The 57,671-nt window shown below is 40.8% G+C and carries 53 protein-coding genes, 1 tRNA gene and 1 riboswitch (2 of these 55 only partly in view); of the genes, 13 read left to right on the top strand and 41 right to left on the bottom strand.

Annotated features, from left to right (window positions below; translation table 11 throughout):
- Positions 1 to 470, bottom strand: partial view of a zinc dependent phospholipase C family protein gene (locus DP73_RS09615; protein ID WP_034599127.1) — the 5' portion only. 259 nt of this gene lie to the left of the window's left edge; the window shows 470 of its 729 coding nt (coding positions 1–470); it begins with the start codon at positions 468 to 470; its stop codon lies beyond the left edge, outside the window.
- Between the two features lie 378 nt (positions 471 to 848).
- Here DP73_RS09615 and DP73_RS09610 point away from each other — a divergent pair, with 378 nt between their 5' ends.
- From DP73_RS09610 to DP73_RS09600, 3 genes are all read left to right on the top strand, one after another.
- The gene (locus DP73_RS09610; RefSeq protein ID WP_034599126.1) at positions 849 to 3,002 is read left to right on the top strand and encodes an EAL domain-containing protein; all 2,154 of its coding nucleotides are present in this window, start codon (positions 849 to 851) and stop codon (positions 3,000 to 3,002) included.
- Positions 3,003 to 3,016: 14 nt separating this feature from the next.
- Positions 3,017 to 4,855 (top strand): methyl-accepting chemotaxis protein, encoded by a 1,839-nt coding sequence (locus DP73_RS09605; RefSeq protein WP_034599125.1) that lies wholly within the window; start codon positions 3,017 to 3,019, stop codon positions 4,853 to 4,855.
- Between the two features lie 214 nt (positions 4,856 to 5,069).
- Complete coding sequence (locus DP73_RS09600; protein ID WP_034599124.1) at positions 5,070 to 5,585, top strand: CarD family transcriptional regulator; 516 nt, start codon at positions 5,070 to 5,072, stop codon at positions 5,583 to 5,585.
- A 102-nt stretch (positions 5,586 to 5,687) separates the two neighbouring features.
- On the opposite strand, the gene pepV is transcribed toward DP73_RS09600, so the two are convergent.
- The 11 genes from pepV to trxB all read right to left on the bottom strand — a co-directional run bounded on the left by pepV (position 5,688) and on the right by trxB (position 17,651).
- Positions 5,688 to 7,085 (bottom strand): dipeptidase PepV, encoded by a 1,398-nt coding sequence (pepV, locus tag DP73_RS09595; RefSeq protein ID WP_034599123.1) that lies wholly within the window; start codon positions 7,083 to 7,085, stop codon positions 5,688 to 5,690.
- A gap of 75 nt (positions 7,086 to 7,160) precedes the next feature.
- Entirely contained in the window at positions 7,161 to 9,173 is a 2,013-nt protein-coding gene (locus DP73_RS09590) for a penicillin-binding transpeptidase domain-containing protein (protein ID WP_034599122.1), read from the bottom strand.
- Positions 9,174 to 9,354: 181 nt separating this feature from the next.
- Positions 9,355 to 10,299: a rhomboid family intramembrane serine protease gene (locus DP73_RS09585; protein ID WP_081963001.1), complete on the bottom strand. Its 945-nt coding sequence runs from the start codon at positions 10,297 to 10,299 to the stop codon at positions 9,355 to 9,357.
- A 14-nt stretch (positions 10,300 to 10,313) separates the two neighbouring features.
- Positions 10,314 to 11,057, bottom strand: a complete 744-nt coding sequence (locus tag DP73_RS09580; RefSeq protein WP_034599120.1) for a LarC family nickel insertion protein — start codon at positions 11,055 to 11,057, stop codon at positions 10,314 to 10,316.
- Positions 11,054 to 11,833: a nickel pincer cofactor biosynthesis protein LarB gene (larB, locus tag DP73_RS09575; RefSeq protein WP_034599119.1), complete on the bottom strand. Its 780-nt coding sequence runs from the start codon at positions 11,831 to 11,833 to the stop codon at positions 11,054 to 11,056. Before larB ends, DP73_RS09580 begins: the two co-directional genes overlap by 4 nt.
- Before the next feature lie 14 nt (positions 11,834 to 11,847).
- Positions 11,848 to 12,654 carry an ATP-dependent sacrificial sulfur transferase LarE gene (gene larE, locus DP73_RS09570; protein WP_034599118.1) on the bottom strand — a complete coding sequence of 269 codons (807 nt, stop codon included), beginning with the start codon at positions 12,652 to 12,654 and terminating at the stop codon, positions 11,848 to 11,850.
- Between the two features lie 146 nt (positions 12,655 to 12,800).
- Positions 12,801 to 13,082: a 4Fe-4S dicluster domain-containing protein gene (locus DP73_RS09565; RefSeq protein ID WP_034599116.1), complete on the bottom strand. Its 282-nt coding sequence runs from the start codon at positions 13,080 to 13,082 to the stop codon at positions 12,801 to 12,803.
- A complete protein-coding gene (locus tag DP73_RS09560) occupies positions 13,079 to 14,371 on the bottom strand; it encodes an FAD-dependent oxidoreductase (protein ID WP_034599114.1) in 1,293 nt (430 codons plus the stop codon). Before DP73_RS09560 ends, DP73_RS09565 begins: the two co-directional genes overlap by 4 nt.
- Before the next feature lie 12 nt (positions 14,372 to 14,383).
- Complete coding sequence (locus DP73_RS09555) at positions 14,384 to 15,715, bottom strand: FAD-binding protein (RefSeq protein ID WP_034599112.1); 1,332 nt, start codon at positions 15,713 to 15,715, stop codon at positions 14,384 to 14,386.
- Entirely contained in the window at positions 15,715 to 16,548 is an 834-nt protein-coding gene (locus DP73_RS09550) for an electron transfer flavoprotein subunit beta/FixA family protein (protein ID WP_034599111.1), read from the bottom strand. The genes DP73_RS09555 and DP73_RS09550 overlap by 1 nt, the downstream gene beginning before the upstream one ends.
- Before the next feature lie 188 nt (positions 16,549 to 16,736).
- The gene (trxB, locus tag DP73_RS09545; RefSeq protein WP_034599109.1) at positions 16,737 to 17,651 is read right to left on the bottom strand and encodes a thioredoxin-disulfide reductase; all 915 of its coding nucleotides are present in this window, start codon (positions 17,649 to 17,651) and stop codon (positions 16,737 to 16,739) included.
- Positions 17,652 to 17,865: 214 nt separating this feature from the next.
- On the opposite strand from trxB, the gene DP73_RS09540 reads away from it, so the two are divergent.
- Complete coding sequence (locus tag DP73_RS09540; RefSeq protein ID WP_052090519.1) at positions 17,866 to 20,616, top strand: UPF0182 family protein; 2,751 nt, start codon at positions 17,866 to 17,868, stop codon at positions 20,614 to 20,616.
- 365 nt (positions 20,617 to 20,981) lie between these two features.
- Here DP73_RS09540 and DP73_RS23420 read toward each other — a convergent pair whose 3' ends face one another.
- The 11 genes from DP73_RS23420 to DP73_RS09485 form a co-directional block, all read right to left on the bottom strand.
- Entirely contained in the window at positions 20,982 to 21,329 is a 348-nt protein-coding gene (locus DP73_RS23420; RefSeq protein WP_034599107.1) for a hypothetical protein, read from the bottom strand.
- Positions 21,330 to 21,335: 6 nt separating this feature from the next.
- A complete protein-coding gene (locus DP73_RS09530; protein WP_052090517.1) occupies positions 21,336 to 22,637 on the bottom strand; it encodes a hypothetical protein in 1,302 nt (433 codons plus the stop codon).
- A 34-nt stretch (positions 22,638 to 22,671) separates the two neighbouring features.
- Positions 22,672 to 23,637, bottom strand: a complete 966-nt coding sequence (locus tag DP73_RS09525) for a phosphodiester glycosidase family protein (RefSeq protein WP_034599105.1) — start codon at positions 23,635 to 23,637, stop codon at positions 22,672 to 22,674.
- A 111-nt stretch (positions 23,638 to 23,748) separates the two neighbouring features.
- Positions 23,749 to 24,030: a hypothetical protein gene (locus tag DP73_RS09520; RefSeq protein WP_034599104.1), complete on the bottom strand. Its 282-nt coding sequence runs from the start codon at positions 24,028 to 24,030 to the stop codon at positions 23,749 to 23,751.
- Positions 24,031 to 24,289: 259 nt separating this feature from the next.
- Positions 24,290 to 24,703 carry an OsmC family protein gene (locus DP73_RS09515; RefSeq protein WP_034599102.1) on the bottom strand — a complete coding sequence of 138 codons (414 nt, stop codon included), beginning with the start codon at positions 24,701 to 24,703 and terminating at the stop codon, positions 24,290 to 24,292.
- A gap of 49 nt (positions 24,704 to 24,752) precedes the next feature.
- The gene (locus DP73_RS09510) at positions 24,753 to 25,409 is read right to left on the bottom strand and encodes a hypothetical protein (RefSeq protein WP_034599100.1); all 657 of its coding nucleotides are present in this window, start codon (positions 25,407 to 25,409) and stop codon (positions 24,753 to 24,755) included.
- Positions 25,410 to 25,616: 207 nt separating this feature from the next.
- On the bottom strand, positions 25,617 to 26,336 hold the full coding sequence (locus tag DP73_RS09505; protein WP_242865730.1) for a hypothetical protein: 720 nt from the start codon (positions 26,334 to 26,336) through the stop codon (positions 25,617 to 25,619).
- An 82-nt stretch (positions 26,337 to 26,418) separates the two neighbouring features.
- A complete protein-coding gene (locus DP73_RS09500) occupies positions 26,419 to 27,150 on the bottom strand; it encodes a phosphatase (protein ID WP_034599097.1) in 732 nt (243 codons plus the stop codon).
- A 151-nt stretch (positions 27,151 to 27,301) separates the two neighbouring features.
- Positions 27,302 to 27,880, bottom strand: coding sequence for a hypothetical protein (locus tag DP73_RS09495; protein ID WP_034599095.1), 579 nt, complete (start codon positions 27,878 to 27,880; stop codon positions 27,302 to 27,304).
- Positions 27,881 to 27,976: 96 nt separating this feature from the next.
- Entirely contained in the window at positions 27,977 to 28,780 is an 804-nt protein-coding gene (locus tag DP73_RS09490) for an ATP-binding protein (protein ID WP_034599093.1), read from the bottom strand.
- Positions 28,781 to 28,825: 45 nt separating this feature from the next.
- Entirely contained in the window at positions 28,826 to 29,593 is a 768-nt protein-coding gene (locus DP73_RS09485; RefSeq protein ID WP_034599091.1) for a DnaD domain protein, read from the bottom strand.
- A gap of 210 nt (positions 29,594 to 29,803) precedes the next feature.
- On the opposite strand from DP73_RS09485, the gene DP73_RS09480 reads away from it, so the two are divergent.
- Entirely contained in the window at positions 29,804 to 30,394 is a 591-nt protein-coding gene (locus tag DP73_RS09480; protein WP_034599089.1) for an HD domain-containing protein, read from the top strand.
- Between the two features lie 9 nt (positions 30,395 to 30,403).
- On the opposite strand, the gene DP73_RS09475 is transcribed toward DP73_RS09480, so the two are convergent.
- From DP73_RS09475 to DP73_RS09415, 13 genes are all read right to left on the bottom strand, one after another.
- A complete protein-coding gene (locus DP73_RS09475; protein WP_034599088.1) occupies positions 30,404 to 32,140 on the bottom strand; it encodes an MBL fold metallo-hydrolase in 1,737 nt (578 codons plus the stop codon).
- Between the two features lie 190 nt (positions 32,141 to 32,330).
- Complete coding sequence (locus DP73_RS09470; protein WP_034599086.1) at positions 32,331 to 32,969, bottom strand: response regulator transcription factor; 639 nt, start codon at positions 32,967 to 32,969, stop codon at positions 32,331 to 32,333.
- A complete protein-coding gene (locus tag DP73_RS09465) occupies positions 32,966 to 34,108 on the bottom strand; it encodes a sensor histidine kinase (RefSeq protein ID WP_034599084.1) in 1,143 nt (380 codons plus the stop codon). The genes DP73_RS09470 and DP73_RS09465 overlap by 4 nt, the downstream gene beginning before the upstream one ends.
- Before the next feature lie 111 nt (positions 34,109 to 34,219).
- Positions 34,220 to 34,984: a hypothetical protein gene (locus DP73_RS09460; protein ID WP_034599083.1), complete on the bottom strand. Its 765-nt coding sequence runs from the start codon at positions 34,982 to 34,984 to the stop codon at positions 34,220 to 34,222.
- A gap of 364 nt (positions 34,985 to 35,348) precedes the next feature.
- Positions 35,349 to 36,143, bottom strand: coding sequence for a methyltetrahydrofolate cobalamin methyltransferase (locus tag DP73_RS09455; protein WP_014903360.1), 795 nt, complete (start codon positions 36,141 to 36,143; stop codon positions 35,349 to 35,351).
- Positions 36,144 to 36,216: 73 nt separating this feature from the next.
- Complete coding sequence (locus tag DP73_RS09450) at positions 36,217 to 37,179, bottom strand: acetyl-CoA decarbonylase/synthase complex subunit delta (protein WP_034599081.1); 963 nt, start codon at positions 37,177 to 37,179, stop codon at positions 36,217 to 36,219.
- 15 nt (positions 37,180 to 37,194) lie between these two features.
- Positions 37,195 to 37,956: an AAA family ATPase gene (locus DP73_RS09445; RefSeq protein WP_034599080.1), complete on the bottom strand. Its 762-nt coding sequence runs from the start codon at positions 37,954 to 37,956 to the stop codon at positions 37,195 to 37,197.
- Positions 37,957 to 37,977: 21 nt separating this feature from the next.
- Entirely contained in the window at positions 37,978 to 39,888 is a 1,911-nt protein-coding gene (locus DP73_RS09440; RefSeq protein WP_034599079.1) for an ASKHA domain-containing protein, read from the bottom strand.
- A gap of 93 nt (positions 39,889 to 39,981) precedes the next feature.
- Positions 39,982 to 41,307, bottom strand: coding sequence for an acetyl-CoA decarbonylase/synthase complex subunit gamma (gene acsC / locus DP73_RS09435; protein WP_034599078.1), 1,326 nt, complete (start codon positions 41,305 to 41,307; stop codon positions 39,982 to 39,984).
- Between the two features lie 115 nt (positions 41,308 to 41,422).
- A complete protein-coding gene (acsB, locus tag DP73_RS09430; RefSeq protein WP_034599077.1) occupies positions 41,423 to 43,603 on the bottom strand; it encodes an acetyl-CoA decarbonylase/synthase complex subunit alpha/beta in 2,181 nt (726 codons plus the stop codon).
- Between the two features lie 16 nt (positions 43,604 to 43,619).
- Positions 43,620 to 45,638: an anaerobic carbon-monoxide dehydrogenase catalytic subunit gene (gene cooS / locus DP73_RS09425; protein ID WP_034599076.1), complete on the bottom strand. Its 2,019-nt coding sequence runs from the start codon at positions 45,636 to 45,638 to the stop codon at positions 43,620 to 43,622.
- A 68-nt stretch (positions 45,639 to 45,706) separates the two neighbouring features.
- The gene (locus DP73_RS09420; protein ID WP_034599075.1) at positions 45,707 to 46,471 is read right to left on the bottom strand and encodes a P-loop NTPase; all 765 of its coding nucleotides are present in this window, start codon (positions 46,469 to 46,471) and stop codon (positions 45,707 to 45,709) included.
- Positions 46,472 to 46,941: 470 nt separating this feature from the next.
- The gene (locus DP73_RS09415; protein ID WP_034599072.1) at positions 46,942 to 47,802 is read right to left on the bottom strand and encodes a DegV family protein; all 861 of its coding nucleotides are present in this window, start codon (positions 47,800 to 47,802) and stop codon (positions 46,942 to 46,944) included.
- A 335-nt stretch (positions 47,803 to 48,137) separates the two neighbouring features.
- Here DP73_RS09415 and DP73_RS09410 point away from each other — a divergent pair.
- The 7 genes from DP73_RS09410 to DP73_RS09380 all read left to right on the top strand — a co-directional run bounded on the left by DP73_RS09410 (position 48,138) and on the right by DP73_RS09380 (position 53,825).
- Positions 48,138 to 48,214 (top strand) — tRNA-Pro (locus DP73_RS09410).
- A gap of 441 nt (positions 48,215 to 48,655) precedes the next feature.
- The gene (locus DP73_RS09405; protein WP_034599070.1) at positions 48,656 to 49,195 is read left to right on the top strand and encodes a GNAT family protein; all 540 of its coding nucleotides are present in this window, start codon (positions 48,656 to 48,658) and stop codon (positions 49,193 to 49,195) included.
- 68 nt (positions 49,196 to 49,263) lie between these two features.
- Positions 49,264 to 49,377: riboswitch (FMN riboswitch) on the top strand.
- 136 nt (positions 49,378 to 49,513) lie between these two features.
- On the top strand, positions 49,514 to 50,632 hold the full coding sequence (gene ribD, locus DP73_RS09400; RefSeq protein WP_052090530.1) for a bifunctional diaminohydroxyphosphoribosylaminopyrimidine deaminase/5-amino-6-(5-phosphoribosylamino)uracil reductase RibD: 1,119 nt from the start codon (positions 49,514 to 49,516) through the stop codon (positions 50,630 to 50,632).
- A gap of 20 nt (positions 50,633 to 50,652) precedes the next feature.
- Entirely contained in the window at positions 50,653 to 51,306 is a 654-nt protein-coding gene (locus tag DP73_RS09395) for a riboflavin synthase (RefSeq protein ID WP_034599069.1), read from the top strand.
- A 35-nt stretch (positions 51,307 to 51,341) separates the two neighbouring features.
- Positions 51,342 to 52,544, top strand: coding sequence for a bifunctional 3,4-dihydroxy-2-butanone-4-phosphate synthase/GTP cyclohydrolase II (locus DP73_RS09390; protein ID WP_034599067.1), 1,203 nt, complete (start codon positions 51,342 to 51,344; stop codon positions 52,542 to 52,544).
- Positions 52,545 to 52,599: 55 nt separating this feature from the next.
- Entirely contained in the window at positions 52,600 to 53,061 is a 462-nt protein-coding gene (ribE, locus tag DP73_RS09385) for a 6,7-dimethyl-8-ribityllumazine synthase (RefSeq protein WP_034599066.1), read from the top strand.
- Between the two features lie 143 nt (positions 53,062 to 53,204).
- A complete protein-coding gene (locus DP73_RS09380) occupies positions 53,205 to 53,825 on the top strand; it encodes a sigma-70 family RNA polymerase sigma factor (RefSeq protein WP_052090516.1) in 621 nt (206 codons plus the stop codon).
- Positions 53,826 to 53,883: 58 nt separating this feature from the next.
- Here the strand turns inward: DP73_RS09380 and DP73_RS09375 are convergent, their stop codons facing one another.
- Together DP73_RS09375 and DP73_RS09370 are read right to left on the bottom strand one after the other, a co-directional pair.
- A complete protein-coding gene (locus tag DP73_RS09375) occupies positions 53,884 to 54,081 on the bottom strand; it encodes a spore coat protein (protein WP_034599064.1) in 198 nt (65 codons plus the stop codon).
- Positions 54,082 to 54,098: 17 nt separating this feature from the next.
- On the bottom strand, positions 54,099 to 54,308 hold the full coding sequence (locus tag DP73_RS09370) for a hypothetical protein (protein ID WP_034599063.1): 210 nt from the start codon (positions 54,306 to 54,308) through the stop codon (positions 54,099 to 54,101).
- Between the two features lie 223 nt (positions 54,309 to 54,531).
- Here DP73_RS09370 and DP73_RS09365 point away from each other — a divergent pair, with 223 nt between their 5' ends.
- A complete protein-coding gene (locus DP73_RS09365) occupies positions 54,532 to 55,029 on the top strand; it encodes a DivIVA domain-containing protein (protein ID WP_034599062.1) in 498 nt (165 codons plus the stop codon).
- 94 nt (positions 55,030 to 55,123) lie between these two features.
- Here DP73_RS09365 and DP73_RS09360 read toward each other — a convergent pair whose 3' ends face one another.
- The 3 genes from DP73_RS09360 to clpB form a co-directional block, all read right to left on the bottom strand.
- Positions 55,124 to 56,893 (bottom strand): UbiD family decarboxylase, encoded by a 1,770-nt coding sequence (locus DP73_RS09360; protein ID WP_034599061.1) that lies wholly within the window; start codon positions 56,891 to 56,893, stop codon positions 55,124 to 55,126.
- Between the two features lie 4 nt (positions 56,894 to 56,897).
- A complete protein-coding gene (locus tag DP73_RS09355) occupies positions 56,898 to 57,317 on the bottom strand; it encodes a hypothetical protein (RefSeq protein WP_052090515.1) in 420 nt (139 codons plus the stop codon).
- A 335-nt stretch (positions 57,318 to 57,652) separates the two neighbouring features.
- Positions 57,653 to 57,671: the final stretch of an ATP-dependent chaperone ClpB gene (gene clpB, locus DP73_RS09350; protein ID WP_034599057.1), read on the bottom strand. It continues 2,576 nt past the right edge of the window; the window shows 19 of its 2,595 coding nt (coding positions 2,577–2,595); the start codon falls outside the window, past its right edge; its stop codon occupies positions 57,653 to 57,655.

The following is a 57,671-nucleotide window of genomic DNA, read 5'->3' as shown; positions in this document are numbered from 1 at the left end:
TTTTCAGAGGCCCATGTTTCAAATTCTTTATGTCCGTCAAAAAGTATCCCAAGCGAATGATGAGGAACGCACATGTCCTGCACTAGGTGTAGGGCTGCGCCAAAAAAGAACATTCCCTTGGCAATGTCTCTAGGCAAAAAGCTAATGGCTTTATTGAAATAGTATTGGCACTCCGCAGTCGCATCAGGCCAACCAGAGATTCCTTGCTTGTTTGGATGACTGTAAAAATGATTAATATTTTTCCACCCGCGATCCGCCCAATACAACCCCCCGGTAAGCTCAGTGTGATAGAGTTCAAATAAACTTGCCGTCAATTCTTTACCATCAGACTTCAATACACTGTAGGCTGCTTCCAAACAATGTACATGGGTTACACCAGGGGAGTCCAGAAAATATTGCAAGGGAATTGTTGGAGCAAGTAGTATTTTAGTCATTTTGCTAAGTGTTTGACCAATAATCCGTTCATACATATCAAATGACCTCTCCTTCTTGTTCATAGTAGAAATGCAGATTAAAGAAGCAATTATTCATTTTCTAACCTGAGATCAATTTTACGTCATGAGTGTAAAGAATATATTATTCCTTGGTTAAAATTCCATAGGATTTGTTAAATTTGAGTTATTTCCTCAAGATACTACTGAGGATCTTGCCAGAATAAGATAAAAACCAGAAATAGTTACTCTTGAACTAATCATAAACTAGATAAGAATGCATATAGAGGATATATTTAACACTAAATTAATATTCAGTTCATCAAACCTTTACAATAAGACCTTATTATTTAGTAAGGATATTTACAAATCATGCTCATATAAAGCAATAGTGTTTGAATAAAAAGGAGTTTTCTAATGTTTAAGTCGGTAGATATGAGCCAACGAAAACTATGCCGTCTTTTAAGAGAAGACAAAACGATCTGGGTCTTATACCTGGATATTGTTAAATTTCAGGAGGTGGAATTTCGCTACGGCTATAAAATCTGCAGACAAATCCTCGACGAAATTGAGCGTGAAATTAATAAAACGATTAAACAGCAACGTAACCTTTACCTGTTTTCTCATTTTGAATCTCGTGGTGGGGATGATTTTGTCGTTTATTTCGTACCTGGCAAGAACATTACCTGGAATATTACAGAGGTTATAGAAAAATGGATAACTCCGCTGGAAGCAAGGTTCAACCATCGAATTCGGAAATTAGTTAATGAAAAAATTAGTCTTCGTTCCGGACTCGCTCAGTGCAGCAACGAACCTACTCGTAGTCCCGATTATTTACTTTATGCTGCCGTCAAAGAAGCTTTTTTGCTTAATAAATCAGAGCCTGATCCAAATTTTTTTGCCCGTCGTCAAGAAATTGCCTATTTAATTGAAGATCCGGGCAAACACTTGAAGGCAGCATTTCAACCTATCATTGATGCACGAAGTGGAGAAGTCTTTGGATTTGAAGCTCTAGCCCGTATTCCCAACTCTACTTGCTTCAACAATATTGCCGACCTCTTCCCTTTTGCAGAAAAGATCGGTCTCCTCTATCCCATCGAAACACTTTGCCGCCGCCAAGCCATTTCATCCTTCCCCCAGGTTTCTCAGAATAAAGAACGTCTCTTTCTCAACATCAACCCTCTCGTACTAATTGATCCGGAATTCGGCTCGGGAAACACAAGAAAGTTACTGAATGAAAAGGGTTTGACTCCTTCGAACGTTGTTTTGGAAATTACCGAGAGAAGTTCCATCGATGACTATTCTACCTTTCGGGATGCCTTAGACCATTATAGAAATCAAGGATATTTAATTGCTCTCGATGATGTGGGTGCAGGCTACTCTTCATTGCAATCTGTCGCAGAACTTCACCCTGATTATCTTAAAATTGACCGCTCTTTGATCAAAGGTGTAAATGCCGATCCGATTAAATGGGCCTTATTGGAGACATTTGTAACTTTTTCCAAGCGTATTGGATGCCGCATCATCGCCGAAGGCGTAGAAACTGAAGAAGAAATGCGTACGGTTGTTCAATTAGGGGTGGATTACATACAAGGATTCTACATAGCAAAGCCTAGCTTTGAACGACCTATCCTCAATCCTCTTAAAGAAATATTAAGTCCCACACTTCGTCATAAATCTATCGAACAAAGCTCAATCCTTTCCATGGTCGAACCCTTACCTCTCTTCACTGTCCATACCCTGGTCAAGGAAGTTGAAGCCTATTTTCGTGAACATCCTCATCTCTGGTTAGTAGGAATTATTGAAGACTCTCGTTTAGTTGGCGTCATGCAGCGGGATAGGCTATTTGCTGCTTTGGGTACTCGTTACGGTGTTACACTTTATTTAGAACGAACTGTAACAATTCTGATGGATACCAATCCTTTAATTGTAGAAGACACCACTCCCTTAGAAGTGGTGTCTAGTCTAGCTATGCAACGTTCAGGTTCACAGCTATATGACGGGATCATTGTTGCTAATCAACGTAAGCCAGTAGGTATGGTCTCAGTAGCCAATTTAATTAAAACAATGGCCGAGCGACAAATTCAAATTGCCAAAGGAGCTAACCCTTTAACCGGATTACCCGGTAATCTTCTTATCGATCAGGAAATTAGGCAACACTTAGATCGCAAGTCGACTTTTGGCTTAATTTATGTAGATCTTAATAAATTTAAATATTACAACGATAAGTATGGCTTTCAGCAAGGTGATGTAGCTATCAAAGTATTAAGTGAGGTTTTGGTTAATGCATCTCAAAATCTTGCCGAGGATTCCTTTATCGGTCATATCGGCGGCGATGACTTTATTGTTATCTCTTCACCTTCAGGTCTGGAACAGTTAGCAAAAGAAATCCTCCATCAATTTGAACAATCTTGCCTGCTGATGACTGGATCAGAATATTTAAGTGTTGCGTTAGCTGGTCTCATCATAAATCCAGACCATAGCTGGACACCCTTACTCGTTTCTGAAAGGGCCGCTCAGATCAAGAAAGAAGTAAAGGCAATAGGAGGAAACTCTTATATATTGCGCTAGGGGGAACAGTATCAATGAAGAAGTTTAATCTAAGCAAGTATAAATTCAGTTTCAATAACTATAGTCTCAAAAGCTTTGGACGGCCAAAATTTAAATTCCCTCATTTAAAATTGATAAGAACCATAAGACCGAAATTTACTTGGTTTAAGAATTGGAATACATTTTTTAAAATCAATGCTTTAGTTGGGGTCATGATACTCTTTATGCTGGGCTTAAGTTATATGGGTTATTATTATTATCGGCAAGCTAAGGTAGCCATGAATGAAATTTATTCAAATTCTCTAATCTCTGTAAAACTAATCAATGAGGCACATGCCAATGTGCGAATGATTCGTAGTGTTAATACTGAGCTGCTCTTAGCCCCAGTTGATCCTTCTCAAAAACAAAACCTTCTCATTCAGACCACGGTTTTACTTAGCTTAATTAATGAGTCACTGGATAACTATACCCCTCTGGCTCAGGAGTCCTTGGAAACTGTTAAATTAGCTAAGGTAAGAGAAAATCTTTTAAAATTCAGCGACCAATGGCTGCAGGTTGTCCTGCTGATCGATAGTAATGAAAAACAGGGCGCATATTCCTACTATGTGAATAACCTGACACCAATTTTAGAAGAGATTGACACCCTCCTTCCTGAGATAGTTGAATTTAGTGCTCAGAAAGCAAAGAGTACCATTGTGCGTGAAAATCTAAATTTTCTTCATGCTGAGAAAGTATTATTCGGTTTCCCCCTTGTGGCCGCCTTGTTGGCTGTTGCCATTGGAGCTCTTGTAGCAAGAGCAATCTCCAAACCTCTGCAAATAATGCTTACCAATGCCCAAGAACTGGCTGCCGGAAATCTGAGGGTAAACAAAATCAGCTCTGAATCTAAAGACGAAGCAGGACAATTAGCCCAGGCCTTTAATCAGATGACATCAAGTCTAGCGACATTAGTTCGAAGAGTCTCTGACTCCTCCGACGATGTTGCCTTATCTGCCACTCGGCTCTTAAAGATTACTGAGCAAGGCTCAATGGCCTCCGGGCAAATCGCTGTGGCCGTTACAGAAGTTGCCTGTGGTACAGAAAAACAAGCTGCTGCAGTCAGCGAGACTGTAGCAGCCATTGAACAAATAAACGCCAATATTCAAGCCGTAGCTGAGGCAGGTCAGCATGTTACTAACCTAGCTTCCCAAACGGCTATTACTACGGAAAATGGGCAAAGAGCTCTCACTCAGGCCATAGAACAAATGGGAAACATCAGTAAGAGTACTTCACTTGTCAAAGATGCTATAAATCAACTGACTGATAGCTCAGAAAAAATCGCCAACATTGCTCGCTTAATTACCAATATTACGGAACAAACAAATCTATTAGCCTTGAATGCCGCTATTGAAGCTGCTCGGGCCGGGGAACACGGCCGTGGTTTTTCAGTAGTAGCGAATGAAGTGCGAAAGTTAGCTGAAAAAGCCAAAGCGGCAACCGGACAAATAGCTGAATTGGTGGTTGTTAACAGGGAAAACATCTCTCAAGCAAATCTGGCAATGGTCGCTGAAGAGATTCACGTTAATGATGGAATTAAAGCAGTAAATAACGTTGGTCATGGTCTTGATGATATTCTGAAAATGGTTAATGAAGTTTCAGGACAAGTAGGCGGCATTTCCTCCTCTATCCAGCAAATGGCAGGAGGCAGCCAACAAATTGTCTCAGGTGTACAGGAAATCGGTGCGGTCAGTCAAGTCAATGCCAATCAGGCTTCCAAGGTATCAGCGGCAATTGAGGAGTTTACAGCTTCTATTGATGAGATAAGCCTTTCTTGCCAGAGTTTAACAAACTTAGCTCAAGATTTGCAAATCGGGGTTAGCAGCTTTAGACTCTAGAAAAACCTTCTAGATCCATTTAAAACAAAGAAATCTTATTAATACAAGCTCTAAAATGAGGTCAGCATTTAGCTAGGCCTCATTTTATTTGGTGTTTCTAAGTTGTTTTATTTATTCATATTGACAAAGTCTAATTTTATATGATAACATATATAATTTTGCCAATTAACCAATTCTATGTTATACTTATAAAGATCACTCAGGAGGTGGATTAATGTTTCAAATTAGCGACAAAGTTCTTTATCCAATGCTTGGTGTAGGTGTTATTGAAGCTATTGAAGAGCGAGAGGTATTGGGAAAAAACAAGCTTTTCTATAAATTGAATATGCCTCAAAACAATATGCAAATTATTATTCCGATAGAAAAGGCTTCGACTCTTGGTATCCGTCAGATAGTTGAGCCGGATATCTTAGAAAATATTCTCACAGATTTCCACATTGGAAATACAGATCCAAGTATCTATGAAGACCGACGTTATTGCAGAGATCTAAATAAAAGCAAAATAAAAACCGGCGATATTTACAAAGGAACTGAAATCATACGGGACTTAGTACGAAAAAACCATAGAAAACAGCTCGGAGCAGAAGACAAGACTATGTTAAACAGTGCCCGTCGGATGTTTATCAGCGAGGTTATGCAAGTCAAAGGAATTGCGCAGGAACAAGCCGACCTTCTGTTAGATGAAGTTCTATTAATTTTTAAGCAAGAGACAGTTTTAACACAATGTTAACTGTTCTTTTTTTGTCTAATTTCTATTACAATATTTCACCACTTTCATGCAATCACGTATAATAAAAAACCCGCAATTGCTTGCGGGAGAATAGTTTATGAATTAATTAATGTCAGCAGCCAAATTCAGAATAGCTTGAGCATAAACTTTAGTGGTTAAAAGCAGGTTTTCGATAGAAATAAATTCATCAGGACAATGAATTCCATCCGGTTCACCGGGCAGGACAGGTCCGAAGGCTACTCCTTGGGGAATGGCCTTGGCATAGGTTCCACCGCCAATTGCGAAGGCATATGGTTCCAGGCCTGTTACTTCTGCATAGGCCTTTAGTAAAGATTGAACCAAGGGGCTGTCTTTGGGAACATGATGAGCTTCTTGATGATTAATGATCTCAACGCTAAATTGCTGGTTAAGAGCAATTTTTTTAATTGGCTGAAAAACCTCATCTCGCTGATAAGTTACCGGATAACGGATATCAATCACAAAACGCGTATTAGTTGATGTCATATCTAAAATGCCAAGATTAAGTGAAAGTTTACCGGAGGGTTCATCACTTAAGGCTATCCCAAATCCTTCTCCATGAAAGCCCATTCCCGGATAGATCGAGATAAAATCAAGGGTTTCTTGCTCTTCGGCACTCAGTGGCAGTGTTCTAAGAAATCGTACAGCGTAAAGAGCAGCATTGTTACCATTTTGGGGGAGACTTCCATGGGCACTGGTTCCCTGGAAAAGAAGCTCAAGATCAGACTCGGATTTCTTGCTGATTACTGAGGCACTTACTCCTTCCGGAAAAACATAATTAGCTAATTGCTGGGCAATATCTTCATAAGAGAGCCCTTGGAGAATAACATCGCAGCGATCCGGTACAACATTTGCTCGTTCTCCACCGCGAATACTAACAATGTGGGCAAGGGCTGGTGAATGGGGCTTTGAGATTTCTAAATGAAGTATTCCTTTTTCAGCATGAATTACAGGAAACTCAGCATCGGGAGCAAATCCCATTTGCGGGGTTTCTTCTTTTTTAAAGTAATAATCCATGTCTGCCCAACCTGACTCCTCGTCGGTACCTAAAATAAGGCGAACCCTCATCTTCAGAGGGATATTGGCATCCTTAATGGCTTTCATGGCAAAAAGGGCCGCCAAAGAAGGTCCCTTATCATCTAAGGCTCCCCTGCCAAAAATCTTGCCATCTACAATCGTGGCACCATAAGGCGGCACTGACCAGCCATCCCCTTCCGGAACAACATCAAGATGCCCAAGAATACCTAACAATTCGCCAGTTCCCATCTCAATATGACCTGCGTACCCTTCGACATTTTTGACCTGGAAACCAAAGGATTTCCCCAGGTCTAAGGTCCACTCTAAAGCTTCTTTAACTCCCGGTCCAAAGGGCGCGCCCTCGGCGCTATGTTCTTCATCTTTGACACTTTTTATTTGGATACAGGCTTGTACAGCGGATACAATTTCGGCTTTCATTAAATCAATCTGTTGGTCGAGAAGCATATTTTATTCCTCCGAATTAATAATTTCCTTAAGTCATCCTAGCTTACCCTGTTTAAGAAATGATAAACTTCTTCATCATTGAGATAGGGGCGAAAACTTTACCTCAACAGGTGAACCTCTTGTTACAATCTTCCCCGGTTGAGGTGATTGCTGGATTGCTAATCCAGTCCCCGAGAAGTTAAAATGCAGTTCCGATTTAGCTAAGGTTTCCCCTACTTCCCTCATTGTCATCCCTGTAAGATCTGGAATGACAATTTCTCCTCCAAGAGGTACTCGCTCAGGAACAACCTGTTGAGGGGTTGGTCTAACTGCTGTATCACTGGGGGATATAGTAACAGTACTCTGAGTATCATTGGCCACCGGCAGACCATAGTATTGCAGGGCACCCTCAATAATTGCTTTTGCCCTAGGGCCTGCCAAGGTCCCCCCCTGATGTCCATCCTCGGTGTTTGGAGTATCAATTATCACAAGTACCGCAATCTTAGGATCTTCAGCAGGGGCATAGGCTGCAAACGAAGCAACGAAGTCTGTTTTTGAATAAGCACCGGTTGCAGGATCTACCTTTTGAGCAGTTCCGGTCTTTCCGGCTACGCGAATGCCGGGAATATAGGCTGTATGGCCTGTTCCATCGGAGACAACTTCTTCGAGAATATTAGTCATCTGAGTTGCCGTCGATTCTGATATAACTTGCCGAACAGGAGTTGGTTTTTGTTGCTGAACAGTTTGACCATCGAAGGAGGAAATCTTATCAACAATATAAGGACGGTAGAGAGTACCGCCATTGGCAACTGCTGATATTGCCGTAAGCAGTTGGATCGGAGTGACAGAGTTGGCTTGACCAAATGACATAGTGGCTACATCAATATCCCGCACCCTCTCTGCGGGCAAGAGTAATCCACTTTCTTCACCTGAGATATCGATTCCGGTTTTTTGTCCAAAACCAAAGGCCTTTAGGTAGGTATCAAACCTTTCTTTACCTAAACTCCTTCCAACTTGTGCTAAAACAACGTTAGAAGAAAGCTGCATTCCTTCTGTGAAAGTAATGAATCCATGGGGCTTTTGGTCAGAATCCCAGTTGGTTATATAGAGCGGAGGAATCCTTAAAAAGCCGGGGTCGTCAAAGGTTTCATCCGGTTGAATAAGACCTTCTTCTAAAGCCGCTGCTCCCGTAATAATCTTGAAGGTTGAGCCCGGTTCATAGGACATACTAATGGCTAAATTTCTACGAACCTCAGGGGCAACCTTTGCGTAGTCAGTCGGATCAAAGGATGGACGTGAACCCATGCCCAGTACCCGACCTGTCTTTGGATCCATTGCAAGGATTGTGACACTCTTAGCATTCGTTGCTTTTTGAGCTTCATCTAATTGCTGCTCAACGTAGTATTGAATTGTTGAATCTATGGTTAAGTTAATTGAGTTACCGGGTCTTGACGGGTCACCTTGATTAAGGGCATCCAAGATTGAGCGGGCTCTTGTGTCTTGTTCTTTGGATTGAAACCCGGGTTTGCCAAACAACTCCTTATCATAGTAGTATTCAGCACCTTCTACCCCATGACCTTCTTGATTGACAATTCCAAGAACAGAGGAGGCAAAAACACCCATGGGATAAATACGCTTCTCTTCATCGGAACAACCAACTCCGGGTATCTTCAGTGCTAATATTTCATCAGCTTTTGCTACCTCCACTTGGTGAGCCAGATTTACCCAGGCGAGATCTTTGTTCAATTTATCCAGTATTTCTTGGGGATCTATCTCTAGGATGCCGCCCAGATCTTTAGCCACTTCATCCTTACTCTTTTTAAATTGTTTCTTTTCCATCGCAATATTGAGAGTCCTTGGATCTGCATAGACTTGTTTTACCGGGATACTTTGCGCTAATACATTTCCTTGAGCATCAAAAATCACTCCTCGATCAGGCCTAAGGCTCTGATCAATTGTACGTCTCTCAATACCCTTGGCCTTTAAGTCAGATGCCTGTACAACTTGGAGAAAGACGAGCCTGCCAAACACTAATACGACTACACTCAGTAAAATCACTTGTACCCAACGATCTCGAGAAAAATATTTCACCTTTGACTTGGTTTTCACAGTGCCCCTCCTATGCCTAAAAGAACTTACGCTTTCTTAACTAACGATGACCCGTTACAAAGTCACCTTGCTAAGAAACCGCAAGCTCTTGATTCTATTTTGTCCCTTGAAAAGAGAATAATACGCACCACTATAGAGGTATTTTTTTGAAACGCTGGAACAATTAGTACGCTGCACTGAGTTAATTTACACTTAGTTTCGATAGGAGCATCGTCGTTAGAAAGCCAATAATCAGACCTCCCAGGTGGGCATAATTATCAATCCCCGGTTGAGTAAGCCCAAATCCGAAATTGATAATTATAACTATGACTAAATTCATTCCTAACCCGGATTTCCAGAGGGATGGTCTTTTTAGACTATAATACAAAAGCGCTCCTAATAACCCAAAAATTGCCCCCGAAGCTCCTGCAGATAAGGCCGTTGAAAAGAAATAGCTGGCGATGGATCCCCCCAGACCACTCATAATATAAATTACTAAAAATCGCCAATGCCCAAAATTTCTTTCACTGATGGGGCCTAAAGACCAAAGTGCATAGAGGTTAAAGAGAAGATGCAAAAAACCAATATGGATAAATACACTTGTCAGAAAACGCCATAGTTCGCCTGCCTGAATTAACGGGTTGACTTTAGCTCCGTAGGCAATCAGGACAGATTGATTTTCTGATCCCCCTGCTAAAGTCATTAGGATAAAGACAACTATGTTAATACCGAAAAGAACGTAGGTTAATAATGGTTTAAAGTCCTCAACATCAGGTTTGGCAAACCCAGATAGAGCATCCTTTCCACTGGCCACCTGTCGCAACCAGTTGGGAATCAAGGTATCATTCGTTGGTGGGAACGGAAAGAGGTTGCCTGTCTGAGTATCCCAATACCATAGCTGAAGACCCGCAAAATGATGATTTTTCAAATCAGATGAATCTATTCCCTTAGGACAAAAAACAATTACATCCCATTGTGATAAATCACTGCTTTGTAAGATCGGCTTAAAGTCTTGAGGAAGTTCACTTAGATTGCCAAAAATCAGTCCTCTATTAAGGGACTCATGAGTAGCAGATACCCAATTGCCTTCTAATGGGACGAGTTTCCAGCCTGATTGTTGAAGAGTATTAAAAATTTGAGGGAACATATCTCACCTCTGTTTCAATTTTCTCCCAAAACTGCTCTTAGCAGACTAGGTATGCCGTAATCATTTTTACCGGAACCATATCCCACATTAAGCAAAGTCATTTCCGGAAAAGTAGATTGTTTTGCTAAAGCACGGATCAGTGCTGCCCCTGTCGGAGTAATCAATTCGCCGGTAATTCCAGATGCTCGAAATTTATAACCTTTCAAAAGCATTAGGGAAGCGGGTGCGGGCAAAGGTAAGGTTCCATGAGCACATTTTACAAAACCATGTGACCAAGGCAAGGTCGATACAAGGATAGAATCTATGTTTAACTGATCCAGAGCAATACAGGTTCCTACTATATCCACCAGGGAATCAACAGCCCCAACCTCGTGGAAATGAACCTTATCAATCGTCGTTCCATGAACACAGGCTTCAGCTTCGGCCAAAGCAGTAAAGACTTTAAGGGCAGTATTTTTAGACCGTTCAGATAAATCCCCACTAAGAATCATAGTTTGAATATCCGGCAGGTGGCGGTGGGAATGACTATGATGCTCTTGATTGGGGGACTCCAGCTCATGGGGGTGAAGTACAACATTGATATCTGTTGCTTGAATGCCGTGAACTTGGCGCTCCGTTACTTCTAATACAAATTCTGTTAAGCCAATTGAATGAAGCTGCTTAACGATGCTTTCCGGATCAGCACCTAAGGCTATTAAAGACCCTAAGGCCATATCCCCACTTATGCCAGCAAAGGCATCCCAGTATAGTATTTTCAAGTTAGATCCCCTTTCTTTCCAGCTCTCATTATGCGTCGTACTATTGCAGAAGCTAGAGAGGCAGCCCCAAATCCATTGTCGATGTTAACTACGCCAACTCCTGAGGCACAACTGTTCAGCATACTGAGTAGTGGCGCAAGACCTTGAAAATGGGCACCATAGCCAACGCTGGTTGGTACTGCAATAACCGGCTGTTCGACTAGACCTCCAACAACACTGGCTAAGGCCCCTTCCATTCCGGCAACAACGATAATTACCTCTGCTCTATCCATAAGTTCTTTCTGCCCTAACAACCGATGTATGCCTGCAACTCCCACGTCAAACAAGGTGTCAACTTCATGCCCCATAAAACGAGCCGTCAGCAATGCTTCTTGAGCTACAGCTAAATCCGCAGTTCCCGCTGTCATAATGAGAATCTTACCGGGAATGGTTGGTTCTGCAAGAGGTCTGAGCAGAAGACAGCAAGCTTGTCGATCATACAAAGCATCGGGAAAGTGAGGCAAGACTATTTCGGCAGTGGGTATATCAAGTCTGGTGGCCAACACATTAAGTTCTTTGTCCCCCAGGTGTTTTAAGATTTTGATGATATGTTCGGGTTGCTTCCCCTGGCAGAAAATCACTTCTGATTGCCCCGTCCGCAGTCCTCGATGATGATCCAATCTGGCAAAGTCCAAGTTTTCATAAGGCAAATCCTTTAATTGCTGAAAGGCATTATCCGGGGAGCAAGTTCCCTGATGTACGGAGTCGAGCAGGGCTTTGAGGGTTTCTTCATTCATAAGTAGTCCTCCAGTTAAATGGGATTGAGACTTCCCGAACGTAGTCCCATTAAATCTAATGTAACAAAGCGAAAACCCAGTTCGGATAAACGGGTTGTGATTTTTGAAGCTTCCAGGATAAACCTTTCAAATTCTTGACTGGGAATTTCGATGCGAGCCAGATTGCCGTGAACCCTGACCCGACATTCCTGGTATCCATTTTGCTGCAGGATAGCTTCTGCACGGGCAATACCTTCCAGTAATTCTCTGGTAATTGGATCTCCATAAGGGACTCTGGACGCCAGACAAGCCATGGCAGGTTTATTCCAAGTAGGCAAATTTCGAAGTTCTGATAGAATTCGGATTTCAGGTTTTGTTAATCCCACTTCATAAAGCGGACTAACAATTCCTAGTTCTTGAAGAGCTAGCCTCCCTGGGCGATAATCCAGGGCATCAGAGGCATTTGTCCCTTCAATGACTACTGCATCCTTTCGGTTATTCCATTTCAGAAAACTCTCAAATAGTCTCTTTTTGCAGAAATAGCAACGATTAGGCGGGTTATCCCGAAACTCTTTAATGTTAAACACATCAAAGTCAATCACCTGTACAGGATATTTATACCTCTCCACTAAAGAAAGTGCTTCAATTTCTTCTTGGCTAGAAACCATCGCTCCTCGTGCAAGTACCCCTTGGCAGTTTTGTCCTAAGGTTTCTTGGGCAACGTCCAGAAGATAGGTTGAATCTACTCCACCGGAAAAGGCAACCAAAACAGTGTTTAAGGATTTTAATTTATTAATGAGCGCACTTTCTTTATGAAGTGCTTCTTGTAGTGTTCTATCCATTCAGGACTTATCCCTTCCTTCGTTTATATTCTACCTATTGGAGAAATGACTGTCAAAGAAACTTTGTTCATGAGAAAGAGCAAAGAAGGTTATGAGCCCCCTCTGCTCTTTCATTAAATTACATTTTTTTACATTTTAATAATTAATCAGCCATTTTTCCAAGAAACTCCGAATCCACCTCTTGGATACTTCCAGTCAATATTGCCAAAGGGACAACCGATTAGGCAGGTTCCACACTCCAGGCAGCCTTCATAACCCACGGCAATACGTTTTTCTTCTTCATCCCAATCGTAGACATGGGCTGGGCAAAAACGTGTACAAGGTTTATCTTGGCACTGCTGCAAGCAAACACTGGGGTTAGCTATTTTAATGTGGTTTAGTTTATCTGTGTTAAACCTAACCAAATAAAGTTTATCATCTAATTTCATAAGAGCGCCCTCCATGCTCCATAGATATCCTTAAGTAAACCGCCTTTAGAACGGTGTTCGAAGGCCATTTTGATAATTTCTTTTTGACGTTCTTTCTTAGGGGTCCCGTCAGCTGTCAAATACATTTTGGCAGCTTTAGAGAACAACTTGGGATATATTTTTAAGAGATGGGTGTTTTCTTCAAAGAATTTGCCCATATGACGATAGTGATGGAGGTCTTTAAGAACAAAGGAATCCCGTAGGCGGGTTTCGTAAACACCCATTGCATGATCGCTCACGTCTCCGGCCCGTATTGCCTGAGCCGCGACTTCCCCGGCAATTTTACCCGATATCATAGCCAGGTTTGAACCCTCACGATTTAAGGAATTCATGAGCATTGCCGTATCTCCGACGACCATAACTCCTTGGCGATGAAGTTTAGGTACGTGGGTATATCCACCTTCAGGGATTAAGTGAGACAGATATTCCTTAGTTTCGCCGCCTTGAAGAAGGCGTTTCACATAAGGTTTGGCTTTCATGTTCTCTAACAAATCATTGGGGGTCCAATTATTTCGAATTAGCTGTTGAAGAATGGTTCCAACGCCAATTGAAATCGAATCCTTATTGGTATAGATAAATCCTACGCCCATCATTCCCGCCGTTGAATCTCCATACAGTTCAATAGTAGCTCCCTGTCCTTCCTCCAGACAGAAACGGTCTTCGATCTTTTCTTTGGGTAAAGCAATAACCTCTTTGACGGTGACAGCGACTACCTCAGGTTTGAGTGGTTTAGCTAATCCGGCTTTAACCGCTATGAAGTTATTAACCCCTTCAGCCAGAATGACTACCTTTGCACCTAAATCTCCTTCAGCACGACCTGTTCGGACTCCTACAACCTGGTCGCCTTTATATAAAAGATTTTCCACCAGTGTTTCAGTAATGATCATAACCCCGGCTTTTTCTGCTTGCTGAGCCAGCCAACGATCAAACTTCACCCTAAAGACTGAATGGGCATTGTACGGCTCTTTCCCCCAGGCAGGATCACGGTAACCAGCCAAGATTGACTCGTCGCCACTTAACATGGCAATCCGTTGTTCAATGATGGGGCGTTCTAGGGGAGCGTCCTTCCAGAATTCCGGTACAACCATATCAGTAGCCTTTGTATAAAGGATTCCGCCCATGACATTCTTAGTTCCCGGATAATCACCGCGTTCGATGACTACTGTTTTCATCCCGGCACGTGCAGCACTGAGCGCAGCAGATAGGCCAGCAGGACCACCGCCGATGACGATTACATCAAAGTTTTCCATGTTTGCCCCTCCTTAATTTGCCACGCCATGCTGAAGGCGTTTCTTAAACTCTGCAGTCAGTGCAGGAACTACTTGAAATAGATCTCCAACGATACCGTAATTAGCAACCTTTAAAATTGCAGCTTCCGGATCGTTATTGATGGCAATGATAAAGTCCGATGTCTCCATTCCAACTAAATGCTGGATGGCTCCGGATATTCCGATCGCAATATATACTTTAGGACGAACCGTTACTCCGGATTGCCCCACTTGCTGATCATGAGTCAGCCAGCCTGCTTCTACAGCTCCACGGGTTCCAGCTATGGTACCCCCTAACACTTCAGCTAACTCCTCAGCAATAACCATGTTCCTTTTTGCTGCAATTCCTAAGCCTACTGCTACGATGATTTCAGCTTTATCTAAAAATGCGCTCCTAGCATCACTGCTTATAAACTCCAAGATCTTAGTGCGGAAGTTTTCTTCTTCAAGCGTAAATTCTTCTTGAATTAGTTCTCCCACACGTCCATCCACTCGTTCGGGCATTGCCATTACTCGAGGACGAACTGTCGCCATTTGAGGACGGCTCGTTCGACAAAGAATAGTTGCCATAATATTTCCACCAAAAGCCGGCCGAGTTTGTTGTAACAACTTTGTCTCCGGATCAATGCCCAGTACCGTACAATCGGCGGTTAAGCCTGTTTGCAGTTTGGTTGCAATTGCCGGGAATACATCTCTACCCATCGAAGTTGCACCCATCAAGATAATCTCAGGTTGATATTTCTTTACGAGCCCGGTAATCGCCTCAGCATAAGGTTCTGATCGATAATCCTTTAGAATAGGGTGATCGATGACATACACCTTCTCGGCACCGTAAGCAAAGGCTTCAGGTATGACATTCTCAACCTGATACCCGGTTATTACTCCACTCAAGCCACATCCAATGGCATCGGCAAGTTTTCGGCCCTCACCAAGCAATTCCCAGGAAACAGGTGCAACCTTGCCGTTTGTATATTCAATGATTACCCAGACACCGCTCCAGACATCTCCACCGGCCACAGGAGTTACTTGAGAACGAATTGTTTTTTTATTGTTATCTTGAGCATAATCCTTAACGGATTCAGGTAATGGATCTTTTAGGTTAAACTTAGACCCAGCCTCCGAATTAAGTTCATCGGAGGGTTTGGAAGGTTTCTTTACGACTGCCAGGGCATTAGTCGGGCATACTAAAGCACATTTTCCATGGTCTTCACATTTCTTGGGATCTACAACGGCTAAGCCATCAATTAGATCCAGAGCCTCAACCGGGCATTCCACGACACAAGCCCCGCACCCGATACACTTTGTTTTGTCAACGGCGACGGTCATTAGCGTTTCCCTCCCTTCGCTAGGGGACTAACCATGATTATGTTCTGTTGGAATATTTTTTGAACCACCGTTGCGGCGACACCTGCCGGATCATTCATAGCATCCATTATTTCTCCGCCACTGCGGCCAGGTGGTGCGAAAATTCTAGAAACACTAGTAGGAGATCCTTTAAGACCCATTTGCTTAGTATCAAAGGGCAGAGAGGTAACATCCCATACCTCAGGCTCATAAGTAGCGGCTTTCATCATATTCGGCAAAGTTGCATAGCGTAAATCGTTAAGCTCCTTTTCAACTGTCATCAAGGCAGGCAACTGAGCCTGAACAATTTGACGCCCGCTTTCTGTCTTGCGTTCCACGGTTACTGTAGTTTCAGTTAGCTCTCTAACCTTAATTACATAGGTCAACTGAGGAAATCCTAGGCGTTGCGCAATACCGGGGCCAGTTTGAGCTGTATCTCCATCTATTGCTTCTTTACCTGCGAAAACCAGGTCAATTGGTTCAGTCTCATGGATCTTTTGCAGGGCCATTGAAAGAATATATGCTGTAGCCAGGGAATCAGAGCCTCCAAAAGCACGATCACTAAGTAGAATTGCTCGATCAGCACCATAAGTCATCGCTTTTTTCAAGGCATCCTTGGCTTGGGGAGGCCCCATACTTACTATAGTTACCTTCCCTCCGACTTTTTCCTTAAGACGAATTGCTTCTTCTAAGCCATGGGCATCATAGGGGTTGATAATTGATGGCACACCCTCTCTCATGAGGGTATTCGTCGCTGGGTCAATGCGGACTTCGGATGTATCGGGAACTTGTTTAAGGCAGACTACAAAGTTCACTATAATTCCCTCCTTTGTATACAACATTACATAGTTTTTAAAAGAAATATTCTAAATTGACTACTATTTTCTATATTTTATTATACAAATAGAAATATTACAATATTAACATATGTCAGTAAATATAATCATTCATTTTTATGGAATTATATTCAAACTTATGTGAATATTCAGTAGTATGTGTTTATTTACTTTGAATCTTCCAAGTATTTTTCAACTTCTACTGCTGCTAAGGCCCCATCACCAACTGCAGTGGCTACTTGACGGAGAGGCGTATTCCGAATATCTCCAGCAGCATATACTCCTTTTATGTTGGTTTGCAAAAGTGAATCCGTTAGAATATAGCCACGCTCATCAGTTTCAATTTCTTCACCGATAAATTGGGCATTAGGATCAGTTCCAACATAAATAAAAACTCCGTCAGCTGGGATGTTCCTAGTCTCCTTACTTTGTACGTTGAGTATACGTACCCCTTCAACGTGGTTAGACCCCAAGATTTCTTCAACAACTGCATTCAGTTCGAAACGGATTTTGGGATTCTCTTTGGCGCGATTTATAGCGATTTGAGAAGCCCTAAAACCTTCTCGTCTATGTACAATCGTTACCTCATCGGCAAATTTCGTCAGGTAAGAACCTTCCTCAATGGCAGCATCCCCTCCGCCTACTACAACCACCTTCTTGCCTTTAAAAAAAGCACCGTCACATGTAGCACAGTAAGAAACTCCACTCCCCCTAAAGCGATCTTCACCCGGAACTCCTAATAATCTAGGCTTGGATCCTGCAGCGATAATGATAGAACGAGCCTCAAGAATACGATCATAGGTTTGAACTTTTTTTATAGCTCCGTTGAGCTCTAGAGTTTGAACTTCTTCAAAAATAAATTCTACACCGAAAGCAATAGCTTGCTTATGAAATAGATTCATAAGTTCATACCCGTTGACTCCGTCTGGAAACCCCGGGTAGTTTTCTATATTCTCTGTAGAAGCAGCCTGCCCACCGGGCATAGCTAACTCTATGATAGCTGCTTTTAATCCTCCACGTGCTGCATAAATTCCAGCAGTTAAACCAGCCGGACCTGCTCCCACAATAATAACGTCATACATGACTTTCAACTCCTCTTAATTACTAGCTTTAATACCCCTTTAGGGTATTAATCTGTTGTTAGTATATCATAGTTTATCCAGATTTAAAAAGAATTTGCCCTTGAATACAACAAAATATATGAAGGGATTTTCATTAATTGGGAAGAATATAATATTATGATTAAACATACATAATCGTTTGGTTAGGTCTTAGGTAATTAAAGGGGGAAGACTATTGAATCGATTTATTAAAATTATTATCGGCTTCATAATTTTGGTCACAATTTTGACTGCTTCAAGTGGCTTATATGAAGATTGGGCCTGGTTTACAAGCTTAGGGTACTCTCAATTATTTTGGACTCCATTACTAAGTAAAATACTATTTCAAGCAGTGAATGGAACGATACTTTTCCTTTTTATTGCCGGTACCCTCCTTTCCATTAGACATGCTATTGTGACATTTGTTAATGAACGGTTACGCCTTCGTTTAAGGTTAGTTCAGGATATGAACCGTCCTGTTTTTAGCTTAAGCCAACGCAGAGTCACTGTCTGGCTGCTGATTATTTCTGCAGTCATTAGCTTCGGTATTAGTTTTGTAGCAGGGTTTACTGGCTGGTTAGATATATTATCTTTTACTCATGCAACTCAGTTTAGTCAGGCTGACCCGGTATTTGGAAAAGATTTATCATTTTACTTTTTCAGACTCCCCTTATTAAATACTATTTTTAATGCATTTTTTGGCCCTTTATTTTTACTAACCTTATTTACATCAATTTTCTATATTGTTACAGGAGTTATTCGATTTAACTCTAGAAAACTTTGGCAAAATGGTGCGGTAACTATGGGTGCTTCCTGTCGTAAGCACTTAGCTTTCTTGGTTGGCATATTATTGGCCCTCAAGGCTTATGGCTACTTTTTAGACATCTTCAAATTACTCTATTCTTCACACGGTCACGTTGTTGGAGCAGGTTTTACAGACTTAAACGTAACGCTACCGGCACTTAGACTTTTAATTATCCTAAGTATTTTAGGATCGATCTTTGCCTTTATCTCTTTTGCTTTTAAAGACACTCGATTATTAACGATGCCAATCATCGGAATTTTCGTCGTCGGTATTGTAATGTACAGCATTATCCCCACTATGGTTCAATCCTTTGTAGTTCTGCCTAATGAGTTAACTAAGGAACAACCTTATATTCAACATGAGATCGAGATGACTCGCTATGGCTATCAGTTAAACAACATTAAGGAAGTTGAATACCCTGGTAATACTCCCATAACAATCGAAGCACTGAAGGCGGATCAAGGAACCCTTAACAATGTCAGGCTTAATGACGCTCGGCCTATGTTGCAAACTTACAATCAAAAGCAAGGCATACGACTGTATTACAAGTTTAATGATATAGACATAGATCGTTATCCCATTAATGGGGAATCTCGACAGGTTATGATCGGTCCAAGAGAAATCTCCACCCCAGACTTAGATTCTAAGGCTAAAACCTTTGTCAACATGCGTTTTAAATATACTCATGGTTTTGGGGCTTCTGCTTCTTTCGCCAATGCTGTCACTTCTGAAGGGCTCCCTTCATTTGCTATTAAAGATGTCCCGCCAATCAGTGAATTTGAAGCTTTCAAAATGACTGAGCCCAGAATATATTATGGTGAATTGACGAAGGACTGGGTAGTTGCAAATACTTCTAACAAAGAGTTTGATTATCCCCTAGGTAATTCCAATGCAGAAAATTCCTACCAGGGAAAGACAGGAATTCCGTTAACCCCACTCAATAAACTCATGGTATCTCTCCGGCACGGAACCCCGCGCTTTTACCTCGCTAGTGAAGTAACTGCAGAAAGTAAAATGCTTGTTTATCGAAATATAGATGAACGGGTTCAAAAATTAGCTCCATTCTTAACCTATGACAGCGATCCTTATATGGTAATAAATTCCGGTCGTATAAAGTGGATCATTGATGCCTACACAACTTCTAACTCTCTGCCCTATTCACATTTATATTCCAATGAAGATTTTAACTATATTCGCAACTCAGTTAAAGTTATTATCGACGCCTACGATGGAACCGTAGATTTTTATGCTGCCGATCCCTCAGATCCAATTTTAAAGACCTATATGAAGATATTTCCTGGGGTTTTTAAAGACCTGGAAAGTATGCCTGCCAGCCTAAAAGCCCACCTGCGCTACCCAGAAACACTTTTTAGTGTTCAAAGTAATATGCTTAAAAACTTTCATATGACTAACTCCTCTGTGTTTTATAATAAAGAAGACTCTTGGGATATAGCTAAAGAACTCTTTGAGGCAACTCCTCAAAATGTGGAACCCTATTACACCATCATGAAAATCCCCGGAGAAAACAAACCTGAATTTGTGCTTATGCTGCCCTTTACGCCGGCTTCCAGTGCCACTAATACACGTAACAATATGGTGGCCTGGATGGCAGCCAGGATGGATGGAGAACACTATGGTGAACTCTTACTCTATAAGATGCCAAAGAATATCGAAATAGATGGCCCCTTGCAAATTGAATCTCGTATAGATCAAGATCCAACTATCTCTGAACAGCTATCTCTTTGGGATCAAAAAGGGTCAAGCGTAATACGGGGTAATCTCTTAGCTCTACCAATCGGAGGCAACTTCTTGTATGTTGAGCCCATATATCTACAGTCCGATAAGGGTGGCAGTATCCCAGAAATGAAACGAGTGATTCTCGCCTATCAGGATAAGCTAGTCATGACCGAGAATTTAGGGTCTGCCTTAACTCAATTATTTGGGGATGGAGCACCACAACCAACTACCCTTGGCCAAACTACTGCGCCTCCAGCCCAGTCTAATGAAAACGAACTTCAAGTTGATCCAAATTCACTAAACGTAACCTCAATAATTGAGCAAATGAATCAAATTCGAGCACTGCTGGATAGTCTTGAAACTCAACTAAAGGGGGCTCAAAGCCTTCCGAGCGAAACTCCTTAGACTCTTAAGCATAACTGTAAAAAGAACACCATAGGGTGTTCTTTTTACATACCTGTCTGTATTCACTTCATTCTACTCTGAAAAACTCATCCTGACAGAGGGACGTTCTTCTGTTAGGCTCTGGGGCGGAGCGCTTGCTGGCTGTTTTAACCCGTGCGAAGACAGTGTCATCGATCTGCACGCGTCTGCGAGTTGCGCCGCTGGTTCGCTGGACGGTTCGCGAGCGCGTCCGAACCTCCAGGCATTTCTGGCCGCATGCTATGCCGTCCCTGGCGCATGCGGCACTAGGAACATCGTGTTCCGTCGCATGTAAACCTGCGGCGCGCTAGGGGACACGAACCGTCGGCGCTCGCCTTAGCGCGGCTTCACTGACGCATCCGCTTAGCAGAAAAGCGCTCCTCCAGCCAGTTTGTTGGGAGTGTAAGCAAAAGTTTGGGATTCTTAGGTAAGTCTTCGTGGAATCCTTGGCGTGTTAGGAAGGCAGCTTCTCCCAACAGGAGTGAACGAATCACGCGGAGAGGCGGTAAAGCCCACAAAGCTTGCGTGGGGAAGCGCAGCCAGTGGTTCACTTCACAGGTATTCCCCAGAGGTTTGGCGGAGCTCCCGCGAAAGCGTGTGGGCGAGCCTCGGAGTGTTGAGTGAACGGATGTGGGAGAAGCTGCCTGACCCCAGAGACCCTTTTTCATACTCTGATGGTGCTGAGTAAGCGGCATGGGGGTCTACTCTAAATGAAAGGAATTTGTTACAATTCCAGATTCTTTAGGATTTAATGCTTGCAGTTCAACAAGGGTGGAAGTCCCTGATTTTTTTAGTTCTATAAGCTCTGCTCCATCATCAGAGATATAATTCTCATCACCCTTCAATGAGATCTCATTAAGTTCTCCTGATTTAATAATATAAGCAGTTTGTTGATTGTAAATCACTACTTCCCCTTGAGAACCGATAAGGATGCTGACTTCACTGAGTGGTATTGAGCCCTCCCATTCAGTTTTAAGGGATGGGTTATCACTTATCTCTGAACGATCCTCAGTTGTTTTTATTTTAACCAGTTCATTGTTTATGACTTCACCAATATATATTTTGCCATCTCGTATTCCTAAAACCTTGTCATTAGCATTCTTAGAAATAACATGTCGGTTACCGACTCCTAAAGAGACAACTTGTTTCGTTCCGCCAATCTTACTGTTGATATAAAGTGTTCCATACCTATCAGAGGCGGCCATGCCATCAACAATCTCACCTGTTCGATTTAAAGTACGGACATTTTTCATGACGTCAATTTCCATCAGCAGTTCTTTAGAGCCATCTTTAACCGTAAGGTATATCAGATTGGTAGAGGTTGAGAAGACTAATTCATCGATTTTTCCACCGGCGGGGAATTCGTTAATGGTTTGATTAAACCGGTCGTCTGGTTCAGTATCTTCATCTGAACCAGGTAGCTCAAGGGTATATAATTCAGTTATCTGAGGATTATTATACCGAACTTCAGTTTTTGTCTGGACAGGAGTCTCCTTTTGCTCAACTTTATCAACGGTTTTTGCAGGTTTCTGATTAGGATCTTCCACTTTTGGATCGATCTTAGTATCGGTTTTTTGATCAGTTTTAGTGTCAACTGTTGGTGTTGTCGGTTTAATCGGTACAGTTACGTAGGTTACCGGATTAGGATTCTTCTTGGCGTAAAAGTAGAGCAAAGTATCACGGTCTGGCAACCATTGATAGGATAAAACACCCAGGGATTTATCATTAGTCTTTTTTTCGAAGACAATCTTTTCCTTTTTTAGGTTAAAGATTTTAAGGGTACCGTTTTCAGTATAAGCTAGATAGTCCTTAGCATAAGATACTTGAATATTTTCAAACTCTGTACCAGGTATTGTTGCTTGAAGTTCTTTAGTGATTGGACCACTGGGTTCATTAGGCATGACGACTTGAGCTACTTTATTTTCCAAATAGGAATACGCGCCAAATTGCAACAGGAGTGAAACTAAGACCCAAACGAATATAGTACGCAGTTTCTTTTTCATGCGATATTTTTCTCCTTTAAAAACTGTTAGTAATTTATGGGGTAACTACAAAGGCAGTAGGTATATATCTCTCGCCAAAAATATTCCAAAGCTTATTCATAACCTTGCCATCATAAACAAGTTCTGAGGATGATCCTCCATCTAGATTAATGGCATTGACAGCACCGTAGTCTTTAAAGACGTTCATCAGGTCACGTAAGTTTGCCCCAATGCTCCAAGTAGGTTGGCGACCGTCAATCACCACAAAAATTACCGTACCATCAGCTTTTTGACCAATTCCCGTCCGTGGGGCAATTCCCCACCCTCCATCACCAGTAATCATTAATTTCCCATCCACAATTAGATTAGGTTCAAAGGTGACCGCTTCACGGACATTCTTCTCTTCTAATTGCTTGGCTGTCATCTTCCCAAGCACCATTTTTCCTTTATCATCAAATCCAACAATGTTTACTGCCTTGTCCCCGACATTATTGTGGACTATTTCACCATCATGCATGGTTATTCCGTCCGGAAATGCTCCGTTGCCTTTGCCATTGGGGTCATAAAAACCACCTGCATTTATCCCGGCTACAGCATTCATATCTTTAACCAGATCAGTAACTCGTTCACCGGTAACGCCAATTTCTTTAGTAACCGCTAGTTTAATTCGATTAGGATCCTTGATAAGCATAACTTTTCCTTTAAAGCTCTGGCCTTTAATATCTTCAATTGTAATTCCTGAAGCTTTATCAGTAATCACTTCCGTACGTCCTAAGGCCTGACTAATACCAGTCCCCTGTGAACTAGTAGAATTCATAATACGGCTTATCTCCTCTTCGGAAAGAAAAGCCTCTACGACCTGAGGATGCCGTGAGGTTGCTACTGCGCCTACTGTTACGATCTTAAGTGACTCAAAGGGTCCCCAAAACAATATGAAGGGTACTAGAATTGTCCCAAAGACAATATTAAAAATCAAAAACATAACGATCTTTTTAATTCGAATCTTACCTCGTTTTTTCATTTTCAGCATAGCTCCTTTTATATATTTGTCGATGATTTAGTAATAAAGTCACAATCCTTCAGAGAGAATACACATAAAAACAAGCCGCAGTTTTTTGATATGCGGCTGCAACTATTTTGAATAACGACGTTTTTTAAACTCTCCAGAAACTTTCCATATTGAATAAGCGATAAGCGCAGCAAGAAATAAAATACTCAGTAATACAGATTCTAATATAGAATTACCCATAACCACATTAAGAATTTGAATTGCTAAACTTGATAACATTCCAACGATGACAGTTAACCACATTTGAATTACGACATCATTTTGTTTGCGTCGAGTAATATAATAAATGTATAGAATCACGCAAATGAGTAAAACACTTCTCAGAAACCCTAAAATTAATATCATTTAACATTATCCTTTATTTCAAGTTGTTTCGACTCTTAGTATAACAAAACATCCATATTCTATCAAGGATTGTCTACATTGTCCCCATCCTTTATAGTTAATTATTGTTATATAATGTAAATTAACTAGGATTATTTTATTCACTATTTCTACGCGGTGTCTGACAGATATTATTAACGGTAGCATCAAAGTAACCACTAAATGTTAAAACATCAAAAAAAGAGCTGCCTTTGGGCAGCTCTCATATACCTAAAGATTCCTAAGGGTTAATTTCAATACTGTAGGTAAGATTGGCAGCTTTATCAATCATATTTGCGATACTACAATATTTTTCCATCGAAAGTTGCACTGCACGCTCAAGCTTCTCTTTGACAAGAGAATCTCCCCAAAACTTATAAACTAGTTCAATATCTTTAAAGACCCGGGGATGATCGCTGGCACGTTCCCCTTCGACTGTCGTTTCAAAGCGATTAAATTTAACGTTCATCTTTTCAAGAATTGTAACAATATCCATCCCACTACAGCCAGCAATGGTCATTAATAAAATTTCCGTCGGACTGCTTCCCCGTCCGGTTCCTCCAGCAGTTACGCTAGCATCCATATTAGTCACAACTTTTGAATTACCTTCACCTTGAAAATGCATTCCCTTTATGTGTTTAACAGAAACTTTCATTGTAGGCAACTCCTTTCTGAAAAACCGTTGAAGTCAAATGGTGTTTAGATTATTTTGCAATTGCATCAAGCTGTTGCTCATCTTCATTGCTATATTCCGGATTCTTTGCAACCAGGGATTGTACTGCTAAAGTCCCCTCTAACCTAAGTGGAAATATGAGGATTAATAATGCCAAACCACCGATAGCTAAAGAGAGATATTGCAAAGATAAGACCGAAAATATCAGAGAAATTAATTTAGTGGATGTGCCAATGGCATAACTGAATGGCTGAATAAGTTTCAAATTAGCATTTTGCCGTTGTTCAATTGATGTCTCAGCGCTCCCGTTTGAAGGATGAATCCAAACTTTGTCCCCATCAAAATCCACAGAATTAATGAGTTCTTTTCCATTCTTATAATAAGGGTCTAACGAAGAAATAAAAATAAACCCTTTAGTTGTATATATCTTATCTAACTCTACTTGTGTACCAGTCATTGCTGCTTTTGTATAGGTTCTTTCAATACGCAGGACATCCTCTTTACCAATATTAACAGGTCCCTTTTCAGTAATCACCGAGTATAAGCCACGATCAATTAATTCAATATTAGTGACTTTAACATTTAAAAACTGAATTCCAATCACAGTTAGTAATATCATAAATAGGCTTATGATTATAATTGCTCCCGCTATACGTTCACGATCAATCTGTCCACTTTTAAAAAGCACTACTACACGTCCTTTACTTTGTATGTTCTAATTCGTCATTAGAGGTTCTAAACATAGTTTGTCCACAAAACACATTGTACTATAAATAATTTAGTGAAACAAATGAATTTATTCCTATATATTTCCTATAACCACTAAGGAAAGAACTTTTTACCTTTCCTTAGTGGATTATCTTCCATTCTTTGCTATCTAAGCCGATTATTTGCGTTAATTTGTGTTGAAATGCTTGCCAAATTTAGTAAACATTTTCAGCAGATCGTTTGGGGTAAAAGTAAGAGGATTAGTATTATCATTTAAGGGGCTAGGCTTAGCAAGGGGTCTAGCACCCGTCGATTCCGGTGGAACTACAGCTCTTACAAATATCGTTGCTAGTAAACTAATAATCAAGATTGGTAGTGCTCCTCGCAGACCAGGAAATGTGAGGATCGGGACAATAATCTCAACAATGGGAGTATAGGGTTTATTGGAAAAGTTTCCTATAACGTAGATTGCAAAAACCAGTGGGGCTTCAGGGCTCTGGGGAGTTCGAAAGCCACGGTCACTAACTGTACCTATAACTTCCGGGTCTGATTCTAAAATATTATTACTTCCCGCAGTGGCAGCGTTTAGGTTAGCAAAAGTTCCAGATCCGTTAGCCATCCACTTTAAAAAGTCTTGAAGTTCAGAAAGCGGCATTTGGATGGTTTGGTTATTTTTAGTGTCCAGAATAGGGATACTTTTATATCCGAAAAGATGATGGGCAATGTAAAGAATGATTTGAGCTCCAATAACCACAGCGGAGGATTCAAACACTTTCCCTGTCAAAAGAGGTTGAGTAAATATTAGACTTGAACTTCCTGGAGCCGAGCTGATGGGGCAAAAGAATTCGATTCCTATAACAATAGGTTCTCCGCAACTTTCCTCTACTTGTTTATCGAACAATTTCACCCCTCCTTCAATACAATATATGGTAACAAGGGGTTTCGTGTACCTTTTCTGTAGTATTTAGAGTTGTAACTGGGCTTTTACACTAAGAAATGCTAGGTCGACTTTTCCGACGATCAGCTAAATAATTTAAAACCCGTTTGGGCGAGCTATTGAGAATTTGCTCTTCAGCCAGTCCCACTTCTCTTACTAAACTGAGGGCATGACTAAAATCTCCCACTAGATATGAAAAATGAGCATCGCTGCCCAAAATAACAGGCCCCTTGTATTGAACCATATATTTGGCAAATCGTCTGCAATTTCCCCAGGCCCCCAGTTTTTCGTTGGCTAGAGAACTGTTATTGATCTCGACGGGAATACCTAACTCAGCTGACATGTAAGCAATTCGTTCGAGATCCAGTTCAAATTCAGGACGCCCAGGATGCACCATCATATCCGTATAGGGATTTCTCATAGCTTTAACATACGCCTCAGTATTTTGATCAGCGGTTCCTCCAGGGTAGCAAATACCATGCAAACCCACTAGAACCAGTTTCATTTGATCCAGATATCTGATGGGAATATCTAACTCTCCTTCATGGCTTGTGATATTAGCTTCCACACCAGGCAATATTTTAACTCCATGTATTTCTTCGGGAATAATGCCTAAATTTCCAAAATGGTATAAATGTGGTGCACCTGGCATTGTCGGCCCATGATCAGTCATACCGAGTAATTCAATGCCGTTACGAGATGCTGCTAAGGCGTTTTCTGATAGTGTACTATAGGCATGTCCACTTGAAACGGTATGAGTATGTAAATCAACTTTTATTTCCATATTATCCACCTCACCTAGTCCAGTGCTTCCCCCTGCAAATGGAGGAGGAGGAGTTCTTGATTGACATTGTTGCTTACGTCCATTCTATTATATCCCTATTTTACTGAAAACAAAAATAAGTGCTTGACAGCACTTATTTTGGAGATTCAACTTATTGCTTTTTTACTGTTGCTGGTGCTTTAACAGTTGTATCTACATTAAAACGAAAACTTGCTTCAGTAGTCTGCTCTACGCCCCCCTCAGGATTAGCATTAACTCTCAACGTGATTAAATGCTGACCCTCTGTGGCACTTTTACCTGAAGCATCCCCTAATACATTGATCTGACGAAAAGCAACTCGGGCTGTAGCACCGGGTTCTAATACTTCCAGACTGCCTGGCGTTGTTACCTTTTTAGTGTCATCTCCAATTAAACTCATTTGCAATTCCACTGGAATATTTGTCATCTTTTTGGCGGTCATATTTTGTACTGTAATGACAAGATCAAAAGTTTTAGTTGTAATTACCTGGGCACCTTTTAATGTAACGCTGCCATAAGTGAGATCCTTAACAACTGACCCCGGCTCAACAGTAACTCCGATCATTTTTATCTCGGGATTACCCATGTTTTTAGAAACACCTTCATTCTTATTTTCCCAAAGAGAAAACCCAGCAAAACCAAGCAGACAAATCAAACATACACTGGCGACCATGGCAATATACTTACGATTAATAGTGATAATTTTAGCCATAGCGGAACACCTCCTTATTTTTTTACTTAAAAAAACCTATGCGCATCCTCTTAAGGACATGCATAGGTTTCAGAAAATATTTTTCAACTCAACAAACTACTTAGCTTTACTTTCCCTTTCCTGATAAATCTGTAAGCGAATGTCTTTTTGGACAGTTAACCGAAAAATCCTTGAAGATTGAATAATTCGAGAAGTTGTCCGTAATCCAAGAAAATCCTCCATTTCATCAAGAGAAAGATTCGACGTAATAACTGTTGGCAACTGTTCATTTAGGCGATAATTAATAATTGAATATAGTCTATTTCTTGTCCATTCAGTATAATTATGAGCCCCTAAATCATCGAGGATTAAGATAGGTATACTTCGCGCAGAATCTAATAGATCAAGTTCATTAACATCCGACTTGTACGTAGCTCTCAATTCATCAAGCAGATCCGGAACGATAAGAAAAAGAACCTTTAAATTATGTTCCATTAGCTCGTTGGCGATTGATGCAGCCAGATAGGTTTTACCCGAGCCAACCGGCCCAGTAAATAGTAATCCCAAGCCATAAGGGGAACGCAAACAATCATCTACAAAGCTTTTAGCGGCTTTTAAGGCCTTGGCTGCTCCTTCGCGATGTGACTCCGCTAGATCCGCCGAATAATAATCAAAGCGAAACTTATCTAATCGACAGTTCATTAGTTCCCGAGAAATTCGAGCATGCCGAAATTGATTTTCTAACTTTCTGGTTTCCATACAGCTGCAAGGATAGGCAATATCACCTTCCAGGACAATTCCCCGATCCTGACAAATAGGACACTGCCTCCCATTAGAAGGGGGTGCTGTAACTTTTGGTTTCTCATAATTGGGCCTTGAAGGTATGAGATTGGTCGATAAAATATCTTTGACATTTTTCATAGTTGAAGATCCTCCTATAGAAAACTTGGCCTAGTACCAAATGTTCTAAAGATAAAAATTCTCATATTTATTAGAAGTAGTTTTTGTAGCACCTTTACTTTTAGACTTAGTAGTCTTTTTTTCCTGACGGGATTGAAAAAATGCATCTTCTGCTTCGATCTCAGCTCGTGTACGAAGTCCCTTTTTTTCCCATTCTCTAAGAATCGAATCTAAATAACGAAAGTTTCGAATGCCTGCACTAACCCCTCTTCTTAAGGCCTCAATAATTAATTCCTCCGAAAAATGTGAAGATAGCCATTTGTCCAGATTTTCACATTCCAAGCGCGTAAGCAGGCGTCCCAACTCTTGCTCAAAAGTTTGAATTAAGTTCTCCATCGCTGGATTAGGTGAAGTAGATGGGATATTTAAAGGGACCTGTTGTTGTTTAAGGATTCGTTCTTCTTCTAATTGCTGGGATCTCTCAATTGCCCATAATTCTGCAAGCTCTTCGATTAAACCAACAAAACTATAACAATTTCCCCACTTTTGTTCAACTGGGTTCCAGTACCTTTCGATGGAAAGAAGTTTTCGCTCGACTAACCCTCCCAATTTCTCTTCTATCTCAGAGGATGGAGCAGTCATTCGTCCAGCTAAAGTTGAAATCGAGGGATATGGATTCACTTCGGCTTCACATAATATCTGAATTAATACTAACATCTCGCTATCACAGATCCCGATTTTTCTATAATGGGTCAGTAAATATTTTGGAATAGAAACAACACCTGAAAAGAAAAGAGCTTGTGTAAAGCTCCCATAAACACTTACTTTGTTCATTGATAGTTCATCTCCCCATGTACCATCCGAAAATTATCTCTAAGTTTCTATTGATTTTTACATATTAATCTTTGTTAATTGAAGAAAAAAGTATAAATAGACTATTTAATACAAATAAAGTCAAAAGACTCTTAAAACTACTTCCATAAAATGGAAGGGAAATGGGAGTCTTTTGGCGTATATAGAACTAAACGAAAAGGAGGCTAAAAAATGGATTTCAGGAAAGAGCTTGTTCAAATTGTGGAAAAGTCAGGAGCTCACTCTGCTTGGAGTGTCAAGCATTGTTTTAGAGTTTATCATCTAGCTAAAGAACTCTCTAGTCATTTAACCTTGGATGACGAGGTTCTTTATGCAGCAGCTATGCTGCATGATACTGGCAAATCCCCTGCCTATGCCCTTAAGAACATGGATCATGCTTTACGTTCAAAAGGTGTGACTGCAAACCTTCTTCCCCAAATGTCATATCCATCAGAAAAAATCTCTCTTGTTTTAGATGCTGTAGAAAATCACATGTATTACTCGGAGCCTGGGCGCAGTGATGAGGCAGTCTACTTAAGAGAAGCGGATATTCTGGATAATTTAGGAAATATTGGTTTAATGCGATTATTTAGCATAGTTGGCCAAGATGACTTAATACAAACTCCTGAAGATGCTATTGAAAGGGCACGTCTTTTCGCAGATGCTCTGCCAGATAAAGTCTCTACCAAAGCAGGGAAGCGTTTAGCGATCAAAAGGCGCGAAGAAACCCTTCGTTTTTTATCAGGGATTAAACGTCAAACTCTGGAATACGCTTGGCTTTAATTTGTAAGTCTATCGTCTTGATTTTCGCTCTTGCTCTTCCAGCAAGCGCGTTAAGCTATCCAATATATTAACGACACGGTCGAAATCTCGAGTTCTTAATCCCTGGTCGATAACGCTCTTAAGATGATGTCGTAACCTAATATATGCTCTGTTAACCTGTGAACGTGATGTCTTGGAGACGGTTGACTTTAATCTCTTATAAGAAGGAACAGTTGGTTGAATTATTGACTTGCTGATTAACTTTTCTGATGGACTTGAGGCAGTCTCCTTGCCCATATCATCCTTAGGAGGGATCGAAAGCCAGATTTTTTCAGGTGGAAGTTGTAGCACTTTTCCTTCAGTAAATTCAATTGTTTCTCCAAGCTGTGGTATAAGGGGAGATTTACCAAACTCCTCCAAAACCTTCTCGGCAAATTTTGTCTGTGATTCTAATTCCCCGTGAATAAGAATAATCTGCTCTGCTTTCTTGCCAAGTAATGAAAGCCAATGAATCAATTCTGCTTGATCTGCATGAGCAGAGAAACCATCCATATGAGTAATCCGAGCATTCACGGCAACCTTCTCACCGTGAATAGTTACGGTATCAACTCCATCCGATAACATTCGACCAATGGTTCCTTGAGCCTGATATCCTACAAACAGAACCGTTGCATTGCTTTTCCATAGATTATGCTTTAGATGGTGCTTAATTCGACCCGCATCTGCCATACCGCTGGCAGCAATAATTATTGCCCCACCTTCAATATTATTTAAAGCCATGGAATCCTGAGCAGTTTGACTAAAATGAACATTGGGCATTGTTAAGGGGTTATTCCCCGTTTTTATTAGCTCACGAGTTACAGAATCAAAATTATCCGTATTTTCTTGGAATATTTTTGTAGCTGCAATGGCCAAAGGGCTGTCAATATATATAGGTAGTGTTGGTATTCGATGTTCGTCCTGGAGTCGACGTAGATAAAATAATAAATCCTGAGTCCGTTCAATGGCAAAAGCAGGAATAACTAAATTCCCACCGGCTTCATAGGTTGAACGGATTATTTGAGCAAGCTGCTCATAACGATCACCTTTACTGCCGTCACTATTTTCAGAATGGAGTCTGTTTCCGTAAGTTGTTTCCATTACAACGATGTCTGCTACACTGAGTATACTGGGATCTTGAATATATGGTTGGTTTACATTTCCTATGTCACCGGAAAACACAACGGTTTTATTGTAATTGGGTTCTTTAATATGAAGTACTGCATGGGTTGAACCAAGTATATGACCAGCATCGTAGAACTGAAAGGAAATAGTTGGCGCTAATTCAACGATTTCTTTGTACCGTGATGCCCTAAAGTAGGAGATAGTATTAATGGCATCTTGGACAGTATAAATTGGTACCAGTGGTTCAAGCCCTGCTCTATTACGTTTTCGATTTTTTCGTTCTACTTCCATCTCCTGTATATGCCCACTGTCCGGAAGCATTATTGAACATAACTTAATTGTTTCAGGTGTAGCCCAAATTGTGCCTTTGAAACCAGACTTAATCAGTTTAGGTAACATACCTGAGTGGTCTGTATGAGCATGCGTCAGAATTACAGCGTCAAGGCTTGCTGGATTATAAGGGAACTCTCCATAATTTAACTCTTTGAGCGCTTTGGAACCTTGAAACATACCACAATCAATTAGGATTCTCGAATCCCCTGTTTCTACTAGAAAAGAAGACCCTGTGACAACCTGTGCTGCTCCAAAAAAACTAATTTTCATCTAATCAATCCTCCAAAAATAGCGTCTCAATGCTTTTCTTGTCAGAATATTTCTCTGATAGAATAGCATTTGGACGCTTTTCTTTGAACAATGCTATTATATTTACCATTTTTACACTACTCTACAAACTTGTCTCAATTTATTTTACCTTTTTATTGGTAGTTTAGCAATCTATAATCATCTGTATTACCTAATCCAGCTGAAAAAGATTAAGTTTTACTGCCTTAAGAGCTGCTTGTGTTCGATCTTCAACAGCAAGTTTGCGATAAATACTCGACAAATGATTCTTAACAGTTTTTTCACTGATAAATAAAGAGGTTCCAATCTCACGATTTGAAGCCCCTTTAACGACATAATGGAGTATTTCCATTTCTCGATCACTTAGCCCACATGTATCCTTCATAGGGCTAGGTTGACTTAATTGGTCAAGTAGCTTCCCTGTCACACTGGGTGATAAGATTGGCTCGCCTGAGTACACTTTCCGAATAGATTGGATAAGAGTTTTAGAATCAACATCTTTCAGCAGATAACCTGCTACGCCAATTTGAAGAACCTGAAAAACCTTCTCATCTGAATCATCAACAGTAAGTACTAAGATACCAACCTCCGGACATTCACGACGAATTACTTTGCCGGCTTCTAAGCCATTAACCCCGGGCATATTTAAGTCCATTAATAAAATATCGAATTTCATTGTTCGTGCAATATTGATGGCACCTTGACCATCTCCTACTTCTGCAACGACCTCAATCCCATCTTCAAATTCTAAAATGCGACGAAGCCCCTCTCGTAATAAGGGATGATCATCAGCAATTACAATTTTTATCAAGTTGTCGTTCCTCCCTCCTGGTTAGATGGAATTGAAAGTTCAATCAATGTTCCTTTGCCAATTGTTGAGTGTATAGAAAATAAACCTGAGAACATTTCGACACGTTCACGCATTCCTACAAGACCAAAATGTTCGCCTGGAGAATTCATAGCAGATTTTGCGTCAAAACCTTTGCCATAATCACGTATTTTGGCGATTGTCCAGTCTTCGCGATAAATCAAAGAAATGTCAACTTTATCAGAATGAGCATGTTTGGCAACATTCGTCATTCCTTCTTGTACTAATCTGAACAGAGCAACTTCCATAGCCGGAAGCAGGCGTCGTTCTCTACCTTCGATAAGCAACTCACATTTAATGCCATAATTTTCTTGGAAGTTACCGAGGTATTTAGAAATTGCCGGAACTATTCCTAAATCATCTAAGGCCATTGGACGCAAATCAAAAATAATTCTGCGAATGTCTTGTAAATTTGCACGAACCAGATTCTTAAGGTCTTTTAATTCTGCTTTTACTCGACTCGGATCTAGTTCTAATAGTCTTTCTGCAATTTCCAATCTTAAAACAATATTCGCAAGGGTTTGAGCAGGACCATCATGAATTTCTCTTGCGACACGACGCCGTTCTTCTTCCTGGGCTTTAATAACCCGCAGTCCCATCTCAACTCGTTGTTCATGATTCTGAGTCTGCAAGGCTTCAACTACCCCGCCTTGCAATAAGCTAATCGCCATGCTTACCTGAGTCATAAGATTTTGAGCCCGTTCTATTGTAACCTGCATTTGGGTAAGAGAACGCTCCAGGTCATCCCGTCGCTTGCGCAATTGAACTTCTTTTTGTTGTAAAAGCTGCAACTTAACTTGGGCATCTTTTGCCTCTGTATAAGTATCCATCATTTCTTTTTGAGTATATTTTTGATAAGAGCGATTTACTTCCATCAGTTTTTGACGCATACGCCGTTCAACCTTATCTTGACAATCAACTTGTGAAATGATTTCTTTAATATCAATTTTTAGTTGAGAGAGTTCATTAACAAGCCGCTGGGTTTCGGCTCGAGATGTTTCAGCAATTAAAAAGATTTCTTCTTTCCCTGATTCAATTGCCTTTAATGTGTTCTTTATTATTGCTCCCAACTGATCTGTCAAAATTATTCCTCATTTCAGATAGTTTGAATCCATCTTCACTTTACCCTTCTATATTGTTTTATTCGACACAGAAACAGTATTTCCTACTTCTTGATAGAAAAATAAGATAACTTATCTCCTTTTAGTATTTTTACCCTGCCGAATAGTATTTTTAAGGTTCCTTTCAAATCTTCGAGGATAATATAGATCTTCATCATCTATTATCAACACTCTCCAACCTTCCTGTTTAAATTTTTCTCCTTCACAAGAACACATTGAACCGCTATGGCAGAATAGAATATCCTCTACCTGTGCAAATACTTTTTGTCCTGATATAGTAACATCCCACATAATAGCAGGATCGACGAATACATGATTTAAAAATGTTTTAAGCCGGTCTACGTGGTTAGGGATCAAGATATTGGGGCATTTCTCCGTTTCTTCAATAATAGTTTGCTGTTCTATTGGAAGAATTTCATTATAGATAGCGCCTAGAGCAGGGATACAATCCTCAATTTCTACATTCTCTATCTCTGCTATATCAAACTTTAAATTATTCATAGAGTCCGTTGGAAAACTTTTCGAGGTCTCCATTACTTTTAACATACCTTCTTCTAGCATTTTATTCATTATGTCTTTAAATGAAGGAAAGTTAGCAATTACACGTGAGTCTGGCAATTGCTGTTCAATGATTTGTTTAAGAACATCCGCTAAGTACTCTGAAGGAAATGTAGAAAAGTCCTGTAATAAGGAAGCCAGCTTACTTACAAATTCGCATCCTTTTTGAAATTCTGCCTCTGAGTCAACTCCAGTCAACAAACACGTTGTGAAAATTTCTTCAATTATTTTTTCTACCCATTCTCCAATTCTTGGATCATTATGATAATATGCTTCCATAATTATCCCCTTCCAGTTTATTATCTGTAATAGCTATGCTTGTATTCGTAATGGTATGATAGGATTGTCTCTTAATTTGTCAATTAAGCATGCTACAAGAGGATAACTTTACTTACATGGATATTACCCAGTTTAGTTTTTTGGGGGATACGTACAAGGGTTCTGAGTTATCAAGAAGGTATTTTTTTAATGTTTCGACCACAATGATTAGCTACTTATATAAGAGGGCTGCAGCAAACAAAGTTTACTGCAGCCCTCTTTCAAGGTGTACCAATATAAATTAGACAATCTAATTGTTCTGTTGAACATCAGGACTTAGAGGCCCAAAGGCAGCCCTTCACCTGAATTCCATGTTGTAGATATTTTAGCGAGCACGGAATACTTTTAGATAGGAGTCAGCGTAGACACTTCGATTCAAGAGAATCTGAGCTGTTGCTGCAACGTCGACTAAGTCATCATCATTGGCATCCATAATAGCGGCGTCAAGTCCACAAGCAATTGCCATAGCTAAATATGTGCGATTAATCAGGTTGCGATCCGGTGATTTCTGAGACACATTTGATAATCCTAAGACTGTACGTGGGGCTGGGTTTGCTAACATCTTCACTTGTCTTAAGGACTCCAGGACTTCCGGCGCATGCTCTTGAGCAACGTTTACAGGGAGAATCAATGGATCAATATAGAGGTCCTCCATTGGTACTCCATACTCGTCAGCGGCGGCTACAAGCTCCATGGCGAAGGCAACTCGATTCTCTGCGTCTTTAGGAATACCCTTCTTATCCATTGTTAACCCGATTATACCTGCGTTATATTGGATAGCCATTGGGAAAACCCGTTCGATTTTCACTTGCTCAGCTGGGCAAGAGTTAATAATTGCAGGACGTTTGCAGACTTTTAAGCCTGCTTCAATAGCGTTATAGTTTGTTGAATCTAAGACTAGAGGTAACTCAGAAACTTCCTGAATGACATTAACCATCCACTCATAGGCTTCAACTCTCTCCTCGGAAGGAATGGCAGGGCCAGAGTTGACGTCTAGGTAATGAGCGCCTCCTTCTTGTTGCTTTACCGCCCAATATTGAAGCGGTTTTGGATCTTTGTTGCGAAGTGCCTCTCCAATATCAGTAAACATCCCGTTAATCCGTTCGCCAAAAATAATCATTCAGTTCACGTCCTTTCATTTTTTGGAAAAATACAAAATGAAGGTGGTTGGATTATGCTGGTGATTTCGGGGATTATTTTCCCATTAAATCAGTAATGTTCTTTTTGACCAAAGTAACTGCTGCAGGGTTGCGCATTACCAGAATGCTAGCTCCGACTTGAAGAACACCGGATGCTGTAACCGCTTCCCAAAGCACTCCACGGTCTTCGAGATCCCCCCAACCGGGAAACTCCTCGACGGTTGCATAGGCTTCTTTACAACGATTAGCTTCATACCCTACTGTACAAATAATAGGCATAGAAAGCATTTTATCATTAGCTAAAGCTCCCAAACGAGCGCGTTCCATAATAGAATAAACGTACTCAATTCCGAATCCTAAACCGGCAACCGTAGGGTCAATTACGATTTTGTTTAAAGGAAGTCCCATTTCATGAATCAAGATATTTAACTGTTTACAGATGTTAATATCAAGAGGTGAACGGGCAATTAGAGTATGTTTGTGAACCATTGCTGCAGCCGCAATTGATTTGTAATTATCCTGTTCCGCAATACCTATTAAGAGATTTTCCCCGGTTGCAGCTTCAGCAATTACAGCCATGATTTCATTATTTTTCTCAGCATTGTCGCATCCTTCTACAATCAAAGGAACCCCAACTGCCGCTAAAACTTCTTTTACAATACGAGCACAATCTTCGGGAGAACGGTTTTCACCCTCTGGGTTCGCACCATCAAGCTTTAGATAAATGAGGTCTGCGCCAAAATCATCTACACATTTTTTAGCCCAGGCTGCCGGATTATTAATGACATCTCCGATTTGATTTTTTATTAAATCATTCCAGGAAGGCACAACATCTGTGACCTCCATAGCAATTACCGGACGGTTCTTGGTTTCTCCTTCAAAGTGGAGAAAAGGCAGGGCACTATCCCCTCCAACCGTAATTGTATGGGTCCTTGTTCCACCCTGTTCAGCAGTGGCGCCAAGTACTACCTCTCCAACTTTACTAGAATATTTTTCTTTTACTAACGCTACGGACATGAACTTCTCTCCTTTCTAGTTAAAGATTCCGGCACGGTTCAGAATATCCTCTACTGCCTGTACCGAGACGGCATCATCGGGCAAATCAAATAATGGTTTGCCGGCCAAGTCATATTCCACAACTAAAGGATCCAACGGAATATCTCCGATTACAGTCAGACCAGTACGTCCAATCTCTTCTTTTAGGGATTCCATACTGCCTGCTGAAGTCTTGGTGACAATTAAATAGATGGTTTTTACAGCAGATTTGAGTCCTTTAATAAGCTCATGGACCCTCCCCGCTGAACGAATACCTCGAGCCGAAGAATCACTGATGACAAACATGACTTCGATACGGGGAATCGTACGTCGGCTGATATGTTCTAATCCGGCTTCAGAATCCACGGCTACAAAATCATAGTTTTCTCCAATATTCTCAAGGTGCTTGCGCAAGATATCATTAGGATAGCAGTAGCAACCCGCTCCCTGAGGCCCTCCCATGACCAGCAGATCAATATCTTTCGATTCAACTAAGGACTGCTGAAGTTTGTACTCGATAAATACATTTTTAGGCATACCCTGGGGGATGGCTTTAGGATCTTTGCTTTGCTCGAGCAATTCTGAGATTGTCGAGGTAGCCTCCAAGCCTAAAGCTTCACCAAGATTGGCATTGGGGTCTGCATCGACTGCAAGGATCGAAGTCCCTTTTTTTCGTCTAACCATTTGCCTTAGTAATAATGCGGTGAATGTGGTTTTTCCTACTCCACCTTTACCTGCTACAGCTATATATTTTGACATAATAGACCTCCATAACAACGTTTATTGAAAAGATGGAAATAGTGACATATCCGTATGGGGCAAAAACAACGCGGCCATATATTCGTCCATATAGGTTGCTCCTACTGAAAGTTCAACATAAGTCATTTTTCGCCCTAATTCTTCTGCTTCTCGCCAAGCATTTTGAGATAGCAAGGCTAATCGTGCTCCTTTAACAGATGCATTTCCAATAAACTCGAACCGCTCCGGTTCAAGATCTGGAAGCAGCCCAATTTGGACTGAATCATGGATATTTAGATAGTTGCCGAAACCACCTGCGATAATTATTCGGCTAATCATTTCAATATCTACTGCAACCATGTTTAATAATGAACGAATTCCAGCATAGATCGCACCTTTGGCTCGAATAACATTCTTAATATCGTTTTCGGTGATGACCACATCTTTCTCTCCACCGGCTTGATGAGCCCAGGCTAGAACAAACTCCTTATCATCGGCAGTCGCTCTTAAGCGTTGCGAACCCGACTTATGCTCTAACTGAAAGTTACCGGCACGGTCAATAATACCCGCGCTCAAAAGTTTAGCTATGCAATCCACAAGCCCCGATCCGCATATTCCTACAGGTGTCTGGTTATTGATAACTTTAAGGGATACCTCCAAAGTTTCCGGATCCACAAAAATTCGTTCTATTGCCCCCGGCATAGCTCTCATTCCAAAGGTAATTCCTCCGCCTTCAAAACTAGGCCCTGCCGAACAGGCGCAAGCAACTAACCAATCTTGGTTACCAAGTACAATTTCTCCATTGGTGCCAATGTCGATAAAAAGGATAATATCTTCACCACTGGCTAAATCCGTCACCAAAGTTCCTGCTACAATATCCCCTCCAACATAACTCGCTACTGAGGGATAGGAATGCACCAGGGCTTCGGGCAACATATGAAGCCCAAGCTCTCGAGCAGGGTATGAGGGAACAGTTGTCATTGTAGGAATATAAGGTTCCAAACGAATGTACCGTGGATCTACGCCTAAGAATAGCTGAGTCATCGTAGTATTCCCGGCCACAACTGCACTTGAGATATCCTTACTACCCAAGGATTGACGAGCAAAGATCTTATCAAGCAGACCATTGACGGTTTCAACAACAGCATCCCTGATCTCCATTAAGTTCTGCTCTTTTTCAACCGCATAGACTATACGCGTTATTACGTCATCCCCATATTTAGCCTGCTTATTATAAGTACCTTGTTGATCGACAATTTCACCTGTAATAAGATTTACCAGGTAAACAACAACCGTCGTAGTACCAATATCAATAGCGACTCCATAAGGGGGGATATCATTCCCCTGTTCGATATGAGTAATCGTTAAACCAGTTTCAGTGTCAGTTATTGTGATGGATACATCCCAATTAGCTTTGCGAAGTAATTCCGGAAGATGTTTGAGTACAGATAAAGGAATATGGATGGGCTTTTCTCCTGTTTGTAAAACTCGACGGAGTTCTATACTCAGGCGAGACCAATCACTTGAATTTTCTGTCAAGGTTGGCTTAGAAAGTGAAATTCTCTGCTTTCTTGCTAAAGGGTGACGTCCAAATTTATCGAGTAAATCATGTTCGCTTTCCTGTAAGAGTCCTTTTTGGACATCCCCTAATAAAACTTGATGTTCTTGTAATCGTGACTCAGGAGGTACCTCTATGGTCATATCTCCTTGAATCAGTGTTTTGCAAGCCAGCCGTATCCCTTTAGAGAGTTGCTCAGGAGTGAGATTTCCGGTTCCATCAATAATGGGATCTCCACTTAACACGACAACTTTACAAGCACCACAAGTTCCCTTGCCTCCGCATCCGGATTTAACCGTAATTCCGGCTTTTGCGGCTGCACTGAGCAGAGATGTTCCATGAGTGACTTCTATAACACGATTTTCGGGCATGAATTTAATTTGATACTGGGACATCGCATTCACTTCCTTACTTTACCAAGAAATCCCATTAGTGTAATCAATCCTATAAAAACATCTTTCTTCCCTCTCATAGCCTATTGCAAAGTCTTAGGACAGAGTTTTAGAGAATGATACAATTCCGCTGGATTCACGTGGCCCGACAACTACTTTCCAACCGGATAGTTCAGATAATTTGCCTGATATTACTGCCACATACCCCGGAATTATGATATTGCGATGTTTTACTTTATCTGCGATACCACTGGCATTCATTGCTTCAACGATTTTTTCCGGTTCAAATTTACCTGCCGCATAGGCAGTAAGGACTGAGGTACCATCCGTATCTATTGGGAGTATATAACTTGGAATCTTGGAAGTTTCCACTTCACCTTCAACGCTATAGTAGGTCAGGGAGAAGTTAGTAGTAATGTAGAATGGTGAATTTTCATCAACATTACCTACGGAGTGTAATTTTGGTTCTACTTGAATTGGCTTTTGAGGATCAGTGTAAATGTTTTGTCTAAGTGTCATTAAGGGTAGCAGATGAGCTTTCTTACTGGTTTTTAACACAACAGCACTAGCGTATTTTGCCACATAAACTGTGGCTTCCATTATTTCCTCCATAGGATCCTGGTTACCTGTAAAGGCAATGACCGGGAAGCCAAAGGGGCGGAACTTCTTCTTAATAGCTAAACGCCGGAACTGGGTAAGATTTTCAAGGGTATTAACCGTAGTTCTTGAACCGGGATCTAAGACAAATTCTTTATACCCTAAAGCTTGTGCTTTAGTAACAAGTTCTTCGAGAGCTTCTAGACCATCTGCCTTGATGATCACAGGAACAGAGTTATCTTTAGCCAGATTAACCATAGCCTCATAATTGTCCGCGGTTGCTGAACCGATAAGTGGTTTCCGGGATGCCAAAGGTTCTAAGGCGGCTTTTAATGCAGCTACATCGTTGCTTAATAAAAGCAATGATTTATCAGTAGCTTCAGCAACAGTAGCGGCTACCTTAGCATAGCGTGCAGCATCTCCCGATTCTTGAACGACCGCTACACCGTCGATAGAGTATTGCAGTCCGACACGTTCAAATTCTAAGCCTTTTATTTCTTGAATCTTAGCGCTTAATTCATCATCACTAAGGGAATCGGAGATATGAATCAGCAAAGTTGTAGGATGATAAAATGTCTTATCATGACGGAAAAGAACAGTCTCATCACCAAGAACAGAGTCTTTACCGAATTTTATGGCTTTGATTGGGGGGGCTGCTGCAGAATCTAAGTTTTCTCTGGCTGCCTCGGTTACATATGGGCATGAATCTAAAGCAGCTTTTCCCGAAGCCAATGCCATAGCAAAGGCTAAACAAGTTGGCACTCCACATTCTCCGCAGTTTTTCTTGGGTAATTGTTTATAGATTTCTAAACCTGTTAGAGCCATTTTAAATCCCCTTTCTAATCGATCTAGGATAAGAAGCAGACTTGTAAGGTCATTAGAAACTTGGCTAGCGCCTAGTTCTAGACATAGGCGATAGCCATAGTTTCAATAATGCAGTTTACATTAGAGGGTCAAGGCCAAAGCATGGATGTCCATTTTCCTCAAGGAAAGGAACGATTTCTTCTGCAGTTGTACCGACTGACTCATCCGCAATTTTATCAATGAAGTCTGCACCCAAGCCTTCATCAATTGAGCGTTGAACAAAGTCTTCACGCAAGAAATCTTTTAGCTCTTTAGGCATCCAAACAATTCTCGCGATTCCACCATCGGCAGGAATGAACTTTTTGCTGAGGAGGTAAGTTCTTCCAATTCCCATAAAGCCTGGAGTTTGCATTCCACCACCGCAAGTTCCAGCCAAAGAGGAGAAGGTCATACCACAGGGAGTCATTCCAGAATGTTCACGGGTTGTTAACATAATTCCGTTTGCTTCAGGAACAATTGCCATGATAGCTTCAAAACATCCGCAAGAAGTCATGGGCCTATCCATTAGAGTATAGAGGTTGACCTCTTCCAGAGTATTGTTAGAAGCCTTATACAGATAATCATTACAGGATTGCCACATGCCTCTTAATTCGTCAATGGCTGGTCCCTTGGGGATTGGTTGGTTGGGTCCGTTAGGGGCTATCTCGTGAGATGCTTTTGCATCTAGCCAGCTAACAGCACCACATAGTCCAACCCGTTCTGGAGTAACAATACAAACATGATTAGGAGCAAAGGACTGGCATAGCAAGCAGGAGTAAAAGTCTTCAACGGACTCATCAGTCAAGCTCCTCATGCGGTCATCACGAGCTCTATAACGTTCGCGCGCAAGAGCAATGCCCTCATCAACCGCAGCTTGTTCAAGCATGATAGTAACTTCAACACGGTCAATAATTGCCGGGAATTCTTCTTTTAACTTAGCAATCAACAGATCCCCAAAGTGTTTCATTAAGAAACCTTTTGCTCTGGCATCTTTAGATATCCGCACCCAGCACAAATCACGTTGAGCCACGTGCCAAACACCTTCACCATAGTTAGCAAAATAGTGAATTCTACGTTCAAAAACCCCTTCAAAATCTTCCTGCATCTTACGTCCATATATATCGATTTTAAGTCCCAAGGGAAGTTTGGTTCCTTCCGGAACAGTATCAATGTCGGGACCTATTACCGTGACCTGACCGTCAACGATATTATCGGGCCCAACCATACGGACTAACTCAAAAGCTGTTGTTCTTCCTCCACCAAATTCGACGTAGGTATCTCCCTTACGAATCGTCTCACCCTCAAACGCCGGTCCAAAGTTAATCGGAATTGGTAGTTCGATGTTGGTCAACTTAATTCCACGAACTTCCATAGCCAAGGGGACTATCTTCTCATAATCGGGTTCAGAGATATACCAGTCTGGTATTTGCATATCTTCAGCAAGGGTTTGATCCGTTAAAACTGGGAAGCCCATAAAGATTGCACCCATTGATGCGGCAATCTTGACATCATCTAATTCGCCAAGATTGAGGACGAAAGCCCGGACTCTACGACGTTGATAATCACGATGGTTTTCTCGTTCTCCCGCTGGAATCCCACCGAATGCTAGACCTGCACGGAAGGCATAGTTTACAGCGTGGATAACCTGAGTAAAGTTTCCTACAGGAAAAGCAATGTAGTCTTCTCCGATTTTTACGTTTAATTCAAGCAATTGCTCGATGATCTCGTCGCAGAGAAAGATCATGAATCCTTTTCCCATAAGGTTATCGACAATTTTCTTAGCGGCCTGAGAATCTTTTGCCCGTCCTAAAATGACCGCTACACCAGGAATTGTCCAGTCTACCATCTTAATACCATGTTTTCGTACTATCGGGTCACCAAGGAATCCTGTCCAAGGTTTAACTTTTGGTTGCTCCCCACGCAAATAATTAAGTGTTTCAATTATTTCCGCAGCATAGAGAACGGACTCACCCCATAGCCGAGCGTTGTCAAACGTTAAATCAGTACGAATTTGACTGCGCATGCGGTTTAGAATCGGAACCAATTCACCTAATTTGGTAACCTTTTCTCCAGAAAGACAGGTGATAACCGGAAGGTGATATGCTGTATCTGGATAACCAACTACTTGCTCTGTACCATAATCTTTAATTGCCCGGTTTAATAAGATTTCCGCATAGGTCATCGCAATGGTAGTACCATCGTAGGCTCGGCGTAAGAGTTTCTTAGGCTGATTATTAGGATCCTTAATTGCGTCTGCGTAAATTTCCTCCATAGACATATACATTCCTCCTTTCTTACCAACCTTGAGCTAATGCTGTCTCATTTTTTTCCGCTGTTTGCTTATGAATGCCTAGTTTCCAAGTTCTATACTCCAAAGCATCGATTAGCTTTGATGCTCCAAGGACAGGATCAACTTCAAATATGAAGTTGCCGCCAAAAACATCATGGGCAATTTGAGTCGTAATACCATAGACAAGGTCACTGCCCTCAACAGGAGGCAAGGAACCAACATGGGTAGGCAGCCCCATAGTTACGCACCAAGATCCAATCGCAACTGCTTTTTCATGCATAGCCTCAGGAGCAGATGCAACAAACGGAACTTTAGGTATATCCACTCCAAGTTCGTTGGCCATGGCAACAGCTAAATCAACAGCACGACTGTTATCCACACAAGAACCCACATGGAAGACTAGCGGCAGGCCTGTTGCCAACTGGGGATTTGCAGCTTCTAAGGTTTGAATAAAGGATTTTAGTCCTTCGCCGGCGTAAGTATCCACGGCCGCTGGTGACATTAAGCCAAATTTGGCAAATGCTCCTGATGAACAGCCGGTAGAAATAACAAAAACGTCATTTTTCACAAGCTCTTTGAGAACAATATTGTGGGATTCATCTTGGGCACGTTTAAGGTTGTTACAGCCAGCCATTAGTGCAACCCCTTTGATTTGGCCACTCAATATTGCATTAGTGAGCACTGAGATCGGACGCTCGGGATTGATTTTGGAGAAGATTTCAGTAAGGGCTTCCACACTGAAACCTGCAACAAGCTTATGTTTTTCATTCGGTATAGAAATTTTCTTAGGATCACGATTTTTGTATGCTTCAATTGCAATTCTGATAAGCTTCTTGGCATCTTCCATGGCCGAATTGGTATTAAAGGCAATGTGTTGAGCACTAGGAACTTTCATAATCGCTTCTGTTGTAACTACCTTTGTATGGTAACATTCAGCAAGGGTTTGGACAGCCGGATAGATACATTGAATATCTACAACCATTGCGTCGAGAGCACCAGTAAGGATAGCCATTTCTTGCGAAGCAGAAGAGGTAGCTAGGTAAACACCTTCCCTCATGAGCAACTCATTTCCAGTACAGCAGATCCCTACGATATTAACGCCTTCAGCTCCTGCCTTTTCGGCATCCGCCTTCATTGCCCGTGCCGCGGCAACTACCATTTCACTTAAAACAGGATTATGCCCGTGCACAGCAATATTGACCATTTTAGGATCAATTACCCCTAAGTTAGCTTCTGAAACAATAGGTTGCGGGATGCCAAACAACACATCACTTAGGTTTGTTCCGATATATTCTCCGCCAAGGTCAGCAAGAGCACTTTTTAGTCCGCCAAAGATGATATTAACTGGGTCACTGTCAACACCCATAGCTGTTTGGGCTATAAGCTCTGTAATAGATCCATCAATATTTCTCGGCATGATATTAGTGTGTTGGAATTTCCGACGCCGTCCTTCTGTCATAAAAGAATCCAGGAAGGCCAAAGGTCGATCCTGATAGCGCCCGAAGTCTGCATACCCAATTTCTACAACATCTCGAAGAATGTCCTTATCTTCACGATCTAAAGTTTCTACTCCCAACTTTTGTGCTAATTTACGAAGCTTTTCGGGAGATTTAATTTCATAATCGCCGGCATGTCCGTCGACTAAGGCATGAGCTGTATGCAATACATGACGTGCATGTTCGGAGTGAGATGCAGCTCCTCCGGCAATCATTCGAACTATATTACGCGATACAATAGTATAAGCAGAAGCACCACAAATTCCACGACTGCCAGGACCATCATCCTTTTTAACCCGACAAGGCCCAGCAATACAGATACGACAGCAAATTCCTTTGTATCCAAATGCGCATTGAGGTTGTTGAGCAACTACCCGATCATAAACCGTCTCAATATTTTTATCCTTAATCATGTCCAACATTTGAAGGGCACCTGGGTCGGTTGTACGAATGGGATTCTTCGGATCTACGACTCGTGGTGCATCGGATGGTCGGGCGGTATGGGTTAAATCCCGATATCTAGGCATATTACACCCTCCTCTTTTCTAAAATCTTGTCTCAGACAAATACTCACATCTTTACTACGAAACCTCTGTCATCTCCCTTCGTCAACGATTTTTTGATAAATTGTATTGAGCTCAACTCCCAGAGACCCGCCAGGCAATTCAAGATTACCTGTATTTAAGGACATTTCCAACAGCTCGTCACTGTAAGGGATGATGCCAATAAGCTGTTCTGAAGGAAAGTGGTCTCTAAGAAAATTTTCATCTTTAGAATTACGAACTTTATTGCCGACGACAAGGACTCGAGGTATACCTAGCTCTGCAGCAAGTTTTTGAATAACTTTTACAGTCTGAACGCTTACTTTACTGGGTTCAGTAACAATAACCAAAACATCAACACCCAATGCCGTTCCCCTGGTAAGTTGTTCGATTCCTGCACCCATATCTAAAATAACAGTATCTTTTTCACCAAGGATCAGTGAATTAACCAAAGCCCGCAAAAAGCTGTTTTCTTTGCAATAACAAGAGGTTCCTCCGCCCTTTACATTGCCCATGCGAAAGAATCTAAGATCACCTAAAGAAACACTGTAATCATCTAAAACATCATCTACATTAGGATTCAGGGGATAATAGGTGCCACTCCCCCCCATACGCTCTTCAATTAGTTCTTTCATATCAACAATAGGTTTTAAATTAGCCAGGGTATCATCAGGTATTCCTAAGATAGTTCCCAAACTAGCATCCGGGTCAGCATCAACCGCTAAAACGGAAATATCTTTATGGGATAGCCATTGGGCAAAATTAGCAGCAAAGGTAGTCTTACCAACGCCACCTTTGCCAGAAATTGCTATTTTCAACAAGCCTCCACTCCTTTACAGCGAAAACACAAAATCATTATCAAAATCTTGCGATTTTATTAATTATGTATTCTTTTTTTGTTGGCTAAATCCTGCAAACTTTCTGAATATATTTTTTATTGTATATAATTTTTCAATATTACAATATTAATCTAATTTATCAAGACAATCTAGCAATTATTAGCACAATATTCTGTATATTTTGATATTTATACTATAAACTGATATATATAGGTTAAGTCATGTGTTTTAACACTAACTTAAAACTGATACACCAGTTCATTTGTTTTTTGGGTTTAGAACAAATGACAATAACTCTTTCTTCGTTACTTATAGAATTCAACTCTTAATACCTTACGAGGTCTACATAATTCAAGATTTGAGAATCCCTGTTGATTGAGCCTATCACTCACAGGTTAATCTCAGAGGTTCACCTCCTTTTTAGAAACCGTGATAGCTGAATAATATCCTTAATCTAAATAAGGCCACGGATGAAACGTTAATCCAAATGCACCTGCTCCAACATGTGTAGCGATGACAGGGCCTGCCTCAAACAAACGAACTTCATGCTCTGGATAACGTTCCTTAAGTTCGTTCAGCAAAATTACCCCTTCATCGGGTATATTTACATGCATTACACAAATCCTATAGCGTTTTCCTGAGGCTAAGGCTCGTATCAACTCGTCGAGTACACATTGCCACGCCCTGGAACGGGAACGAACTTTGTCAAAAACATCAATATGTGCGCTATCATTAAAGTAAAGAATCGGCTTTATCTGAAGTAAAGTCCCGACCAATGCAGCTGCTCCACCAATTCGACCACCTTTTCTAAGGTTATCCAAAGTATTGACTATAAAATATAGCTCTGTATCATGTACAAGGCTTTTTAAACGCTCCATAATTTCAATAGCGCTAAGACCCTGCCCTGCCCATTCGGCAGCAGCCCAGGCTAACACACCCAGTCCTAAAGCCGATGATCTAGAATCAAAGATATGAATATCTGACTTAGAAGCTAACTCTTTTGCCATTTGAGCTGAATGGATAGTGCCACTGATGGCCGAAGAAATATGAATACTTATGATATCTTCGACACCTTCTGCGAACATCGCTTCATAAGCTTCTAAAAACTTGCCAACAGAAGGTTGAGATGTTGTTGAAAGACCAGATATCCGACTTAACTTTTCGAAATAAACACTATTGCTTAATTCTGTCTCAGGATATGTTTCATCCCCAATATTTACATTAAGGGGTACAACGCAAATCTGAAATTGATCTAAAATATCCTTTGATAAATATCCTGTAGAGTCCATGACAATCCCTATTTTCCTCAAATCTTTTCTCTCCTTATGTATAAACCATTGGAAACATCTGTATTTATTGCTTGTCTAAAGTATATCTTAAAATAATAGGTGTCGCAATCTCAACTCAGAATTAATACCCTAACATATTCCATTTAACAAGTTATATTTAACATTTTTGGAAATAGTGGTAACGCTCTGCTATAGAGGTATTCTATTATATCAGGATGAATTAATCAATGAATTGTCATTCATTTTAGTTTTATTTTACTTGAAATTTCAGTTATTTAAGTAACTTAAACAGTTTTATAAAATAATGTTGACAGATAGAATTTCATTTGTTAATATGATAATCGTTCTTAAAAAGTCGGGGCGTAGCGCAGTTTGGTAGCGCGCTTGGTTCGGGACCAAGAGGCCGCAGGTTCGAATCCTGTCGCCCCGACCATCTTGTTTTTTTAAATTCAATAAATAATACTCTTAATTAAAATATTACTTGATACTCATGGGAGATTTGATAAAAACGCGGTTTTTGTCAAATCTCCTATTTGTCGCTTCAACCATAATACAAAATTTTAATAACTCACTAATTTAAATGTGTATCTTAAAGCACTTTCATCTTTAAACTAGTTAAACTTTATTATTTAAATCCCCACTAAATATCTACTTAAGATCTCTTTCTTCTAGAACTTCTCAAAGTACAAAATTTATTACTATTCAATGCAATTTTACAAAATAATAATTATATTTTAAATATTATAGATATTATATTTTGCTGATTTTGATAAATAACAGAATGTTTTTACCCATTCACTGTTATAGGGGATATAAAGGGTATATACTATAGAAGAATACTACAACCTATCTATATAATAAGGAGTCGTTAATCATGCTGCATGGTTTAAAAACTTCAGTGCGACCAGTTGAGGAAGATGATATTGATGAAATATATCAATGGTATAATGATCAAGAAGTCAATCTATGGGCTACAGGTGCATGGCCTTTAAATACTCTCTTAAATAAAGAGCAGATATCGATTAAATTCCTTGACGATTCCTCTGATAGTTACAGGTATTCTATACTTGATGAAAATAATCATCTTATTGGAACAATTGGTTTTAAGGAGCTTAATATACCCAGTCGATCTGCGACCCTCTTTGTTGTGATCGGTAATAAATCCTTTTGGGGAAAAGGTTATGGTACTGATGCCTTGATCGTTTTTGCACGATATCTTTTCACGCAATGGAACTTACACAGAATCTCGTTGGATACTTGGGATGGCAATCTCAGAGCTATTAAGGCCTACGAAAAAGTCGGATTTAAAATTGAAGGTCGTCTACGCGAAGCACGCTATGTATTAGGAAGCTATCATGACGTCATTCTCATGGGCTTGTTAAAAAGTGAGTTTTTAGTTCTGCATGGTAACTAAAGAAAATTGTTAAGAGGGTTGCTAAAATCAGAGGCGTGGAGTAAACTATAATAAATTCAATAATCGTAATACTCCTCTGGGGTTGGGTGAGATTCCCTACCGGCGGTAAAGCCCGCGAGCCTTATGGCAGATCTGGTGTAATTCCAGGGCCGACAGTATAGTCTGGATGAGAAGAGGAACAGTCTAATTGCGTACATACGCTTTATTTGAGCTGTATCTTATTCAACACCTAGAGGAAGAGGTGTTTTTTTGTTTTTCCACCCCTTAATTTTCAAGGTTTTGGAGACACTAAATGAAATATTAAGAAAGGAAATTTCCATGCAAAAAGTAAGTTCTTCAACTTCCGGTGACGAACAGTTTATGAGAAGAGCTCTTGAACTAGCAGCCAAAGCGATGGGCAGGACTAGCCCGAACCCCTTAGTCGGCTGTGTTTTAGTTAAAGATAACCAAATTATCGGAGAAGGTTTTCATCATAAGGCAGGAACTCCTCATGCTGAAGTCCACGCTCTATCAGCCGCAGGAGAGCAAGCAAATGGTGCAACGGCTTACGTAACCTTGGAGCCATGTTCCCACTTTGGCCGAACACCGCCCTGTGCTGACGCCTTAATCCATGCCAAAATCAAACGAGTTGTTGTTGCTATGATGGATCCAAATCCACTGGTCGCCGGTCAAGGTCTTGACCGACTGCGCGAAGCGGGTATTCAAGTTGATTTAGGATTGATGAATCTAGATGCACAACGTCTCAACGAAGTATTTATAAAATCTATCTCAACAGGTCTCCCTTTTGTTATTTATAAATCGGCAATGACTTTAGATGGAAAAATTGCCACAGAAACCGGAGATTCTCGTTGGATAAGTAATGAAGCCTCCAGACAGTTTGTTCATCAACTTCGAGACCGCTGCGATGTTATTTTAGTAGGAAGTGAAACAGTCCATAAAGACAATCCCGCTCTTACATGTCGAGGTTTAAATGGAAAAGATCCTATCAGATTAATAATTGACGGCTGTTTACGTATCAATGAAAATGCAGAAGTTCTGACTTCTTCTCTTGTCAGTCACTGTGTAATAGCTACTACATTGTCAGCATCAAATGAAAAAATTAAGCGTTTGGACTCTCTGCCTCGCGTCGATGTGTGGCAATATGACAGTGAACGTTATGTCCCCTTAAAGAAACTTATGCGAGATCTGGTACGAAACGGCTGGACAAGTGTTCTTCTTGAGGGTGGCGGCGGCTTAGCGGGTGCAATGCTGCAAGAGAATTTGGTCGACAAGGTAGAATTGTTTATCGCACCTAAACTGGTTGGAGGCAATGGGCCTTCTCCCCTCTCAGGTCTTCATATTGAACGCATGGCTGAGGCCATAAATCTCAATGACCTTAGTGTTGATATGTCCACTGGCGACTTGCATGTTACAGGGTATATCCAACCAAAAGTTTGACGGTTAGGGAGGATATTGATGTGTTTACCGGTATTGTAGAAGAACTAGGCATCGTCCGTGGTCTTCGACTTTTGCCTGATTCTGGTCAACTTACGCTTGAAGGTACTAAAGTACTGAATGGCACTCAGATTGGTGATAGCATTGCTGTCAATGGTGTCTGCTTAACTGTTATTCATCTTAACAGCCATGAATTTACCGTAGATGTAATGGCTGAAACCCTGGCAAAAACCAATTTAGCTGATTTAAAAAGTGGTAGTCGTGTTAATTTAGAAAGAGCCTTACAGCTTCAAACACGCTTAGGTGGACATCTAGTTAGCGGGCATGTAGATGGAGTCGGCAGCATTCGTCGAATTGTCCCATGGGGAATCGCCCAAGTCTATGAAATCAATGCTTCGCCTGCACTTCTCTCATTTATGCTCCCTAAGGGTTCAATTGCTATTGATGGGATTTCTCTAACAATAATCAATGTAGTAGCAGACTATTTCACAGTTTCACTTATTCCACATACTTCTAAAGAAACAACTCTAGGGATAAAAGGAATTGGTGCCGGTGTTAACCTTGAGACAGACTTGATTGGAAAATACGTTGCTCGTTTTATGGGCCTAAACACTAACCAAAGCACTAAGAAACCAGACCTTTCGCTGGGTTTTTTAGCAGAGCATGGATTTATTTAAGAATATATTTATTTGAAAAGTAAGGAGTGAGTGCTATGTCATTTAATACAATTGAAGAGGCTTTAGAGGATATACGTCTAGGAAAGATGGTAGTTATGGTTGATGATGAGGATCGTGAAAATGAAGGGGATCTAGTCATGGCCGCTGAAATGGCTACTCCTGAAGCAATTAATTTTATGGCTACCTATGGACGAGGATTAATATGTGTTCCCTTGACAAAAGATCGAATACACTCCCTCCAGCTAGAGCAGATGGTTAATAATAATACAGATCCTCATGGTACAGCTTTTACGGTAAGTGTTGATGCAATAACTAGCTCCACGGGGATCTCTGCTTTCGAAAGAGCCGAGACTGTTAAAGTTCTAGTGAATCCTCACAGCAAACCCAGCGACCTACAGCGTCCAGGTCACATCTTCCCACTTCAAGCTCGTGAAGGAGGAGTACTGGCTCGTGCTGGTCACACAGAAGGCTCTGTGGATCTGGCTCGTCTCGCCGGTCTTCAGCCTGCTGGTCTAATCTGTGAGATTATGAATGAAGACGGTTCAATGGCCAGAGTACCTGACCTGCAATTATTTGTGAAAAAACACAATCTTAAATTAATTACTTTAAAAGATCTTATCAGCTATCGACGCCAGTCCGAAAAACTAATTGAAAAAGTTGAGAGTATTCAGCTTCCTACCGGATTCGGTGAATTCCGTGCCGTAGGATACCTGAGCATCTTAGATAACGAAGAACATATCGCCTTAGTTAAAGGGACTGTCGATGATGGGCAGCCGGTTCTTGTCCGAGTACATTCTGAATGCTTGACTGGGGATGTTTTCCATTCTAAGCGGTGTGATTGCGGTGATCAATTGGCCGCAGCTATGGAAGAAATCGAACAGGAAGGTCGCGGTGTTCTGCTCTATATGCGCCAAGAGGGCCGGGGGATCGGTTTGTTAAATAAATTAAGAGCTTACAAACTACAGGAAGAAGGAAAAGACACCGTCGAAGCAAATCTGGCCTTAGGTTTTCCTGAAGATTTGCGCGACTATGGCGTCGGTGCTCAAATATTAGCGGATCTTGGAATTTCTAAAGTACGTTTGATGACTAATAATCCACGAAAAATTGTTGGTTTAGAAGGTTACGGTTTAGATGTTGTAGAACGAGTTCCTTTAGAAATTTCAAGTAAACCGGAAAACACTAAATACCTTTGTACCAAAAAACAAAAAATGGGACACTTTTTATCAGAAGTACGTTAGCCTTGAATTATTAATAGTAAAACTATGCTCTTGATCAGAAAGGATGATATTGATTATGAAGACTTATGAAGGAAACCTTATCGCTCAAGGATTAAAAATCGCAATTATCGCTGCACGTTTTAACGAGTTTATTACAGGCAAATTAGTTAGTGGAGCCATTGACGGTTTACACCGCCACGGTGCTCTGGAAAGTGACATTGAAATAGCATGGGTTCCCGGAGCATTTGAAATTCCTTTAGTTGCTCAGAAAATGGCACTCTCTAAAAAGTATGATGCAGTCATCTGCTTAGGTGCTGTGATTCGTGGAGCCACTCCACATTTTGATCTCGTTAGTAATGAAGTTAGCAAAGGAATTGCTCAAGTCGGCTTACAAACCGGGGTGCCGATAATTTTTGGAGTTATTGCAACAGATAGTATTGAACAAGCTATTGAACGAGCTGGAACAAAAGCAGGCAACAAAGGATTTGATGCAGCTATGACTGCCATTGAAACTGTAAATTTGTTGAAATCCTTTTAGGCAATCTTATGACATAGACTGCTTTAAGTATTCTAGTGGCAAATCATGGAGTATTGTCCACTAAATTGTCCTTGTCAAATTGCATTAACTTTATTAAACTCTGATAGGTGAATGCAATTTATTGACAAGGAGTTGAGAGTGCCATGACTTCAAACATTTGCAACCAGAATAAGGAGACTGCCATGCTTGAAGCAGCGCGCTCCGGCAATAAAGATGCTTTAAATGAGCTTATACTTTATTATGAACCAGAGATTCGTATGATTGCAGCAAAATATTATTTACCTCGGGCAGATTATGAGGATTTATTGCAAGAGGGCAGAATTGCTATTTATCGAGCAATAATGTCTTATGACCAAGATACTTCTATTCCCTTTCTTCACTTTTTAAGAATGGTCATAAAACGCAAACTAATTGATAGCCTGCGTAAGTATACACGCCAAAAACACACTAATCTTAATGAAGCTTTTTCTCTAAATAATGCGATTTCTGAGTCTGATGAAACAAGCTTTTTAGAGTTATTGCCCACTGCTGAAGATCCTGCTTCAATGGTTATCGCCAATGATGAGGTCAATTCAATGATTAATGATCTAAATAAAAACATGTCAAATTTAGAACGTTTAGTGTTTGAACACTATTTTATACAGGGATTCAAACAGCGGGAGGTATCTAAAAATTTAGGACTTCATCCAAAATCCTTAGATAACGCTATTCAACGCATACGTCATAAGACAGCTCTCTATCGTTCACGCAATGTTGCTGGCTAAAAAAGCAAAATAAAGAACCGGGAATTTTTCGATTCCCGGTTCTTTATTTTACGCTTTACTAAGCAATTCCACCACTTTGACTAATTAATTTACTGACTTTACTATGGGCATTAGTTGCTTCATTAGCTAAACGTAAGTATATGTCTCTTAAATTTGCATGATGAGCACGTGTAGCCAATGTCATATAACCCATAGCAGCAGCCGAAGCGTCTTTTTCATAATCATATAACATATCTAAATCTGAAAATTGACTCATAATATATCCCTCCTTTTCTATTGAAGTTCTACCATTCCCTTTTTAAAATATCCTATTACATCTTCTAAGCCTTTAGCCTGTTCTTTAAAAAACCCCTTAACTGCAGCGTCTTTTGCCATCTCATTATACATCTGGCACTTTTTCATGGCGGTTTCATTTTCAATTAAACTTCTGGTTAACATGCCTCGGTCAAGGACTTTCTTTACTTCCATATCACTTAGTTGCATCTAAATCCCTCCTTTTAAAAAACTAGTTTACATAACAGTCTCAGGATGTGTAAATATGCAATAAATTATTCGCAGCTCAAACAAATTAACTTAAACTTTTCGAAAAAACCTGCTTACTAGACAGGTAGTATTTAATGAGTTAAACTGGAATGAGACGTAATATTCTGTATTAATGATTATATATTACCCAATATTGGCTTCTTAAGAAATGGAGGAATAACATTTGGAGACGCCTGACTTCAAGCGGGGATTTCGAGGTTATGATTCAGATGCCGTTGATCAAGCATGGGCGGAATCTGAACGTCAATTAGCTGAAGCACATGCTGCCAACAAAGAACTTCGCTTACAAATTAATAGCTTAAGGGAACAAAACTCAGAATGGGCAAATCGTGTCAAATATTATGAACAGATCGAAAAGGATCTGAGAGATGCCCTTGTAAGCGCTCAAAGAGCTGCCAACCAAATTAAAGATGAAGCAACCAAACAAGCCGAAGAGCTTATTCAATCTGCCCGGACTCAAAGTGATACCATCTTAAGTGAAGCAAAGCAACAACTTGAGTCAAAAGAAATCGAAGCTGATACAAGACTTATTGAACGACGGCTCGAAATTGTCCAGGTAGAGGAACAACTTCAACAACTTTCTCAACAAAAGTCCGAAATTCAAACCCTGATCGATCAGGCTGATGAATATTTATCTATGATAAAAGAGCTATTGAAATAAAACAAATCCCCCAAAGCTTAAAGGCAGAACTCCTTGTTTGTTTAATAATTACAAGGGTTCTGCCTTTAAGCTTTGAGAAGGTTTTTAGACTTAACTAACCAATTTTAATTCCATACTCTTTCCAGCGCCGATCTACAAGTTTGACAGTCGCTTCATCCGGGACTACTTCACCGGGATAGCCCGGTTTCATGCGAGCATCAATAAGAATAGGACCCCGGTATACTAGGCGATGGTTAAGTATTTCTGTATGGGCATAAATGTCATGGGCAGGATCAAAGCGGGTAAAGACCTGCCATAGAAAACCCGAACTCTCTGATGCAAGTTCTAAATCATCAACCAAAATTGCCAGGGGCCAATTATTAAGAACCTCATTTTGAAGATGCCCCAGTACCTCCTGAGCAAGTTCAGGAGTATTACTAAATGAAGGTGCTTCAATTAATAAGCAACCTGCACAAAAGGGTTTAATTCCAAGTACTCCCGGTAATATAACATTTTCAATCTGACGCGGAAGCTCTCGTTTTGGCGATCCTAGACCAAGCATGATAGCCTTGCTTCCATGATTAAGATGTCGCCCCGTATAATCCAATGTATCCATAGAAGTATCGTTTAAGATTAGAAGGTCGGATTCCGGCTCAAAACGCTCCAATACTATTTCAAGGAGAGTTCTAAAATCTTGTAAATCAAGCTGAACATCCGTAATAATCAAAAACTTAGTTAAAGTAAGCTGCCCTTCCCCTAAGATCCGGAAGGCATGAGCTAACGCTTCTCGATGATAGCTCTCACGTACAATAGCAGCTGCCAAAGCGTGAAACCCCGTTTCCGCATAGGTCCAAAGAGCTTTAACTCCAGGCATTACTACAGGAAACATCGGCGATAATAATGACTGTAAATACTCTCCAATGAAATAGTCTTCCTGCCGGGGTTTTCCTACTACCGTTGCCGGATAAATTGCATCCCGTCGATGATATACAGCATTAATATTAAAAACCGGAAAATCGTGAGTTAGTGAATAATAACCATAATGATCACCAAATGGACCTTCCGGCTTACGAACATGTGCTGGAACCGTACCACAAATTGCAAACTCCGCCTCAGCAATGAGGGCATGAGAATGTGAAGGAACCCTAACTTTTGATAGCTTCTCCCCCATCAAAAAAGACGTGAAAATTAGCTCTGGCAACATCTCGGGGAGAGGGGCTATTGCCGAAAGAACCAGTGCAGGTGGACCGCCTAAGAAGAGCGTCGTGGGCAGATCCTGTCCTAATCGTTCAGCTTCATGATAGTGAAATCCTCCACCCTTATGTATTTGCCAATGGATACCTGTTTGTTTAGAATTGTATATTTGTATCCGATACATCCCTAAATTGTGTTCTTTCGTGACTGGATGTTCTGTATAAACTAAGGGCAAGGTAACAAACGGTCCACCATCTTCCGGCCAACTGGTTAAAACAGGTAGAGTGTTTAAATCTATCGAACTAGCTTTTATTTCTAGAACGGGAGCATTCTTGGAATTGATAGTTCGCAGACCACTCTTCGCTAAAGATAGTATCCAATCCTTTTCTTGCCAAAGTATAGAGGGTTTCGGTGGAAGCAGTCGATTTAGGGCTGCAACAGCTCGTTTTACAATTTCTTCAGGTCTAGGTCCAACAGCTAAATCAACACGACCACGAGTTCCGAATAAATTTGTTACCACTGGGAAAGAACTGCCCTTTACTCGCTTAAACAGCAAAGCTGGCCCTTCTTCATCAATAACGCGACGGTGGATCTCTGCTAATTCAAGGTATGGATCTACCTCTGCTTCAATTTCTATGATTTGCTTTTCTCGCCGCAGAGTTTCAATAAAATGCCGCAAATTTTCGTGCACAATGTCACCTCTTAATGATTGTTTTGTCTAACTTCAGAGCAGCAAGGGCTGCTTCAGTTAATGTATCACAATGACCTATTATCTTACTCAGTTCATTAGGACTTAGCTCATCCGAGTGAATTCCGGCTGTTATTACAACTATGTTTTGGAGTTCTTTAGCCAATACCGCAGCAACTTTCTTAGCAACTTCTATATCTTTATGACCTGGCACTGGCGTGATATAAATATCAGCACTCCATCCTTCTCCTCGAAGACTCGGCCTAGGCAGAGCCATTACAACTCCTCCAATATGAGGTCTTTCCCCGCCGATAAGCAGCCCATTAATCCCATCCCCTGTATTATGTAAAGTCAAGGAAATCTGACAACGCCCTTCTCCTTCTCGACCCTGCCAACTAGGGATATGGATGGAACTTAAATCAAGCACATGCTTCTCCTCACTTTATACTGCTTGCTATTTTCACCTTGCTTTTCGCCTTACTATTTACATTATACAGTTTGTCTCCATTAGAGCCAAGTTTTATGAAAGGTAATTATCATAACCAATCATAAAGTTAACTGGCAATCTATAAAATCATTCCCCTAAGCCCTTTAAAAAAACCATTAGAAAACTTGGCTAGCGCCCGAAGACACTGGCTTCGCACGTATTAAATCTTCTTGCAGTATATAACGCAAGTTTATACTTTCTGACTGTATAAAAAAGAATTAGGGAGTGCAGGCATAACTAACTCCCTAATCCTTGAAGATTAATATCTTGGCATGCTATTCTTTACTGGTAAAT

Source organism: Desulfosporosinus sp. HMP52 (assembly GCF_000765145.1).
GTDB lineage: Bacteria > Bacillota > Desulfitobacteriia > Desulfitobacteriales > Desulfitobacteriaceae > Desulfosporosinus.
Note: the sequence above shows the minus strand (reverse complement) of the source record. Positions and strands in the feature narration are given on the sequence as shown.

Bases quoted from the DNA above. Each gene is read 5' to 3' on its own strand.
- DP73_RS09610 (WP_034599126.1), top strand. From the start codon at position 849: ATGTTTAAGTCGGTAGATATGAGCCAACGAAAACTATGCCGTCTTTTA.
- DP73_RS09605 (WP_034599125.1), top strand. From the start codon at position 3,017: ATGAAGAAGTTTAATCTAAGCAAGTATAAATTCAGTTTCAATAACTAT.
- DP73_RS09600 (WP_034599124.1), top strand. From the start codon at position 5,070: ATGTTTCAAATTAGCGACAAAGTTCTTTATCCAATGCTTGGTGTAGGT.
- pepV (WP_034599123.1), bottom strand. From the start codon at position 7,085: ATGCTTCTCGACCAACAGATTGATTTAATGAAAGCCGAAATTGTATCC.
- DP73_RS09585 (WP_081963001.1), bottom strand. From the start codon at position 10,299: ATGTTCCCTCAAATTTTTAATACTCTTCAACAATCAGGCTGGAAACTC.
- larB (WP_034599119.1), bottom strand. From the start codon at position 11,833: ATGAATGAAGAAACCCTCAAAGCCCTGCTCGACTCCGTACATCAGGGA.
- larE (WP_034599118.1), bottom strand. From the start codon at position 12,654: ATGGATAGAACACTACAAGAAGCACTTCATAAAGAAAGTGCGCTCATT.
- DP73_RS09565 (WP_034599116.1), bottom strand. From the start codon at position 13,082: ATGAAATTAGATGATAAACTTTATTTGGTTAGGTTTAACACAGATAAA.
- DP73_RS09560 (WP_034599114.1), bottom strand. From the start codon at position 14,371: ATGGAAAACTTTGATGTAATCGTCATCGGCGGTGGTCCTGCTGGCCTA.
- DP73_RS09555 (WP_034599112.1), bottom strand. From the start codon at position 15,715: ATGACCGTCGCCGTTGACAAAACAAAGTGTATCGGGTGCGGGGCTTGT.
- trxB (WP_034599109.1), bottom strand. From the start codon at position 17,651: ATGTATGACGTTATTATTGTGGGAGCAGGTCCGGCTGGTTTAACTGCT.
- DP73_RS23420 (WP_034599107.1), bottom strand. From the start codon at position 21,329: ATGCCGCTTACTCAGCACCATCAGAGTATGAAAAAGGGTCTCTGGGGT.
- DP73_RS09530 (WP_052090517.1), bottom strand. From the start codon at position 22,637: ATGAAAAAGAAACTGCGTACTATATTCGTTTGGGTCTTAGTTTCACTC.
- DP73_RS09525 (WP_034599105.1), bottom strand. From the start codon at position 23,637: ATGAAAAAACGAGGTAAGATTCGAATTAAAAAGATCGTTATGTTTTTG.
- DP73_RS09520 (WP_034599104.1), bottom strand. From the start codon at position 24,030: ATGATATTAATTTTAGGGTTTCTGAGAAGTGTTTTACTCATTTGCGTG.
- DP73_RS09515 (WP_034599102.1), bottom strand. From the start codon at position 24,703: ATGAAAGTTTCTGTTAAACACATAAAGGGAATGCATTTTCAAGGTGAA.
- DP73_RS09500 (WP_034599097.1), bottom strand. From the start codon at position 27,150: ATGGAAATAAAAGTTGATTTACATACTCATACCGTTTCAAGTGGACAT.
- DP73_RS09495 (WP_034599095.1), bottom strand. From the start codon at position 27,880: ATGGCTAAAATTATCACTATTAATCGTAAGTATATTGCCATGGTCGCC.
- DP73_RS09490 (WP_034599093.1), bottom strand. From the start codon at position 28,780: ATGAAAAATGTCAAAGATATTTTATCGACCAATCTCATACCTTCAAGG.
- DP73_RS09485 (WP_034599091.1), bottom strand. From the start codon at position 29,593: ATGAACAAAGTAAGTGTTTATGGGAGCTTTACACAAGCTCTTTTCTTT.
- DP73_RS09480 (WP_034599089.1), top strand. From the start codon at position 29,804: ATGGATTTCAGGAAAGAGCTTGTTCAAATTGTGGAAAAGTCAGGAGCT.
- DP73_RS09475 (WP_034599088.1), bottom strand. From the start codon at position 32,140: ATGAAAATTAGTTTTTTTGGAGCAGCACAGGTTGTCACAGGGTCTTCT.
- DP73_RS09460 (WP_034599083.1), bottom strand. From the start codon at position 34,984: ATGGAAGCATATTATCATAATGATCCAAGAATTGGAGAATGGGTAGAA.
- DP73_RS09455 (WP_014903360.1), bottom strand. From the start codon at position 36,143: ATGATTATTTTTGGCGAACGGATTAACGGGATGTTTACTGATATTGGA.
- DP73_RS09450 (WP_034599081.1), bottom strand. From the start codon at position 37,179: ATGTCCGTAGCGTTAGTAAAAGAAAAATATTCTAGTAAAGTTGGAGAG.
- DP73_RS09445 (WP_034599080.1), bottom strand. From the start codon at position 37,956: ATGTCAAAATATATAGCTGTAGCAGGTAAAGGTGGAGTAGGAAAAACC.
- DP73_RS09440 (WP_034599079.1), bottom strand. From the start codon at position 39,888: ATGTCCCAGTATCAAATTAAATTCATGCCCGAAAATCGTGTTATAGAA.
- acsC (WP_034599078.1), bottom strand. From the start codon at position 41,307: ATGGCTCTAACAGGTTTAGAAATCTATAAACAATTACCCAAGAAAAAC.
- acsB (WP_034599077.1), bottom strand. From the start codon at position 43,603: ATGTCTATGGAGGAAATTTACGCAGACGCAATTAAGGATCCTAATAAT.
- cooS (WP_034599076.1), bottom strand. From the start codon at position 45,638: ATGCCTAGATATCGGGATTTAACCCATACCGCCCGACCATCCGATGCA.
- DP73_RS09405 (WP_034599070.1), top strand. From the start codon at position 48,656: ATGCTGCATGGTTTAAAAACTTCAGTGCGACCAGTTGAGGAAGATGAT.
- ribD (WP_052090530.1), top strand. From the start codon at position 49,514: ATGCAAAAAGTAAGTTCTTCAACTTCCGGTGACGAACAGTTTATGAGA.
- DP73_RS09390 (WP_034599067.1), top strand. From the start codon at position 51,342: ATGTCATTTAATACAATTGAAGAGGCTTTAGAGGATATACGTCTAGGA.
- ribE (WP_034599066.1), top strand. From the start codon at position 52,600: ATGAAGACTTATGAAGGAAACCTTATCGCTCAAGGATTAAAAATCGCA.
- DP73_RS09380 (WP_052090516.1), top strand. From the start codon at position 53,205: ATGACTTCAAACATTTGCAACCAGAATAAGGAGACTGCCATGCTTGAA.
- DP73_RS09375 (WP_034599064.1), bottom strand. From the start codon at position 54,081: ATGAGTCAATTTTCAGATTTAGATATGTTATATGATTATGAAAAAGAC.
- DP73_RS09370 (WP_034599063.1), bottom strand. From the start codon at position 54,308: ATGCAACTAAGTGATATGGAAGTAAAGAAAGTCCTTGACCGAGGCATG.